The 57,032-nt window shown below is 73.1% G+C and carries 53 protein-coding genes, 1 tRNA gene and 1 other RNA gene (1 of these 55 only partly in view); 37 read left to right on the top strand and 18 right to left on the bottom strand.

What is annotated here, in order from left to right; all coding sequences use genetic code 11:
• The 10 genes from nfi to efeB all read left to right on the top strand — a co-directional run.
• Positions 1-289, top strand: partial view of a deoxyribonuclease V gene (nfi, locus tag SM452_RS20025; protein WP_355506503.1) — the 3' end only. It extends 431 nt beyond the left edge of the window; 289 of the gene's 720 nt are visible here — the last part of the coding sequence; its start codon lies beyond the left edge, outside the window; its stop codon occupies positions 287-289.
• A 105-nt stretch (positions 290-394) separates the two neighbouring features.
• Positions 395-1,342, top strand: coding sequence for a hypothetical protein (locus tag SM452_RS20020; protein ID WP_463840471.1), 948 nt, complete (start codon positions 395-397; stop codon positions 1,340-1,342).
• A 199-nt stretch (positions 1,343-1,541) separates the two neighbouring features.
• Positions 1,542-1,748 carry a Trm112 family protein gene (locus SM452_RS20015; protein ID WP_013284195.1) on the top strand — a complete coding sequence of 69 codons (207 nt, stop codon included), beginning with the start codon at positions 1,542-1,544 and terminating at the stop codon, positions 1,746-1,748.
• The gene (locus SM452_RS20010; RefSeq protein WP_262012440.1) at positions 1,745-2,941 is read left to right on the top strand and encodes an SIS domain-containing protein; all 1,197 of its coding nucleotides are present in this window, start codon (positions 1,745-1,747) and stop codon (positions 2,939-2,941) included. Before SM452_RS20015 ends, SM452_RS20010 begins: the two co-directional genes overlap by 4 nt.
• Positions 2,942-2,969: 28 nt before the next feature.
• Positions 2,970-3,992, top strand: a complete 1,023-nt coding sequence (locus tag SM452_RS20005) for a cation diffusion facilitator family transporter (RefSeq protein WP_355506498.1) — start codon at positions 2,970-2,972, stop codon at positions 3,990-3,992.
• Between the two features lie 3 nt (positions 3,993-3,995).
• Positions 3,996-5,156: a mannose-6-phosphate isomerase, class I gene (gene manA, locus SM452_RS20000; protein WP_355506496.1), complete on the top strand. Its 1,161-nt coding sequence runs from the start codon at positions 3,996-3,998 to the stop codon at positions 5,154-5,156.
• 312 nt (positions 5,157-5,468) lie between these two features.
• Positions 5,469-6,968: an adenosylhomocysteinase gene (gene ahcY, locus SM452_RS19995; RefSeq protein WP_135243445.1), complete on the top strand. Its 1,500-nt coding sequence runs from the start codon at positions 5,469-5,471 to the stop codon at positions 6,966-6,968.
• Positions 6,969-7,155: 187 nt separating this feature from the next.
• Positions 7,156-8,082, top strand: coding sequence for an iron uptake transporter permease EfeU (efeU, locus tag SM452_RS19990; RefSeq protein ID WP_262012436.1), 927 nt, complete (start codon positions 7,156-7,158; stop codon positions 8,080-8,082).
• Between the two features lie 28 nt (positions 8,083-8,110).
• Positions 8,111-9,241 (top strand): iron uptake system protein EfeO, encoded by a 1,131-nt coding sequence (gene efeO / locus SM452_RS19985; RefSeq protein WP_262012435.1) that lies wholly within the window; start codon positions 8,111-8,113, stop codon positions 9,239-9,241.
• On the top strand, positions 9,238-10,560 hold the full coding sequence (gene efeB / locus SM452_RS19980; RefSeq protein ID WP_355506493.1) for an iron uptake transporter deferrochelatase/peroxidase subunit: 1,323 nt from the start codon (positions 9,238-9,240) through the stop codon (positions 10,558-10,560). The genes efeO and efeB overlap by 4 nt, the downstream gene beginning before the upstream one ends.
• Before the next feature lie 7 nt (positions 10,561-10,567).
• Here the strand turns inward: efeB and SM452_RS19975 are convergent, their stop codons facing one another.
• Positions 10,568-11,521, bottom strand: coding sequence for an RDD family protein (locus SM452_RS19975; protein WP_262012433.1), 954 nt, complete (start codon positions 11,519-11,521; stop codon positions 10,568-10,570).
• 41 nt (positions 11,522-11,562) lie between these two features.
• On the opposite strand from SM452_RS19975, the gene SM452_RS19970 reads away from it, so the two are divergent.
• Positions 11,563-12,516, top strand: coding sequence for a stage II sporulation protein M (locus tag SM452_RS19970; RefSeq protein WP_463840470.1), 954 nt, complete (start codon positions 11,563-11,565; stop codon positions 12,514-12,516).
• Here SM452_RS19970 and SM452_RS19965 read toward each other — a convergent pair.
• From SM452_RS19965 to SM452_RS19945, 5 genes are read right to left on the bottom strand one after another with little or no spacing between them, the layout of a single operon-like run.
• Positions 12,494-13,804, bottom strand: a complete 1,311-nt coding sequence (locus SM452_RS19965; RefSeq protein ID WP_262012431.1) for a DUF58 domain-containing protein — start codon at positions 13,802-13,804, stop codon at positions 12,494-12,496. The two genes, SM452_RS19970 and SM452_RS19965, sit on opposite strands and share 23 nt — an antisense overlap.
• The gene (locus SM452_RS19960; protein ID WP_194798463.1) at positions 13,801-14,778 is read right to left on the bottom strand and encodes an AAA family ATPase; all 978 of its coding nucleotides are present in this window, start codon (positions 14,776-14,778) and stop codon (positions 13,801-13,803) included. Before SM452_RS19960 ends, SM452_RS19965 begins: the two co-directional genes overlap by 4 nt.
• Entirely contained in the window at positions 14,775-16,076 is a 1,302-nt protein-coding gene (locus tag SM452_RS19955) for a DUF4350 domain-containing protein (RefSeq protein ID WP_262012430.1), read from the bottom strand. Before SM452_RS19955 ends, SM452_RS19960 begins: the two co-directional genes overlap by 4 nt.
• Complete coding sequence (locus SM452_RS19950; protein ID WP_463840469.1) at positions 16,073-16,678, bottom strand: DUF4129 domain-containing protein; 606 nt, start codon at positions 16,676-16,678, stop codon at positions 16,073-16,075. The genes SM452_RS19955 and SM452_RS19950 overlap by 4 nt, the downstream gene beginning before the upstream one ends.
• The gene (locus SM452_RS19945) at positions 16,675-17,520 is read right to left on the bottom strand and encodes a hypothetical protein (protein ID WP_262012428.1); all 846 of its coding nucleotides are present in this window, start codon (positions 17,518-17,520) and stop codon (positions 16,675-16,677) included. The genes SM452_RS19950 and SM452_RS19945 overlap by 4 nt, the downstream gene beginning before the upstream one ends.
• 223 nt (positions 17,521-17,743) lie before the next feature.
• Here SM452_RS19945 and mtrA point away from each other — a divergent pair, with 223 nt between their 5' ends.
• From mtrA to hpf, 5 genes are all read left to right on the top strand, one after another.
• Positions 17,744-18,433 carry an MtrAB system response regulator MtrA gene (mtrA, locus tag SM452_RS19940; protein WP_088969953.1) on the top strand — a complete coding sequence of 230 codons (690 nt, stop codon included), beginning with the start codon at positions 17,744-17,746 and terminating at the stop codon, positions 18,431-18,433.
• A gap of 13 nt (positions 18,434-18,446) precedes the next feature.
• Positions 18,447-20,198 carry an MtrAB system histidine kinase MtrB gene (mtrB, locus tag SM452_RS19935; RefSeq protein ID WP_262012427.1) on the top strand — a complete coding sequence of 584 codons (1,752 nt, stop codon included), beginning with the start codon at positions 18,447-18,449 and terminating at the stop codon, positions 20,196-20,198.
• On the top strand, positions 20,195-21,994 hold the full coding sequence (locus SM452_RS19930) for an LpqB family beta-propeller domain-containing protein (protein WP_355506487.1): 1,800 nt from the start codon (positions 20,195-20,197) through the stop codon (positions 21,992-21,994). Before mtrB ends, SM452_RS19930 begins: the two co-directional genes overlap by 4 nt.
• A 7-nt stretch (positions 21,995-22,001) precedes the next feature.
• Positions 22,002-22,706 carry a ComF family protein gene (locus tag SM452_RS19925; RefSeq protein ID WP_463840468.1) on the top strand — a complete coding sequence of 235 codons (705 nt, stop codon included), beginning with the start codon at positions 22,002-22,004 and terminating at the stop codon, positions 22,704-22,706.
• 250 nt (positions 22,707-22,956) lie between these two features.
• Positions 22,957-23,601, top strand: a complete 645-nt coding sequence (hpf, locus tag SM452_RS19920; protein ID WP_091418726.1) for a ribosome hibernation-promoting factor, HPF/YfiA family — start codon at positions 22,957-22,959, stop codon at positions 23,599-23,601.
• A 42-nt stretch (positions 23,602-23,643) separates the two neighbouring features.
• Here hpf and SM452_RS19915 read toward each other — a convergent pair whose 3' ends face one another.
• Both SM452_RS19915 and SM452_RS19910 read right to left on the bottom strand, forming a co-directional pair.
• A complete protein-coding gene (locus SM452_RS19915; protein ID WP_463840467.1) occupies positions 23,644-24,750 on the bottom strand; it encodes a GNAT family N-acetyltransferase in 1,107 nt (368 codons plus the stop codon).
• The gene (locus tag SM452_RS19910) at positions 24,747-25,904 is read right to left on the bottom strand and encodes a GNAT family N-acetyltransferase (protein ID WP_463840466.1); all 1,158 of its coding nucleotides are present in this window, start codon (positions 25,902-25,904) and stop codon (positions 24,747-24,749) included. The genes SM452_RS19915 and SM452_RS19910 overlap by 4 nt, the downstream gene beginning before the upstream one ends.
• Positions 25,905-26,073: 169 nt before the next feature.
• Here SM452_RS19910 and secA point away from each other — a divergent pair, with 169 nt between their 5' ends.
• Positions 26,074-28,974, top strand: coding sequence for a preprotein translocase subunit SecA (gene secA / locus SM452_RS19905; protein WP_355506481.1), 2,901 nt, complete (start codon positions 26,074-26,076; stop codon positions 28,972-28,974).
• Between the two features lie 451 nt (positions 28,975-29,425).
• Here the strand turns inward: secA and SM452_RS19900 are convergent, their stop codons facing one another.
• Together SM452_RS19900 and SM452_RS19895 are read right to left on the bottom strand one after the other, a co-directional pair.
• Positions 29,426-30,004: an Rv3235 family protein gene (locus SM452_RS19900; protein ID WP_463840465.1), complete on the bottom strand. Its 579-nt coding sequence runs from the start codon at positions 30,002-30,004 to the stop codon at positions 29,426-29,428.
• A 95-nt stretch (positions 30,005-30,099) separates the two neighbouring features.
• The gene (locus SM452_RS19895; protein WP_013474124.1) at positions 30,100-30,327 is read right to left on the bottom strand and encodes a helix-turn-helix domain-containing protein; all 228 of its coding nucleotides are present in this window, start codon (positions 30,325-30,327) and stop codon (positions 30,100-30,102) included.
• A gap of 197 nt (positions 30,328-30,524) precedes the next feature.
• Here SM452_RS19895 and SM452_RS19890 point away from each other — a divergent pair, with 197 nt between their 5' ends.
• Complete coding sequence (locus tag SM452_RS19890) at positions 30,525-31,034, top strand: DUF6912 family protein (RefSeq protein WP_463840464.1); 510 nt, start codon at positions 30,525-30,527, stop codon at positions 31,032-31,034.
• A gap of 10 nt (positions 31,035-31,044) precedes the next feature.
• Here SM452_RS19890 and SM452_RS19885 read toward each other — a convergent pair whose 3' ends face one another.
• Entirely contained in the window at positions 31,045-32,070 is a 1,026-nt protein-coding gene (locus SM452_RS19885; RefSeq protein ID WP_262014981.1) for a hypothetical protein, read from the bottom strand.
• A 373-nt stretch (positions 32,071-32,443) separates the two neighbouring features.
• On the opposite strand from SM452_RS19885, the gene pruA reads away from it, so the two are divergent.
• The 9 genes from pruA to SM452_RS19840 all read left to right on the top strand — a co-directional run bounded on the left by pruA (position 32,444) and on the right by SM452_RS19840 (position 40,309).
• A complete protein-coding gene (gene pruA / locus SM452_RS19880; RefSeq protein WP_262014980.1) occupies positions 32,444-34,072 on the top strand; it encodes an L-glutamate gamma-semialdehyde dehydrogenase in 1,629 nt (542 codons plus the stop codon).
• 135 nt (positions 34,073-34,207) lie between these two features.
• Positions 34,208-34,723 carry a PadR family transcriptional regulator gene (locus SM452_RS19875; RefSeq protein WP_013284223.1) on the top strand — a complete coding sequence of 172 codons (516 nt, stop codon included), beginning with the start codon at positions 34,208-34,210 and terminating at the stop codon, positions 34,721-34,723.
• A gap of 45 nt (positions 34,724-34,768) precedes the next feature.
• Positions 34,769-35,890 carry a peptide chain release factor 2 gene (gene prfB, locus SM452_RS19870; RefSeq protein WP_262014979.1) on the top strand — a complete coding sequence of 374 codons (1,122 nt, stop codon included), beginning with the start codon at positions 34,769-34,771 and terminating at the stop codon, positions 35,888-35,890.
• A gap of 118 nt (positions 35,891-36,008) precedes the next feature.
• Entirely contained in the window at positions 36,009-36,689 is a 681-nt protein-coding gene (gene ftsE, locus SM452_RS19865) for a cell division ATP-binding protein FtsE (RefSeq protein WP_013284225.1), read from the top strand.
• Positions 36,690-36,754: 65 nt separating this feature from the next.
• A complete protein-coding gene (gene ftsX, locus SM452_RS19860) occupies positions 36,755-37,630 on the top strand; it encodes a permease-like cell division protein FtsX (protein ID WP_013284226.1) in 876 nt (291 codons plus the stop codon).
• A 133-nt stretch (positions 37,631-37,763) separates the two neighbouring features.
• Positions 37,764-38,243 carry an SsrA-binding protein SmpB gene (gene smpB, locus SM452_RS19855; RefSeq protein ID WP_030271124.1) on the top strand — a complete coding sequence of 160 codons (480 nt, stop codon included), beginning with the start codon at positions 37,764-37,766 and terminating at the stop codon, positions 38,241-38,243.
• A gap of 104 nt (positions 38,244-38,347) precedes the next feature.
• Positions 38,348-38,723: a transfer-messenger RNA gene (gene ssrA, locus SM452_RS19850) on the top strand.
• A 180-nt stretch (positions 38,724-38,903) separates the two neighbouring features.
• Positions 38,904-39,323 (top strand): hypothetical protein, encoded by a 420-nt coding sequence (locus SM452_RS19845; RefSeq protein ID WP_463840463.1) that lies wholly within the window; start codon positions 38,904-38,906, stop codon positions 39,321-39,323.
• A 41-nt stretch (positions 39,324-39,364) separates the two neighbouring features.
• Positions 39,365-40,309: a hypothetical protein gene (locus tag SM452_RS19840; RefSeq protein WP_463840462.1), complete on the top strand. Its 945-nt coding sequence runs from the start codon at positions 39,365-39,367 to the stop codon at positions 40,307-40,309.
• A gap of 3 nt (positions 40,310-40,312) precedes the next feature.
• Here the strand turns inward: SM452_RS19840 and mdlC are convergent, their stop codons facing one another.
• Positions 40,313-41,905: a benzoylformate decarboxylase gene (gene mdlC / locus SM452_RS19835; protein WP_463840461.1), complete on the bottom strand. Its 1,593-nt coding sequence runs from the start codon at positions 41,903-41,905 to the stop codon at positions 40,313-40,315.
• Between the two features lie 109 nt (positions 41,906-42,014).
• Positions 42,015-42,815 (bottom strand): S-methyl-5'-thioadenosine phosphorylase, encoded by an 801-nt coding sequence (locus SM452_RS19830; protein WP_194798444.1) that lies wholly within the window; start codon positions 42,813-42,815, stop codon positions 42,015-42,017.
• A 149-nt stretch (positions 42,816-42,964) separates the two neighbouring features.
• On the opposite strand from SM452_RS19830, the gene SM452_RS19825 reads away from it, so the two are divergent.
• Both SM452_RS19825 and SM452_RS19820 read left to right on the top strand, forming a co-directional pair.
• Positions 42,965-43,555, top strand: a complete 591-nt coding sequence (locus SM452_RS19825) for a YqgE/AlgH family protein (protein ID WP_091418814.1) — start codon at positions 42,965-42,967, stop codon at positions 43,553-43,555.
• Positions 43,556-43,645: 90 nt separating this feature from the next.
• A tRNA-Ala gene (locus SM452_RS19820) sits at positions 43,646-43,718 on the top strand.
• Positions 43,719-44,008: 290 nt separating this feature from the next.
• On the opposite strand, the gene SM452_RS19815 is transcribed toward SM452_RS19820, so the two are convergent.
• Together SM452_RS19815 and SM452_RS19810 are read right to left on the bottom strand one after the other, a co-directional pair.
• The gene (locus tag SM452_RS19815) at positions 44,009-44,263 is read right to left on the bottom strand and encodes a Txe/YoeB family addiction module toxin (RefSeq protein WP_262014974.1); all 255 of its coding nucleotides are present in this window, start codon (positions 44,261-44,263) and stop codon (positions 44,009-44,011) included.
• Positions 44,260-44,544, bottom strand: a complete 285-nt coding sequence (locus tag SM452_RS19810; protein WP_357208030.1) for a type II toxin-antitoxin system Phd/YefM family antitoxin — start codon at positions 44,542-44,544, stop codon at positions 44,260-44,262. Before SM452_RS19810 ends, SM452_RS19815 begins: the two co-directional genes overlap by 4 nt.
• A 263-nt stretch (positions 44,545-44,807) precedes the next feature.
• Here SM452_RS19810 and SM452_RS19805 point away from each other — a divergent pair, with 263 nt between their 5' ends.
• Positions 44,808-45,263 carry a DUF3592 domain-containing protein gene (locus tag SM452_RS19805; RefSeq protein WP_463840460.1) on the top strand — a complete coding sequence of 152 codons (456 nt, stop codon included), beginning with the start codon at positions 44,808-44,810 and terminating at the stop codon, positions 45,261-45,263.
• 383 nt (positions 45,264-45,646) lie between these two features.
• On the top strand, positions 45,647-46,126 hold the full coding sequence (locus SM452_RS19800; protein ID WP_262014971.1) for a GNAT family N-acetyltransferase: 480 nt from the start codon (positions 45,647-45,649) through the stop codon (positions 46,124-46,126).
• A 4-nt stretch (positions 46,127-46,130) separates the two neighbouring features.
• Here SM452_RS19800 and SM452_RS19795 read toward each other — a convergent pair whose 3' ends face one another.
• On the bottom strand, positions 46,131-46,565 hold the full coding sequence (locus SM452_RS19795) for an anthrone oxygenase family protein (RefSeq protein ID WP_463840459.1): 435 nt from the start codon (positions 46,563-46,565) through the stop codon (positions 46,131-46,133).
• Positions 46,566-46,688: 123 nt separating this feature from the next.
• On the opposite strand from SM452_RS19795, the gene SM452_RS19790 reads away from it, so the two are divergent.
• Both SM452_RS19790 and SM452_RS19785 read left to right on the top strand, forming a co-directional pair.
• Positions 46,689-47,633 (top strand): AraC family transcriptional regulator, encoded by a 945-nt coding sequence (locus SM452_RS19790; protein WP_262014969.1) that lies wholly within the window; start codon positions 46,689-46,691, stop codon positions 47,631-47,633.
• On the top strand, positions 47,630-47,971 hold the full coding sequence (locus SM452_RS19785) for a VOC family protein (RefSeq protein WP_262014968.1): 342 nt from the start codon (positions 47,630-47,632) through the stop codon (positions 47,969-47,971). Before SM452_RS19790 ends, SM452_RS19785 begins: the two co-directional genes overlap by 4 nt.
• 43 nt (positions 47,972-48,014) lie before the next feature.
• On the opposite strand, the gene SM452_RS19780 is transcribed toward SM452_RS19785, so the two are convergent.
• Positions 48,015-50,384 (bottom strand): DUF4153 domain-containing protein, encoded by a 2,370-nt coding sequence (locus SM452_RS19780; RefSeq protein WP_463840458.1) that lies wholly within the window; start codon positions 50,382-50,384, stop codon positions 48,015-48,017.
• A gap of 155 nt (positions 50,385-50,539) precedes the next feature.
• On the opposite strand from SM452_RS19780, the gene SM452_RS19775 reads away from it, so the two are divergent.
• The gene (locus SM452_RS19775; protein WP_355506455.1) at positions 50,540-51,436 is read left to right on the top strand and encodes a lytic polysaccharide monooxygenase auxiliary activity family 9 protein; all 897 of its coding nucleotides are present in this window, start codon (positions 50,540-50,542) and stop codon (positions 51,434-51,436) included.
• A gap of 1 nt (position 51,437) precedes the next feature.
• Here the strand turns inward: SM452_RS19775 and mgrA are convergent, their stop codons facing one another.
• Positions 51,438-52,427 carry an L-glyceraldehyde 3-phosphate reductase gene (mgrA, locus tag SM452_RS19770; RefSeq protein ID WP_262014965.1) on the bottom strand — a complete coding sequence of 330 codons (990 nt, stop codon included), beginning with the start codon at positions 52,425-52,427 and terminating at the stop codon, positions 51,438-51,440.
• A gap of 57 nt (positions 52,428-52,484) precedes the next feature.
• On the opposite strand from mgrA, the gene SM452_RS19765 reads away from it, so the two are divergent.
• From SM452_RS19765 to SM452_RS19755, 3 genes are all read left to right on the top strand, one after another.
• Positions 52,485-53,453 (top strand): aldo/keto reductase, encoded by a 969-nt coding sequence (locus SM452_RS19765; RefSeq protein WP_047894557.1) that lies wholly within the window; start codon positions 52,485-52,487, stop codon positions 53,451-53,453.
• Positions 53,454-53,523: 70 nt separating this feature from the next.
• Entirely contained in the window at positions 53,524-55,038 is a 1,515-nt protein-coding gene (locus tag SM452_RS19760; protein ID WP_262014964.1) for a magnesium chelatase, read from the top strand.
• 2 nt (positions 55,039-55,040) lie between these two features.
• A complete protein-coding gene (locus tag SM452_RS19755) occupies positions 55,041-56,996 on the top strand; it encodes a vWA domain-containing protein (RefSeq protein WP_463840457.1) in 1,956 nt (651 codons plus the stop codon).
• Positions 56,997-57,032 lie beyond the last annotated feature (36 nt).

The raw sequence follows: 57,032 nt of genomic DNA, 5'->3' as shown, positions 1-57,032 counted from the left end.
CAAGACGCCGCTCGTCGGCTCGTGGACGGGTCCCGGTCCCGAGCGTGGGGACAGCGCCGACCTGTGCGACGGCGGCGAGGTGGTCGGGCGGGTACTGCGGACTCAGGACGGTGTCCGGCCGGTCTTCGTGAGCGTCGGGCACCGGATGGGGTTGGACGACGCGGTGGAGCGGGTACTGGCTCTGACGCCCCGGTACCGGCTGCCGGAGACCACCCGGACGGCCGACCGGCTGTGCCGGCGGGCGCTCGCCGATGCAGGCGCGTCGGGCGGTGACCTGGGCGGGCGGTGATCGCGTGGCGCTGCACACATGTGGCGTGCTCGATGCGCGGGTGCCCGGAGGGGCCGGTAGTAACCTGACCGGCGGATCCGGTCCGGACGCAACGGTGAGGTGGAGATGTCGGCAGGGCGGCACGCGGCGCGGTGGGCCATGGTCGGCGCGCTGCTGGGCGGCCTGATCGCCGTCCCGGCGTCACCGGCGTCGGCCCGGGACGACCGGGTGGGACTGCGCGCGGCGAAGAGCTTCACCGCCGGTGGGCCGCCCGGAACGGTGGCGGTCGAGGTGCGCAAGCGGACGGACGGCTGCGTGCAGTTGCGTACCGCTGTCGGGCTCCGGCTGGAGGGCCTGCGGGCCGACCGGGTCCGGGTGCAGGTGGCGTCCGGCGGCCGATGGGTGCCGGTGCAGGTCTCCGGGGACGGCGGCGCCGTCGCCACCGCCGCGGTGGCGCCGGTCGACCGGCCGCTGTGCAAGGGCAAGGGCGTCACCGTGCGTTACCGGGTGTCCTTCCTGGCCGGGACCGTCGGCGGCCGGCTGGAGCTGGCCGGTGAGGCGAGCGCCGCGAACGGCGACGTGCTCGGCCGGGCCGGCGGGTCGGCCCGGCTGGTGGGCGCGGCGACGCCGAGCCCCACCCCGTCCCGTAAGCCCTCGCCGACGCCCAGCGCGAGCGAGACCACGGCGGCCGAGGCGACCGACACGTCGCCGGTCGCCGCCGCCGTCGCCCCGGCCACCGCCGCGGCCGACGACTCGTCGTTCGGAGGTTCCATGATCATGTGGTTCGGTATCGGGCTGGTGCTGGTCGGCGCCGCCCTCATCGTCCTGCTGCTGCGCCGCAACCGCGCCGACCGCAGCGGTGACGGCGCGGATGCCGGCCTCCCGCCGGTCCCGCTGCCGCGCAGCACCACCACCTACCGCTCCGGCACGCCCGGGCCGGCCCCCACGGTGTACGGGGGCGCGACGCCGACCCGCCCGGCCGGCAACGTGTACGGCGCGCCCGCGTCCGCCCCGACGCCACCGGCCCCGCCCGCCGGGGACGCGACGAGCGTCTTGCCCCGCTTGCCGGACTGAGCCGGAACCCGACCCGCTCCCGGGGTTACCGTGACGGTGGGTGGTCATGCCGTGACCCGGTAGCCGCCACCTGCCCGACCGGAGGACGGAACACCGGGGCCGAACGGGGCCCGGTGCCGGGGCCGCTCGGCCGATAAGATCGCGTGCGCCGATCGGCACCGCCGACCGGTGAGACCGCATACGTGGAAGGAGCCGCGCCGTGGCCCTGGACCCGCAGTTGCTCGACATCCTCGCCTGCCCGGACACGCACCACGCCCCGCTCGACTACGACGCGCAGGCGCAGACGCTCACCTGCACCGAGTGCGGTCGCATCTTCGAGGTCCGGGACGACGTCCCGGTGCTCCTGCTGGACGAGGCGCGTGGTGGACCCGCCGCCGACGACGCGCGGGGCGGGTCGTCGCGGTGATGGAGGGTACGGCCGGGGTCAGCGGCCACCGGCACGCGGACGAGGCCCTGCTGGACGACGCGGCGCAGCTCTCCGAGCGGGATCCGGGCGGCATGCTCCGGTTCACCGCGTCCGCCGGCGCCCAGGTGCGCGAGTCGGCGGCGCTGGCCGCCGAGGCGAACCTGACGGTGCTCGCCGACGACGGACGACCCCGCGCGGTGGTCATCGCCGGCATCGGCACCGCCGGGCGTACCGGTGACGTGCTGGCCACCGTCGCCGGGCCGCGCTGCCCGGTGCCGGTCATTCCGCACCGCAGCGCCGGCGTGCCGGGCTGGGTGGGCGCGGCGGACGTGGTCATCGCGGTGAGCGCGTCCGGTCGCAGCCCGGAGGCGCTGGGCGCGGCCGAGGCGGCGCACCGGCGCGGCGCCCGGCTGGTCGCCGTCGGCGCGCCCGACTCGCAGCTCCAGTCCGTGGCGGAGCGGGCGCGGGCGCCGTTCATCCCGGTGCCCCGGCGCGCGCCGGCCCGGGCCAGCCTCTGGGCGCTCACCGTGCCGGTTCTGCTGGCCGCCCGTACCCTCGGGCTCGTGAAGGTCAACGAGGCGGATCTGGCCGAGACGGCGGCCCGGCTGGACGCCGACGCCGATCGATGCCGGCCGACCGCCGAGTCCTTCGTCAACCCGGCGAAGTCGCTGGCGCTGGGGCTGTCCGGTTCGATCCCGATCGTGTGGGGTTCGTCCCCGCTGGCCACCGTGGCCGCCCGGCGGTTCGGTGACACGCTGTCCGCCAACGCCCGCTACCCGGTGGTCGCCGGTGCGCTGGGCGAGGCGGGCCGGGGCCGCGTCGGCCTGCTCGACGGGGTGTTCGGCGGCCTGGCCGAGGGCGAGCGGGACATCTTCGCCGACCCGGGCGACGACGAGCCCGACGGCACCCGGCTGCGGCTGGTGCTGCTGCGCGACGGCGGGCTCAACGCCGACGACGACACCGACGAGCCGCTGGCGGTCGAGGAGCGCCGCGCGGACGCGGTGCAGACGCTCGCCGAGCGGCGCGGCGTGCGCTGCGACGTGGTGACCGCCGAGGGCGGCTCCGCGCTGGAGCGGCTCGCGTCGCTGGTGGCGGTCCCCGACTTCGCCTCGATCTACCTCGCCCTGGCACACGGGCTGGACCCGATGGCGGTACCGGCCATCACGGAGATGAAGGAGCTGGCTAACCAGTGAGCACACGGGGCATCGAGCGAGGCGGGGAATGAGCGCAAACGGGGGCACCAAGGCGATCGTCGCCGCCCTGGCGGCGAACCTCGGCATCGCCGTCACCAAGTTCATCGCGTTCGCCCTCACCGGCTCGTCGTCGATGCTGGCCGAGTCGATCCACTCGGTGGCCGACTCGGGTAACCAGGGCCTGCTGCTGATCGGCGGCCGGCGGGCCAAGCGGCAGGCCACGCCGCAGCACCCGTTCGGGTACGGCCGGGAGCGCTACATCTACGCCTTCATCGTGGCGATCGTGCTGTTCAGCATCGGTGGCCTGTTCGCGCTCTACGAGGCGTACCACAAGGCGTCCGACCCGCACCCGATCGAGAGCTGGCAGTGGGTGCCGGTGGCGGTGCTCGTGGCGGCGATCGTGATGGAGAGCTTCTCCTTCCGTACCGCGATCAAGGAGTCGAACCTGGTCCGGGGCAACCAGACCTGGGTCCGGTTCATCCGTCGCGCCAAGGCGCCGGAGCTGCCTGTGGTGCTGCTGGAGGACTTCGGCGCCCTGGTCGGTCTGGTCTTCGCGCTGTTCGGTGTCGGCATGACGCTGATCACCGGCAACGGCATGTGGGACGCCGCGGGCACCGCGATGATCGGCGTGCTGCTGGTGATCATCGCGATCACGCTGGCGATCGAGACCAAGAGCCTCCTGCTCGGCGAGGGCGCCGAGCAGAGCGAGCTGGAGAAGATCGAGCAGGCCGTGACGAGCGGTCCCGAGGTCGAGCGGATCATCCACATGAAGACGCTCTACCTCGGCCCGGAGGAGTTGATGGTGGCCGCGAAGATCGCGGTGCCGGCCTGGGAGACCGCCCACGACCTGGCCCGCGACATCAACGCGGTCGAGGCGCGGATCCGGCGTGAGGTGCCGACCGCCCGGGTGATCTACCTGGAGCCGGACATCTACTCGCCCGCCGCCGAGCAGGCCGGCACCGGGCAGGCGGCGGACACCGCCGTCCCGGAGGCCGTGACCACCGGTGGGACGCACGCGGCCGACGAGGTCGCCGGGCGGCCCGGGAGCTGACCGATGGAGTTGTTGCAGGGCCGGATCCGTGACTACGCCTGGGGCTCGCGCACCGCGATCGCCGAGTTGCAGGGGCGGCCGGTGCCGAGCAACGGGCCGGAGGCGGAGCTGTGGCTGGGCGCCCACCCGGGCGCCCCGGCCACTGTGCAGCGCGACGGCCGGCCGGTCAGCCTCACCGACCTGCTGGTGGCCGAGCCGGGCCACTGGCTGGGTGAGCGGCTGGTCGGCCGGTTCGGCACCCGGCTGCCGTTCCTGCTGAAGGTGCTCGCCGCCGACTCGCCGCTGAGTCTCCAGGCGCATCCGGACGCCGAGCAGGCCCGCGCCGGGCACGCCGCCGACGTGGGGCGGGTCAACTACGTGGACCCGTACCACAAGCCGGAGCTGCTGGTGGCGCTCTCCGAGTTCGACGCGCTGTGCGGCTTCCGCGACCCCGGGGAGTCGGCGGAGGCGATCGCCGCGTTCGGCGTACCCGCGCTGGAACCTGTGGTGGCGGCGTTGCGGGACGGGCCGGCGGGGCTGCGGGAGGCGGTCCGCCTGCTGTTGAGCTGGCCGCAGGCGGAGCGCGCCGGGCTGGTGGCGGCCGTGCTGGCGGCGGCGGAGGCCGGGCCGGCCTCGGCGGACGCCGAACTGGTCCGCACGCTGGCGGCCGGCTATCCGGCCGACCCGGGCGTGGTGGTGGCGTTGCTGCTGCACCATGTCCGGCTGTCGCCGGGCGAGGGCATCTGGATGCCGGCCGGGAACCTGCACGCCTACCTGCGCGGCACCGGCGTGGAGATCATGGCGGCCAGCGACAATGTGCTGCGCGGCGGGTTCACCGCGAAGCGGGTCGACGTGGACGAGTTGCTGCGGGTGCTCCGGTTCGAGGTGCTGACCCGGCCGGTGCTGCGGCCGGAGCAGGTGGAGCCGGGCGTGCTGACCTGGCCGGTGCCGGTGGAGGACTTCGCGCTGCACCGGGTCGAGGTGGCCGCCGGGTCGGCTGGTGTGCGGCTGACGCTGCCCGGGCCGCGGGTGGTGCTCTGCCGGGCCGGGAAGCTGACGGTCGACGACGGCGTGGGGTCGGTGACGCTGGACGCGGGTCAGGCCGCGGTGGGTACGGCGGCCGGTGGCCCGCTGGCGGTGAGCGGGGCGGGCGAGGCGTTCGTCGCCACTTGCGGCATGAACTGACCCGGACAAGTCCGACTTTCCCGAAACGGCTTGACGGTCACCCTGCGTGGTGTGACTCTATGGGTACGCAGCGTTGTCGCGACGAAGGTCCGGTGACGTGCGGGGGAACCAAACCGGGGGGATGCGCGGGGCGGCCGGGCCGTGAGTGGGAGAGTCCGCTCACGACCGACCGCCCCGTGCGCTGTCCGCCGACCGCCCCGTGCGCTGTCCGCCGACCGGCCGATTGCGCGGTCGGCCAACCGGGCACGGGTCGAGTGGCCCGCGAGCGTAAGGTGGAAGGCTGCGCACCACCATCGTTCGACAGGAGCTTCCATGACCAGCACCCTCCCGGCGGCCTCCAGCGGCGCGTCGTCGCAGGCCCGGCCGAGCACCCTCGCCGAGGGCGACTACAAGGTGGCGGATCTGTCGCTCGCCGCGTTCGGGCGCAAGGAGATCCGGCTCGCCGAGCACGAGATGCCCGGCCTGATGGCGATCCGGCGCGAGTTCGCCGAGGCCCAGCCGCTGGCCGGCGCCCGCATCACCGGTTCGCTGCACATGACCGTCCAGACCGCCGTCCTGATCGAGACCCTGGTCGCGCTCGGCGCGCAGGTCCGCTGGGCGTCCTGCAACATCTTCTCCACCCAGGACCACGCCGCCGCGGCGATCGTGGTCGGCCCCGAGGGCACCCCGGAGGCCCCGGCGGGCGTGCCGGTCTACGCCTGGAAGGGCGAGACGCTGCCGGAATACTGGTGGTGCACCGAGCAGGTGCTGGCGTGGCCCGACGGGCAGGGCCCGAACATGATCCTGGACGACGGCGGCGACGCCACCCTGCTCGTCCACAAGGGCGCCGAGTTCGAGAAGGCCGGCGTCGTGCCGCCGGTCGAGTCCGCCGACTCCGAGGAGTACGCGGTCATCCTCGAACTGCTGCACCGCTCGCTGGCCGAGGACGGCCAGCGCTGGACCCGGATCGCCGCCGGCATCAAGGGCGTCACCGAGGAGACCACCACCGGCGTGCACCGGCTCTACGAGATGCACCGCGCCGGCACGCTGCTCTTCCCGGCCATCAACGTCAACGACTCGGTGACCAAGAGCAAGTTCGACAACAAGTACGGCTGCCGCCACTCGCTCATCGACGGCATCAACCGCGCCACCGACGTGCTGATCGGCGGCAAGATGGCCGTCGTCATGGGCTACGGCGACGTGGGCAAGGGCTGCGCCGAGTCGCTGCGCGGTCAGGGTGCCCGGGTCGTGGTGACCGAGGTCGACCCGATCTGCGCGCTGCAGGCGGCGATGGACGGCTACCAGGTCGCCACGCTCGACGACGTGGTGGAGCAGGCCGACATCTTCATCACCGCGACCGGCTGCTTCGACGTCATCACCAACGAGCACATGGCCCGGATGAAGCACCAGGCCATCGTGGGCAACATCGGCCACTTCGACAACGAGATCGACATGGCCGGTCTGGCCAAGCGCAGCGACGTGACCCGGGAGAACATCAAGCCGCAGGTCGACGTGTGGCGCTTCGACGACGGCCACGCCATCATCGTGCTGTCCGAGGGCCGCCTGCTGAACCTGGGCAACGCCACCGGCCACCCGAGCTTCGTGATGTCGAACTCGTTCGCCAACCAGACGATCGCCCAGATCGAGCTGTTCACCAAGACCGACGAATACCCGATCGGCGTCTACGTGCTGCCCAAGCACCTGGACGAGAAGGTCGCCCGGCTGCACCTGGACGCGCTCGGCGCGAAGCTGACCACGCTCACCAAGGAGCAGGCCGCCTACCTGGGTGTCTCCCCGGAGGGCCCGTTCAAGTCGGACCACTACCGCTACTGAGTTCCACGCTCCCGGAGGGACCGGGGTCGGCCGCCGCGCGGCCGTCCCGGTCCTTTTCGCGTACGGGGGGAGTCCGGCGGATGTCGAACCGGGTGACGTTACCCGGATCAGCTTGACGTTTGCTGTGAAGAGGAGCAAGGTATGGCTGCCCTAAGTTAACTGAGGCAAGCCTGAGTACGGAGTCTCCATGTTCGCCACGTACCTGATCGGCCTACGCGAGGGCCTGGAAGCGACGCTCGTGGTCAGCATCCTCGTCGCCTTCCTGGTCAAGTCGCAGCGCCGGGACCGGCTGCCGCAGGTGTGGGCCGGCGTCGGCCTGGCCGTGGCGCTCTCCGTCGGCTTCGGCTCGCTGATCCAGTACACCTCCACCTCGCTGCTGCGCACCTCCGAGTCGCGCGAGCTGTTCGAGGCGGTCACGTCGGTCGCCGCCGTGGTGTTCGTGACCTGGATGATCTTCTGGATGCGCCGGGCCGCCCGCACCATCGCCGGAGAGCTGCGCGGCAAGCTCACCGACGCGCTCGCGGTCGGCTCCGTGGCCGTGGCCGGCATGGCGTTCCTCGCGGTCATCCGCGAGGGCCTGGAGACCGCGCTCATCTTCTACGCCGCGGCCGAGAGCGCGGCCGGCGGCACCGGGCCCGGCTCGCTGCTCGCCCTGGCCGGCGGCATCGCCACCGCCGTCGTGATCGGCTTCCTGCTCTACCGCAGCGCGGTACGGATCAACCTGAGCCGGTTCTTCACCTGGACCGGCGCGCTGCTCATCCTGGTCGCCGCCGGCATCCTCAAGTACGGCGTGCACGACTTCCAGGAGGCGGGCGTGCTGCCCGGCCTGAACGACCTGGCCTTCGACATCTCGAACACGCTCGACCCGGGCTCCTGGTACGGGGCGCTGCTCGCCGGCATGTTCAACGTCACCGCCGCGCCGACGGTGCTGGAGCTGGCCGCCTGGGTCGCGTACGCGGTGCCGGTGCTCGTGCTCTTCCTGCGCAAGCCGGCCAAGCCCGCTCAGCCCGCGGAGCCGGCCCGGCCCGCCGAGCAGGTCCCGGCCGCCGCGCCCGCAGCCGACACGTCCGACGCGCCGGCCGACGTCGCCGCCGTTCCGTCCCCCCGCGCCTGAACCACCGTTCCCGAGGAGACCCCGCACGATGCGTACCACTCGACTCGTCGCGCCCGCCGCCGCCGGGCTGCTCGCCGTCGCCGGACTGGCCGGCTGCGGGGGCGGTGACGACGCCGACGCCACGAACGGCGGGCCGATCGCCGTCAAGGCCACCGACACCGTCTGCGAGGTCGGCGACACCGAGATCGACGCCGGTCAGGTGACCTTCAAGGTGACGAACACCGGTTCCAAGGTCAACGAGTTCTACGTCTACGCCGCGGGTGACCGGGTGATGGGCGAGGTGGAGAACATCGCCCCCGGGCTCAGCCGCGAGCTGCGGGTCGAGCTGACCGCCGGCACGTACGAGACGGCCTGCAAGCCGGGGATGAGCGGCCGGGGCATCCGGGGCGCGCTGAAGGTCTCCGGCACCGCCGCCACCGTCGCCCCCGACGCCGCGCTGACCCAGGCCACCGAGAGCTACCAGCGGTACGTGCGCAGCCAGACCGCCGCGCTGCTGACCAAGACCGAGGAGTTCGTGGCCGCGGTCAAGGCGAACGACGTGGCGAAGGCCAAGGCGCTGTACCCGGTGGCCCGCACCTACTGGGAGCGGATCGAGCCGGTCGCGGAGAGCTTCGGCGACCTCGACCCGAAGATCGACGGCCGTGAGGAGGTGGTCGAGGAGGGCATGGAGTTCACCGGCTTCCACCGGATCGAGAAGGACCTCTGGACCACCGGCGACGTCAGCTCCGACGGCGCGATCGCCGACCGGCTCCTGGTCGACGTCAAGGCGATCGTCGCCAAGGCCGACGCCGAGAAGCTCACCCCGCTCCAGCTCGCCAACGGCGCCAAGGCGCTGCTCGACGAGGTCGCCAGCGGCAAGATCACCGGCGAGGAGGAGCGCTACTCGCACACCGACCTGTGGGACTTCAACGCCAACCTGGAGGGCTCGAAGGCGGCCATCGCCGCGCTGCGCCCGGCGCTGGAGCAGCGCGCGCCCGACCTGGTGAAGCAGCTCGACAGCGAGTTCGCGAACGTGGAGGCCACGCTCGGCAAGCACCGCGCCGGCGACGGCTGGAAGCTGCACACCCAGCTCGGCAAGGACGAGCTGAAGGAGCTGTCGGACGCGGTGAACGCGCTGGCCGAGCCGGTCAGCAAGGTCGCGGCGGCAGTCGCGCGATGACCGGCCCGGCCGGCGGTGACGCGACGAGCGAGCCGAACCGCGAGCGGACCGGCCGCGGCCTGTCCCGGCGCCGGGCGATGACCCTGGCCGGCGTCGGCGTGGCAGGCGTCGCCGGGGTGGCGGGTGGCGCGGGCGCGCTGCTCGCCGGCGGGAACGAGGCATCAGCCACCGGATCCGCCGCCGGGTCGGTGCCGTTCCTCGGTGAGCACCAGGCCGGCATCACCACCCCGGCCCAGGACCGGCTGCACTTCGTCGCGTTCGACGTGATCACGAAGGACCGGGACCGGCTCGTCGCCATGCTCCAGGAGTGGACCGCCGCCGCGGCCCGAATGACCGCCGGGAAGGACGCCGGGGTGATCGGCGCGGTCGGCGGCATGCCCGAGGCCCCGCCGGACGACACCGGCGAGGCGCTCGGACTACCTCCATCGCAGCTCACCCTCACCGTGGGCTTCGGGCCGACCCTGTTCCGCGACGCGCAGGGCCGGGACCGTTTCGGCATCGCCGCGCGCCGCCCGGCCGCGCTCGCCGACCTGCCGCACTTCGCCGGGGACGCGCTCAAACCGGAGCTGTCCGGCGGCGACCTCTGCGTCCAGGCCTGCGCCAACGACCCGCAGGTGGCGGTGCACGCCATCCGCAACCTGGCCCGGATCGGCATGGGCGTGGTGAGCGTCCGCTGGTCGCAGCTCGGCTTCGGGCGTACCTCGTCGACGTCCCGGGACCAGGCCACCCCGCGCAACCTGTTCGGCTTCAAGGACGGCACCGCCAACCTCAAGGCCGAGGACGCCGGCCTGCTCCGCGACCAGCTCTGGGTGCAGCCCGGCGACGGTCCGGACTGGATGACCGGCGGCTCCTACCTGGTCACCCGGAAGATCCGGATGCTGATCGAGACGTGGGACCGCAGCCCGCTCGCCGAGCAGGAGATGATCGTCGGCCGGACCAAGGGCAGCGGCGCGCCGCTGGGCCGCCGGGACGAGTTCGACGAGCCCGACTTCGCCGCGAAAGGCGACGACGGCGCGCCGCTCATCGCCGACACCGCGCACGTACGACTCGCTCACCCGGACGCGAACGGCGGGGCCCGGCTACTGCGCCGCGGCTACAACTTCGTGGACGGCTCGGACGGGCTGGGCCGGCTCGACGCCGGTCTGTTCTTCATCGCCTACCAGCGGGATCCGCGCCGGCAGTTCGTGCCGATCCAGACCCGGCTGGCGCGCAACGACGCGATGAACGAATACCTGCGGCACGTCTCCAGCGGCCTGTTCGCCTGCCCGCCCGGCGTACGCGACGCGGCCGACTGGTGGGGGCGGGCGCTGTTCGCCTGAGCCCGGCTCAGCGGCGTACCGGATCGGGGCCGGCGTCCGGTGCGGCGGACCGCAACCGGCCGGTGACCGGCGTGGCGGGACGCAGGGCGGCCGGCACGGCGGCCGACGCCGGGACCAGCTCCGGCCAGAGTGTGGCGGTGACCGCCCGGGCCCGGCCCAGCCGCAGCGCCGCCCGGCGCCCCCGCTCGGCCAGGACGGCGGACAGGTAGACCCAGTCCGGCGCGGCCCACGGCGGCGGCGGCGAGGTGACCGCGGCGACCTCCGCCCACAGCGCCCGGCCCAGCCGGAAACGGTCCGGTTCGGCCAGCTGGGGGAGCCGGTCCAGGTACTGCCGGACGGCCAGCGCCAGCCCGTCGTCGAACCGGGTCAGGTCGAGCGTGGCCGCCCAGGCCAGCAGCGGCGGCGGGGCCGGTGGCAGCGGCCGCCACAGCGTGGCGCCGCGGCTGTGCACCACGAGCGTGCCGGCGACCAGGTCACCCAGCCGGCGACCGCGCGGGTCGGTGAGCATCACCGTGACGCTCGCGACCCAGCTCAGCAGCGGCAGCACCAGCCCGGGCCACTCCACCGCCACGCCCACGAGCGCCCGGGTCAGCGACTGGCCCACACCCACCGGGCCGCCGTCGGCGCGTACCACCCGCAGCCCCACTGCCAGCTTGCCCACCGTCCGGCCACCGGCGAAGCGTTCCATCGTCACCGGATAACCGAGCAGGACCAGCACCATCAGCACGACCTGGAGCGCGCCGGCCAGCGCCAGGTCGAGGGAATCACCGAGCAGCGCGAGCGCCGCCATCGCCAGCACCGCGCCGAGCACCAGGAACAGCGCGACCTGGATCACGGCGTCGATCAGCAGGGCGAGCACGCGGGAGCCCAGCCGGGCCACCCGGACGTCCAGCTCCACCGCCTCGCCGCTGACCAGACCGGCGTCGCCCCAACGGGGCGGTGGAGGAGGTTGCGCGCGCACCCCGACAGTGAACACCATGGACGCCGAACGGGGGAGGGTGAGTGGATCTCGACGCGTACGTGGCCGAACACGGCGCCGAATGGCGGCGGCTGGAACACCTGACCGGGCGGCGTCGGCTCGACGCGGCAGAGGTCGACGAGCTGGTGGCGCTCTACCAGCGCAGTGCCACGCACCTCTCCGCGCTGCGCGCCCGGGCACCCGAACCGGCGCTGGTGAACCGGCTGTCCCACCTGGTCCTCGCGGCCCGCGCCCGGGTCACCGGCCGGCCCCGGCCGTCGTGGGCGGCGGTGGGCCGCTTCCTGGCCGCCGACCTGCCCGCCGCGCTCTACCGGGCGTGGCCGTGGTGGTGCGGCGTGGCCACCGCGTTCAGCGTGCTGAGCGCCTTCCTCATCTGGTTCGTCGGCGGCAACCCCGACACCGCCGCCGCGTTCGTCGGCGACGAGGAGGCCCGGCAGCTCGTCGACTCCGGTTTCGCCGGCTACTACTCCGAGTTCTCCGCGCCCACGTTCGCGTTCCGCCTGTGGACGCACAACGCCTGGCTGGCCGCCCAGTGCCTGGCCGCCGGTGTGCTCGTGGTGCCGGTGTTCTGGCTGCTGTGGCAGAACGCGCTGAACATCGGCGTGGTCGGCGGCGTGATGATCGCCTACGGCCGGGCCGACGTCTTCTTCGGCATGATCACCCCGCACGGGCTGCTGGAGCTGACCGGCATCTTCGTCGCCGCCGGGGTCGGCCTGCGGACCGCCTGGGCCTGGATCGCCCCGCCCGCGCACCTCGGACGCGGCCGGGCCCTCGCCGAGGCGGGACGGCTCGCCGCCGTGGTCGCGGCCGGCCTGGTCGGCGTCTTCGCCGTCTCCGCGGTGATCGAGGCGTTCGTGACCCCGGCGCCGGTGCCGATCCCGCTGCGGGTGGCAGCGGGCGCCGCGGTGTGGCTGGCCTTCCTGGCGTACGCGCTGGTGCTCGGCCGGCGCGCGGTCAGAGCCGGCCGAGGGACTTGAGCCGCAGATAGGTGTCGGCGACGGCCGGGGCCAGCCGGTGCCCCGGCACGTCCACCACCGTCACGCCGTAGCGCGACAGGGCGGCGCGTACCCGGTCCCGCTCGGCCAGCGCCCGCCACGCCGACGCGGCCGCGTACGGGTCGTCCGGGCCGGCCGGAGTGGCGGTGGCGAGCCCGGTCAGCACCGGGTCGCCGGCCGCCGCGAGCACCACCCGGTGCCGGGTGGCCAGCCGGGGCAGCACCGGCAGCAGCCCGTCGCCGATCGCGCCCGCCTCCAGCGCGGTGAACAGCACCACCAGGCTGCGCTGCCGCTCCCGGCGCAGCACCTCGGCGGCGATCAGCTCGAAGTCGGTCTCGACCAGCGCGGGCTGCAACGGCGCCACCGCGTCGACCAGCCGGGCGAGCAGTGCCGCACGGCCGCTGCCGGTCACCCGGGCCCGGATCTCGGTGTCCGCCGCCAGCAGGTCCACCCGGTCACCGGCGCGGGCGGCCAGCGCGGTGAGCAGCAGCGCCGCGTCGATGGCGGTGTCCAGCCGGGGCTCGTCACCGAGGCGTACCGCCGACGTGCGGCCGGTGTCCAAGACGCACACCAGGCGCCGGTCCCGTTCCGGGCGCCAGGTGCGCACCAGCACGTCGGCGCGGCGGGCGCTGCCCCGCCAGTCGATCGAGCGGACGTCGTCGCCCACCGCGTACTCGCGCAACGTGTCGAACTCGGTGCCGTGGCCGCGCCCCCGGGTCACCTGCACGCCGTCGATGACCCGCAGCCGGGACAGCTTCTCCGGCAGGTGCCGGCGGGAGTCGAAGCGGGGCAGCACCCGCAGCGTCCACTGCGGCGTCGCCGGCCGTTCGGCGTGCTGCCTCGCGCCCAGGCGCATCGGCCCGAGCGACCGTACGGTCAGCGCCGCCGCCGGACGGTCGCCGCGCCGGGTCGGGGTGAGCCGGACCGGCAGCGTGGCGGCGCCACCGGGCGGCACGGTGAGCAGGCGGTCCGGCGGCACGTCCGGGCGTGCCCCGGCCGACGGCACCCAGGCGTCGCGTACCTGGGCGTACAGCGTGCGGTCGGTCGGGTTGGCCAGGTGCAGCGTGACGGTCGCGGTGCCGCCGAGGCGGACCGTCCGCTCCCCGGAGCGGGTCACCGTGAGCGCGTCCGGCGGCACCGCCATCGCCCGGTCGAGCAGCACCAGCAGCAGCACCGCCGCGGTCAGCACGGCGACGCCGAGGAACGGAGCCGGCCAGGCCGGCAGGGTCAGCGCGCCCACGCCGAGCAGCAGACCCGCCCGCCAGGTCATCGCGGCGTCGGCACGGTGGCCAGCACCGAGTCCAGCACGGCGTCCGCTGTGACGCCCTCCAGCTCCACCTCCGGGCGCGGGCGCAGCCGGTGCCGCAGCGTCGGGCGGGCGACCGCCTTGACGTCGTCCGGGGTGACGTGGTCGCGGCCGGCCAGCCAGGACCACGCCTTGGCGGCGTTCAGCAGCGCGGTGGCACCACGCGGGGACGCGCCCAGCTCCAGCGCCGGGGCGGCCCGGGTGCCCCGGCACAGGTCCACGATGTAGCCGAGCACCGGCTCGGCCACGTGCACCCCCCGCACCTCCGCCCGGGCGGCGGCCAGGTCCGCGGAACCCGCCACCGGGCGTACGCCGGCGGCACGCAGGTCGCGCGGGTCGAAACCGGCGTGGTGCGCGCGCAGCACGCCCAGTTCCTCCTCGCGCTCCGGCAGTGGCACCGTCAGCTTGAGCAGGAAGCGGTCGAGCTGCGCCTCGGGCAGCGGGTAGGTGCCCTCGTACTCGACCGGGTTCTGGGTGGCCACGACGATGAACGGGTCGGGCAGCGGACGGCGCTCGCCCTCGACGGACACCTGCCGCTCCTCCATCACCTCCAGCAGCGCCGACTGCGTCTTCGGCGGGGTCCGGTTGATCTCGTCGGCGAGCAGCAGGTTGGTGAAGACCGGCCCCTCCCGGAACGTGAACGCGGCGGTGCGCTGGTCGAAGATCAGCGAGCCGGTGACGTCGCCGGGCATCAGGTCGGGGGTGAACTGCACCCGCTTGGCGTCCAGGTCGAGCGCGGCGGCAAGCGTCCGGACCAGCAGCGTCTTGGCCACCCCCGGTACGCCCTCCAGCAGCACGTGCCCCCGGCAGAGCAACGCGATCACCAGGCCGGTGACCACGGCGTCCTGCCCGACGACGGCCTTCGCCACCTCGGCACGCAGCCGGTGCAGGGCGGCGCGGGCGCCGGACGGTGCGGTGGTCGTGACGGGTCCGGTCACCGGGTGTCTCCTTCGCTCGGATGCGGGGCCAGGGTACGGGTCAGGGCGTCCAGGTCGCGGGCCAGCTCCAGCAGCTCGCGGTCCTTCTCCGGGGCGGGGCCGTAGAGCAGGTCGGCCATCCGTTCCGGGTCGGCGCCGACGCGCTCGGCGACCCGGGCGGCCACCTCGTCGTCGGGCGTGTCCGGGGGCAGGTTGAGCCGGGTCACGAGCCGGTCCAGGGCGGCGGCGCGCAGCGTCGCGGCGACGGTGTCCCGGGCGCCCGCCCGGCGGTAGAGCCGCGCCCGGCCGCGTACCGTCTCGGCGGACCGGACGGTGACCGGCAGCGGCTCCGACACCGGCGGCCCGAGCCGGCGGGCCCGCCACAGCACCACGAGCAGGCCGGCCAGGGCGAGCTGCACCAGGAGGGCCCAGAACCAGAGCGGGAAGGCACCCCAGAGCGGGTTCTCCCGCGGCGGGTCGGCGCGGTCGGGCGGGTCGGGCCGCTCCGACCGGCCGCTGCCGGCCGGTGCGGGCTGGTCGGTGACCGGATCCGGGGACCAGCTCGGCCCGGTCGGGGCCGGCACCGGCTCGGGCAGGTCGAGCCAGACCAGCGGGCGTCCGCCGCCGAGCAGGCCGGTGGCGAGGGCCTCGTTGCCCCACTCGCCGATCCGGTCGTTGCGGAACGGGTCGCTCGCGCCGGCCAGCACCACCTCGACCCGGCCGGGGACGCGCAGCAGCGCCCCGGCGTAGCAGTCGTCGACCTCGGCCGGCCCGTCGTAGCGCTGCAGGTCGATCGCGGCGGTGCCGGCCCGTACCGCCTCGGGCAGCCGGCACGGCGTGCCGTCGGCATCCGGCGGCACCGCCCGGGCGGCCCAGCGGCCGCCGGCCGGCACGACCGGAGTGTCCAGTTCGGCGAGCACCCGCCGGGACGGCTCGACCAGCACCAGCCGGCTACCCGGCGGCAGGGTGGTCAGCTCGTCGAGCCGGTCCGGGTGCACCAGAGCGGGCGCGGGCACGAACAGCGTGCTCGGCTCGGCCCCGGCGGTACGCAGCGCCGCCGTCAGGTCCGTCTCCCGGCGCACCGGCACGCCCTGCGTCCGCAGCGCCTCCGCGAGCCTGCTCGCGCCGTCGTCGTCGGTGGCGACCGGGGACAGGAAGCCGGGCTCGTCGGCGTCCGGCCGGTCGATCGCGTGCAGCACGAGCGTGGTCACGATCAGCAGCACGGCGAGCCCGAGCGGGACGAGCAACCGGTACGGCCGCCGACGCGGTGCCGCCGTGGTCGCCGTCGTCGTGGTCTCCGGTACGACAGTGGCGGTCACCGCGGCTCCTCCCCGGTCAGCTCGCGACTGAGGTCGGTGGCGAGTTCACGCATCCGCCGGTCGTGCGCGGCGGTGGCGGGACGCTGGGCGTACCAGAGGTCGGAGAAGATCGCGCCGGCCGCGTGCAGCGTCGGCCGGACCCGCGGCCGGGTGCGGGCCGCCGCCTCGGTCAGCTCCACGACGGTGAGCCCGGGGCGGGGTTCCACCACCTGCCGGACGACCAGGAGCCGGACCATCTCGCGCAGCCGTTCCCGGACCGCCTCGGCGTACCGGCCCTCGGCCGCCAGCCGGTCGGCCAGCCCGGGACCGGCCGCCGCCGGTTCCGGCAGCCGGGGCGCGGGCAGGCGCACGGCCGACGGGTCGGTGCGGGCTCGGCGGGCACGCCGGCGGGGCCGCCGGAACCGGGGCAGCCGCAGCCGGGGCAGGCGAGGACGCCGCAGCCGGGGCAGCGTGAACCGGGGCAGCCGACGTGGCAACCAGGCCGGGAAGAAATACCAGCCCAGCGCCACCAGCAGCGCGACCGCCAGCAGGATCAGCGCGACCAGCGGCAGCGGCACCAGGTCACCGAGGGCCGCCACCGTCTCGGTCCACCACCGGCTCACCGGTGCGCCGCCAGCAGGACGGGCTCGGGCACGCCGGCCGGCGCGCGGGAGAGCCGGATGTCCAGCCCCTCGGTGCGGACCCGGGTCTCCAGGTGCAGCACCGCGTCCAGACAGGCGAGCGCCGGGTACGCGAGCGCGTTGACAGCGGTGAAGGCGGCGATCGTCAACGGCAGCGCCCAGGCCGACACGTCGAACAGGCCCAGCATGCCGAGACCCTGGTAGACGCCCAGCCCGATGCCGAGCCGGATCAGCCACCAGCCGAGGTAGCCCAGCAGCCGGATCGCGGCGCCCCGGGCGCTGACCCGGCCGGCCAGGCGTACCGCCCGCCAGGGCGCCAGGTGCGCCGGCACCCCGTCCAGCACCAGCACCGGCACCACCAGGCCGAGCAGCGCGTACGCCGGGAACCAGCCCGGCCCGGTCAGAGCGGCGGCCGTGACGGTCAGCCCGACCAGGACGGCGGCCGGCAGCGCCACGCCGAGCCGGGCGCCGCGCAGCAACTCGGCCGGCCGCGGACGGCGCCCCAGCAGCGCCGCCCCGGCGCCGCGCGCCGCCGGGGCGCCGAGCAGCGCGACGATCGCCGCCTCGGTGCCCGCGCCGGCCGCCAGCAGCAGCCAGTACTCCGGGAGGGTGTCGCCGAACTCCACCGGCCACCAGTACGGCGGTTCGGTCTCGGCGAGCATGCGCAGCGGGTGGAGCACCGCCTGTTCGGCGAGGGCGAGCAGCAGGGCGAGCGGCACGAGCACCCGGGCCTGGTCGCGCAGCAGCAGCACGGCCGCGTCGAGCAGCTCGCCGACGGTCAGCGGACGGCGCGGCAGCACCGCGGTCGGGCCGGCGTCGGGCACGCGTACTCCTGGGCGGGGGCGAGCGGAGGTGGCGGGCGGGGCGACGCCCGGGGGATCATGGTTGCACGGCGGGTCCGCATCCGGTGGACCCGTCCGCTCCGGCGCGCCACGCTGGGCGGCCACGCCGACTTGCTGTGGTGCGCGGGGCCGCCCGGCGCTACGGTGCCGTGGAGACGCCGAACACCGAACACTCCAGACGAACGGGGATGGAACGATAAACCCCATGAGAGCCCGGGTACTCGTGGTCGACGACGACCCCGCCCTCGCCGAGATGCTCGGCATCGTGCTGCGCAGCGAGGGCTTCGTGCCGTCCTTCGTCGCGGACGGCGAACGGGCGTTGGCCGCCTTCCGCGACAGCCGACCCGACATCGTCCTGCTCGACCTGATGCTGCCGGGCATGAGCGGCATCGACGTGGCCCGCGCCATCCGGGGCGAGTCCGGCGTGCCGATCGTGATGCTGACCGCCAAGAGCGACACCGTCGACGTGGTGCTCGGGCTGGAGTCCGGCGCCGACGACTACGTGGTGAAGCCGTTCAAGCCCAAGGAGCTGGTGGCCCGGATGCGGGCCCGGCTGCGCCGGGGCGAGGACGTGGCGCCGGAGATGCTGACCATCGGCCCGCCCGGCAACCAGATCACCATCGACGTGCCGGCCCACACGGTCAGCCGCGACGGCGAGGAGGTGAAGCTGACGCCGCTGGAGTTCGACCTGCTGGTCGCGCTCGCCCGCAAGCCGCGTCAGGTCTTCACCCGCGAGGTGCTGCTGGAGCAGGTCTGGGGTTACCGCCACGCGGCGGACACCCGCCTGGTCAACGTGCACGTGCAGCGGCTGCGCGCCAAGATCGAGCCGGATCCGGAGCGACCCGAAATCATCCTGACCGTGCGGGGCGTGGGCTACAAGGCGGGTACCGGATAGCCTGGTCAGCACTGTGCTGACCTCGCTGCCCGAGTCGCCGACCCCCGCGCCCCGCCGGCTCTCCGCCGTGCGGGCGCTCTGGCTCGCCCTGACCGGCCGCGTCGCCCGGCTGGTGGCAGCCGTGCACCAGGCGTGGCGGCGGTCGCTCCAGGTCCGTGTGGTCACCATCACGCTGGTGGCCTCGAGTCTGCTGGTGGGCGGTTTCGCCTATCTGATCGCTGACAAGATCACCAGCATCCTGCTGGAGAACGCCGAGACCGACGTGCGGCTGCGGTTGAGCAACGGCAGCGAGTACGCGGCCAAGCAGTTCAACCTCTACAGCCAGCCGCAGGAGGCGCAGCTCCAGAACACCATCGACGGCACCGTCAACTACCTGGCCGGCGGCGACCCCACCCAGACCAGCGGCGTGGTGGTGGCGATCACCGCCGACAACTTCGCCGAGTTCATCGAGCCGCGGACCACGCCCGACGTGCCGGTGGACACGGTGATCGGCGACGAGCTGCGGGCCACCGTCGCCTCGGGCAAGGTCGCGCACCAGATCCGTACCGGCTCGCTCGGCGGCGAGCGGACGAAATACCTGGTCTACGGCTCTCCGGTGCCGACCAAGTTCGGGCAGGTCGAGCTCTACTACCTCGTACCGCTGGCCCGGCAGGACGCGACGGCGGCCGACGCCCGGGCCACGGTGGTCGCCACCGGCGTGGCGCTGGTGCTGCTGCTCGGCCTGCTGGCCGCCCTGGTCACCCGACTGGTGGTGACCCCGGTACGGGTGGCCGCGCGCACCGCGCAGCGGCTCTCCGCCGGTCTGCTGGACCAGCGCATGGTGGTCTCCGGCGAGGACGACCTCGCGCTGCTGGCGGCCTCGTTCAACCAGATGGCGACGAACCTGCAACGGCAGATCCTCCGGCTGGAGGAGATGTCCCGGCTGCAACGCCGGTTCACCTCCGACGTCTCGCACGAACTGCGGACGCCGCTGACCACGGTCCGGATGGCCGCCGACCTGATCTTCGCCGAGCGCGACGAGTTCGACCCGGCGGTGGCCCGCAGCGCCGAGCTGCTCCAGGCCGAGCTGGACCGGTTCGAGGAACTGCTCACCGACCTGCTGGAGATCAGCCGGTTCGACGCCGGTTTCGCGGTGCTGGACAGCGAGCCGACCGACCTGGTGCCGGTGGTGCACCGGGTCACCGAGCGGCTGGCCGGGCTGGCCGAGCGGGTCGGGGTGACCATCGAGCTGGACCTGCCGGACACTCCGGTGATCGCCGAGGTCGACCCGCGCCGCGTCGAGCGGGTGCTGCGCAACCTGGTCGGCAACGCGGTCGAGCACGGCGAGGCCAAGCCGGTACGGATCACCCTGGGTCAGGACCAGAGTGCGGTGGCGATCACCGTGCGGGACCACGGGGTCGGCCTCAAGCCGGGGGAGGAGAAGCTGGTGTTCAACCGCTTCTGGCGGGCCGATCCGTCGCGCGCCCGGCAGACCGGCGGCACCGGGCTGGGCCTGTCGATCAGCCTGGAGGACGCCCGCCTGCACGGCGGCTGGCTGGAGGCGTGGGGCGCGCCCGGGCAGGGCGCGCAGTTCCGGCTCACTTTGCCGGCCCGGGCCGGGGACCGGCTCACCACCAGCCCGCTACGGCTGGTGCCGGCCGACGCCACGGTGCCGTTCGGCGGCCCCCGCGACGGCGAGCTGTCCGCCATCGGGCCCGGCGGCGGCGTCGCCGCGCTGACCGCCGGACCGGCCGCCGGCGGCGACCACGCGGAGGCGCGGCCGTGAGGCGCCGGGTCCTGACCCTGCTGCTGACCGGCGCGCTGCTGCCGGCCGCGCTCGCCGGATGCGGCATCCCGGACGAGACCGACGTGCAGGTGGACGGCTCGGCGCCGGCCGCCGAGTCCGGGGTGCTCAACGGCAGCCCGGCCCGGCCGCCCGAACCGGCGGACAGCAGCGAGCCGGTGCCGTTCGTGGAGAACTACCTGCGGGCCGCCGCGGCCGGGGAACGCGACCAGGCGTACGCCCGGGCCCGCAAGTTCCTCGCCGCGGAGGCCCGCGACCTGCTTTCGGGCAAGCCGCAGACCAGCGAGATCGAGCTGACAGTGGTGCGGCTGCGGGAGAAGCCGGAGAGCACGCCGCCGAACAACCAGGGCACCAGCACCGTCACGCTCAAGGTGCAGCAGGTGGGCGTGCTGCGCGCCGACGGCACGCTCGGCCCGCCGGTGGCCAGCGAGACGCAGTACGTCTTCGAGCTGCGCCGGGCCGAGCCGGCCGGCACCGGCCTGCTGATCACCGAGCTGCCGAACATGCTGCTGGTCAGCGACTCTGCGGTGCGCGAGTACTACCGCCCCCGCACCGTCTACTTCTGGAACCCCGACCTGACCCGGCTGGTGCCGGACCAGCGCTACCTGCCCTCGTCGGCGCCGACCGAGCGCCGGATCACCGAGGTGATGAAGTGGCTGGCCGACCGCCCGTCGGACTGGCTGTCCCCCGCCGTGACCGGGCTGCCCGACGGCACCCAGCTGATCAACAACGCGACCGGCACGGACGGCCACTGGGAGATCAACCTCAACATGCCGGGCGCCAACGAGCAGCGGCTGACCCGGCTCGGCACCCAGCTGGCGTGGTCGCTGTCGGACCTGGACGGCCAGGTCGACCTGAAGATCCAGAACCAGAAGCGGCTCACCGTCGACCTGCGGCGGGAGCGGGTCTCGACCGCCGCCTATCCCCGCGGCGGCGATCCGATGCGGTACGCCGTCTACGACGGCGCGGTCCGTCCCCTGGCGTTCGGCGCCGAGTCGCGGGCCGCCGCGCCGCTGCCGCCCGCGGAGAACCGCAATGTGGTGTCCGCGTCGCTCGCCCGCGCCGACGACCAGGTGCTCGCCGCGCTCGTGGTGACCGGGGCGGACAACCGCAGGCGTCTCAAGGTGGGCAGTGGCCCGGAACCGGTCGCGACGCTCAGCCCCAGCGACCGGACGTTCCGGGCGATGAGCCGTCCCACCTGGCTGCGCTCGCTGAACAAGGCCCGTCCGGCGGGTCTGGTGGCGGCTGACGGGCGGCTCTACCGGTTCGACGGCACGGGCCGGATGAGCGAGATCCCGCTGTCCGTCCCCGGGCCGGTGACGGCGGTCGCCGGTTCCCTGGACGGGCACCGGATCGCGCTGGTCTCCGGCGGCGCGGTCTTCGTCGCCGCGGTGAGCGCCGACGGTGGCGGGGCCAGCCTCGGACAGCTCCGCCGGGTCACCACGCTGCTCACCGGCGTGACGGTGGTGGACTGGGTGGCGGAGAACGAGCTGGCGCTGGCCGGCAACGAGGCGGACCGGCGCTCGGCGATCCACCAGGTCAGCGTGGACGGCGCCTGGGAGACCCCGCTGACGGTGGAGATCGGCGCCCCGGTGACCCAGCTCGCCGGATATCCGGGCGGCGGCGACCGCGGCCTGGCCGCGTTCTCGTTCATGTTCGAGACGGACGGCGCGGCCTGGCGGAACAACCCGTTCGACTACGTCAAGCGGGAGCAGGTGCTCGACGTACCGGCCGGCAGCCGGGCGACGAACCCGACCGCGCCGTTCTTCCTCTACTGAGCCGCGCGTGCGTGACCTGGGCGGGCTCTGGTCGGACCTGACCGACCTGGTGCTGCCCGCCGGGTGCGCCGGCTGCGGCGCGGGATCGGTACCGCTGCGGCACGGCTTCTGCGGCGGCTGCGTACGGGAGCTGGAGTCGCTGCGTCCCGCCCCGACGAGGCCCGACCCGGCCCCGCCCGGCCTGCCGCCCTGCGTCGCGCTCGGCCCGTACGGCGGCGCGCTGCGCGAAGGGCTGCTGGCGTACAAGGAACGGGGCCGGCACGGGCTGGCCCGGCCGCTGGGCGCGCTGCTGGCCGAGGTGGTCGCGGCGGCCGCGGGGCCGCCCGGCCCGGTGACGCTGGTGGCGGTGCCCGACACCGCACGCGCCGCCCGGGCCCGCTACGGCGACCACCTGGACCGGCTGGTCCGCCCGGCCGCGGCCCGCCTGCGCGCGGCCGGCTGGCCGGTACGCGTGCTGCGCCCGCTGCGGGCACTGCCCCGGACCGACTCGGTGGCGCTGGACAGCGCCGGACGGGCCGCCGCCGCCGAGGCGGCGTTCCGGTTGCGCCGCCCGGCGGCCGGACACCGGCCGGGGGAGACCGTCGTGCTGCTCGACGACATCGTCACCACCGGCGCCACGCTCGCGGCGGTGAGCCGGATGTTGCACCGCGCGGGAATGACGCCAAAGGCCGCGGCCGTGCTCGCCGCAACGCAAAAGCGGCACCGTCGGTGACGCTTCGTGTATCCGTTTCACCCCTTGGTGTATGAGCTGTTAAATTTCGCGACCGCCTTCGGCAACCAGGGGTGACGGGTGGCCGTACAGGAGTTAGCGTTTCGGTGTCGGGGGTAGTGAGGGTCAAACCTTCCCCCGGCACTGGAAGGAGGCGTAGCCGAACAACACCGGTCGACGCCGAGCGGGGCCCTCCCGGCGCGTCGACCGGATCTGATCCGGACCGAACGACCGTCCGAACAAGGGAGGTCACGTGGACATCGTGGTCAAGGGCCGTAACGTCGAAGTGCCGGACCATTACCGGGTGCACGTAGCCGAGAAGCTCGCGAAGATCGAACGCTACGACCAGAAGCTCATTCGCGTGGACGTCGAGTTGTTCCACGAGCGCAATCCACGCCAGGCGGACACCTGCCAGCGGGTGGAGATCACGTGCGTGACGCGCGGCCCGGTGATCCGGGCCGAGGCCTGCACGAACGACTTCTACAGCGCGCTCGACGCCGCCATCGCCAAGCTGGACACGCGATTCCGCCGCGCGGCGGACCGTCGCCGGGTACACCGCGGACGGCACGCGCCGATCTCCGTGGCCGCCGCGACCGCCGGCCTACCCGTGGCCGACCTCGACGGTCCCGGCCTGGCGGCGCTCGACGGCCACGGCACCGCCACCGCGGTCGCCGAACGCCCCGACGAGAGCGGCTACACCGAACCCGACGACCAGCCGTGGCACATCGCCCGGGCGAAGGTCCACCCCGCCGAACCGATGACCGTCGACGACGCGCTGTTCCAGATGGAACTGGTCGGCCACGACTTCTACCTGTTCCAGGACAAGGAGTCCGGCCGCCCGAGCGTGGTCTACCGGCGGCACGCGTACGACTACGGGATCATCCAGCTCGACACGTGACCCCTTGACCGGTCAGGACGGGCCCCCGCGCGGGGCCCGTCCTCAGTTCCCGTCGGTGGCGAGCCGGCCGTAGACCACCGAGTCGACACGGACGCCGTCCGGGCCGGGCAGCCGGCCGCGCAACAGCCCCTCCCGCCGGAAGCCGGCCCGTTCCAGCACCCGCTGCGAGGCGACGTTGTCCGGCCGGGTGCCGGCCCACAGCCGGGACACCCCGACGCCGAACGCCCACCCGGCGACCAGCCGGACCGTGCGCGCCGCCAGCCCGCGCCCGCGCGCCTCGGGCAGCAGGCTGTAGCCGATCATGGCCTGCCCGGTGGCCGGCTCGTCGTAGAACAGCGCGCACCCACCGACGACGGCGCCGGCGGCCGCGTCGAGGATCGCCAGGTCGGCGGCCTCGCCCGCGAGCCAGCGGCTCGCCGCGAGCCGGCAGCGGCGCGCGAGCGCCGCCCGCTCCGGCGCCACCGGCGGCACCCGGTTCGCCACCACCTCCGGCAGCGAGTGCATCCGGTACAGCGCGTCCGTGTCCGCCGGCTCCACCGGGCGCAGCGTCACCACGCCGTCGGTGAGCCGGCCGTCCGGCAGGTCCGGCAGCAGGCGGGGGACCGGCCCGGGCGGGTCGTCGGCCAGCCGCACCCAGGCGATCAGATCCTGGCGTAAGCCGTCGCCGTCCGCGCCGGCCGCCCGGCGTACGCCCTCGTGCCGGTAACCACAGGCCAGGGCGATGCGCTGGCTCGCCACGTTCTCCGTCCGGGTGAGCAGCTCCAGCCGGGCCGCGCCGGCGGCGAACGCCCGCCCGGTCAGCAGCCGGGTGGCGGCGGTCGCCACGCCCCGGCCGCGCGCCGCCGCTCCCACCCAGTAACCGATCTCGTACGTCGCCCGCTCCGCGCTGAGCCGGGTCAGCCCGATGCTGCCGAGCAGCCGGTCGGTGGCCGGGTCGGCGATCGTGTACGCGGCCCCGCCCGCCGCCCACGCCGCGGGCGCGCCCTCGTCGATCCACAAGCGGGCGGTGTCGGCGTCGTACGGGTCGGGCAGCAGGGGCATGAACCGGCGGATCTCCGGGTCGGTGCACCCGGCCACCATGTCCGGTGCGTCCGCGAGGTGGCACGGCCGGAGCCGTACGCCGTACCCCTCGATCGTCTCCGGGGTCATGCCAGGTCGCCCGGCAGCAGGCCGCCGATCCAGACGTCCTGCCGCTCGCCGCGGTGCTGGACGCCGCCGCGCAGCGTGCCCTCGACGGTGAAGCCGGCCTTCTCGGCGGCCCGCCGCGAGGCGGTGTTGCCCACGTTCGCCCGCCACTCGATCCGGGCCAGGCCGAGCGTGGTGAAGCCCCAGGCGCACACCGCGGCGAGCGCGGCCGGCAGGTAGCCCCGGCCGCGGGCGTGCGGCGCCGTCATGTAGCCCACGTCGGCCACCAACGGGTCGTTCGGCAGCAGGCGCAGGTCGATCGAGGCGACGTACTCGTCGTCCGGGTCGGCCACGGCGAACGTCACCGCTGTGCCCCGCGCCCAGGCCGGGCGCACCAGGTCGCGCAGGAAGCCCTCGGCGTGCTCCGGCCGGTACGGGTGCGGCACCGTGGTCCAGCGGATCGTCTGCTCGTCCTGACAGGTGCGGGTCACCGCGGCCAGGTCGCGTTCCTCCAGCGCGCGCAGCCGCAGCTCGGTGTCGCCGGCGGTGGCGAACAGGACCGGCTGCGGCCGGCCGAAGACCGCCGCGCGGCGGGCCTGGAGCGTGTCCGGGCCGTAGGGGACCGGGTCGCCGGCGGCGGCGACCTCGCCGGGGAGCAGCGAGCCGATCCAGCCCTCGGTCCGGCCGCCGGGGCTGGGGTCGGCCAGTCGCAGCTCACCCTCGATGCGGAAGCCGGCGCGCAACGCGACCAGCCGGGAGGCGTGGTTGCCGATCTCGGCCTGCCAGGTGAGCCGGCGCAGCTTGAGCGCGTCGAACGCCCAGCGGGCGAGCGCGCGGGTGGCGCGGACCGCGACGCCCCGGCCCCGGGCCCACGGCGCGGTCCAGTAGCCCACCTCGGCCGAGTCCCGCGCGCGGTCGACGGAGACCAGGCCGAACGAGGCGAGCAGCTCACCGGTGCCGGCGTCGCAGACCGCGAAGAGCGCAGCGGTGCCCTCGGCCCAGGCGGTGGCGCTGATCGTGGTGACGTACTCCGTCGCGTGCTCCGGCAGGTACGGGCGAGGTACGGTGGTCCAGCGCTGGATGTCCGGATCCTGGCAGGCACGGTGCACCGCGTCGGCGTCCTCCGCGCGCCACGGGCGCAGCAGCAGGCCGTCTTCGATGATCTCCACAGGCTCCATTCGAGCCATCGTGCCGGATCGTTCGCGCACGGCGTAACCCGATTAGCGGCCGGTGGCGCACGGTCGCGACGTTATGTCGGGTTCCGGAGCCCGGACCGCCGCCACCAGTGACCATCGTCGCCTCGGAGCGCCTACGATGGTTCGAGACCGTCTAGGGGAGCGTTGATCCGTGTCGATTCTGGAAAAGTTCCTTCGCGCCGGCGAGGGCCGCATGGTGCGTCGGCTGAAGGCCATCGCTGCCGCCGTCAACTCGATCGAGGACGACTACGTCAACCTCAGCGACGACGAGCTGAGCGGCATGACCGAGCAGTTCAAGGAGCGGCTCGAGGATGGCGAGACCCTCGACGACCTGCTGCCCGAGGCGTTCGCGGTGTGCCGCGAGGCCGCCTCGCGGGTGCTCGGCCAGCGCCCCTACGACGTCCAGGTGATGGGTGGCGCGGCGCTGCACTTCGGCAACATCGCCGAGATGAAGACCGGTGAGGGCAAGACGCTCACCTCGGTCATGCCGGTCTACCTGAACGCGCTCGCCGGCAAGGGCGTGCACGTGATCACGGTGAACGACTACCTGGCCGAGCGCGACGCCGCCTGGATGGGCCGCGTCCACGAGTTCCTCGGCCTGCGCGTCGGCGTGGTGCTGCCCAACCGGCCCGCCAGCGAGCACCGCGCGGCCTACGAGTGCGACGTCACCTACGGCACGAACAACGAGTTCGGCTTCGACTACCTGCGCGACAACATGGCCTGGTCGAAGGACGAGCTGGTCCAGCGCGGCCACTTCTTCGCCGTGGTCGACGAGGTCGACTCGATCCTGATCGACGAGGCGCGTACCCCGCTGATCATCTCCGGTCCGGCCGAGCACTCCGCCCGGTGGTACCAGGAGTTCGCCACGGTGGTGGCCCGGCTCCAGCCCGGCACCGACGGCGAGGGCGACTACGAGGTCGACTACGCCAAGCGCACCATCGCCATCACCGAGCGCGGCGTGGCCAAGGTGGAGGACCGCCTGGGCATCGACAACCTCTACGAGTCGGTGAACACCCCGCTGGTCGGCTACCTGAACAATGCGATCAAGGCCAAGGAGCTCTACAAGCGCGACAAGGACTACATCGTCAACGACGGTGAGGTCCTGATCGTCGACGAGTTCACCGGCCGCATCCTGCACGGCCGCCGCTACAACGAGGGCATGCACCAGGCGATCGAGGCCAAGGAGGGGGTGGAGATCAAGCAGGAGAACCAGACCCTGGCCACCATCACCCTCCAGAACTACTTCCGCCTCTACGAGAAGCTCTCCGGCATGACCGGTACCGCCCAGACCGAGGCGGGCGAGTTCAACAAGGTCTACAAGGTCGGCGTCGTGACCATCCCGACGCACCGGCCGATGGTCCGGCTCGACCGGCCCGACGTCATCTACAAGACCGAGAAGGCCAAGTTCAACGCCGTCGTCGAGGACATCGCCGAGCGGCACGAGCAGGGCCAGCCGGTGCTGGTCGGCACCGTCTCGGTGGAGAACTCCGAGATCCTGTCGCACATGCTGCGCCGCCGCGGCATCCCACACTCGGTGCTGAACGCGAAGTTCCACGCCAAGGAGGCGGAGATCGTCGCGCAGGCCGGGCGCAAGGGCGCGGTCACCGTCGCGACGAACATGGCCGGCCGCGGTACGGACATCCTGCTCGGCGGCAACCCCGAGTTCCTCGCCGCGAACGAGCTGCGCCAGCGCGGGCTCGACCCGGTCGAGCAGCCGGAGGAGTATGCCAAGGCGATGGAGGAGATCCTCCCGACCTGGAAGCAGGCGTGCGACGTCGAGGCGGAGGAGGTGGCCGCCGCGGGGGGGCTCTACGTGCTGGGCACCGAGCGGCACGAGTCCCGCCGGATCGACAACCAGCTCCGCGGTCGCGCCGGCCGGCAGGGTGACCCGGGCGAGTCCCGCTTCTACCTGTCGCTCCAGGACGAGCTGATGAAGCGCTTCCGGGCCGGCGCGGTCGAGGCGGTGATGGACCGCTTCAACATCCCGGAGGACGTGCCCATCGAGTCGAAGATGGTCACCCGCCAGATCAGGAGCGCCCAGGCCCAGATCGAGGGCCAGAACGCCGAGATCCGCAAGAACGTCCTCAAGTACGACGAGGTGCTGAACAAGCAGCGCCAGGTGATCTACGCCGAGCGCCTCCGGGTGCTCAACGGTGAGGACCTGTCCGACCAGGTCCGCAACATGATCGACGACGTGGTGACCGCGTACGTGGTCGGCGCGACGAGCGACGGCTACGCCGAGGACTGGGACCTCGACCAGCTCTGGTCCAGCCTGAAGCAGCTCTACCCGGTCGGCGTCACCGTCGAGGAGCTGGAGGAGGAGGTCGGTTCCCGCTCCGGCATCGACCAGGACTTCCTGCTCGCCCGCCTCAAGGAGGACGCGCACGCCGCGTACGACAGGCGCGAGGAGAACCTCGGCGAGGAGGCGGTGCGCCAGCTCGAGCGCATGGTCCTGCTCCAGGTGATCGACCGCAAGTGGCGCGAGCACCTGTACGAGATGGACTACCTCCAGGAGGGCATCAGCCTGCGGGCGTACGCCCAGCGCGACCCGGTCATCGAGTACCAGCGCGAGGGCTTCGACATGTTCGCCTCCATGATGGACGGCATCAAGGAGGAGACTGTCGGCTTCCTCTACAACCTGGACGTCCAGGTCGAGGAGGCGGAGCCGAAGGCCGAGGAGGTGCAGCTGCTGGACAAGCCGGTGGAGATCCGGGCCAAGGGTCTCAACCGCGCGCCGCAGCAGCAGGGCCTGCAATACTCGGCGCCCGCCGTGGACGGCGAGGCAGGCCGGGGCGCTCCGGTGATCGAGCGGCCCGAGCAGCAGGCGCCGGCGCTCGGCATCGGCCAGCAGTCCTCGGAGCGCCCGGCCGCCACCACGCCGCGCCGTGCACCGGCCGGGGCGAGTGGCCAGGCTGTGGCCGCCAGCACCGCCCGGCGGGCGGCTCCCGGCCAGGTCGACGGCGGCGAGGGCCCGTCCCGTAACGCGCCCTGCCCGTGTGGCTCCGGCCGCAAGTACAAGCGCTGCCACGGCTCGCCCAACGGCGGCAACTGACCCCGAACGAGCGCCCCGACGGGCCCCGGCCACCAAGGCCGGGGCCCGTCCCCGTCCCCGCCCGCCCCTCGCCCGTCCCCGCCCTACCCGCCCCGCGATCTTGCAGTTTCGGCCCTCGTCGTGTCCGATTCATGCCGGTATTGGGGGGCCGAAAGTGCAAGATCGGCGTCGGTGGAGGCGCGGGCGTGGGCCGGAGATCCTCGTTCGGCGGGTTGCTGCGGCGAGCCTCCCGTTGGGCGAGATTGGCGTTCCGGCTGGTGGGAGCGGTGGAGATCTTGGTAGGAAAGGGCCCCTATGAGGGCCGTTTGGTACCAAGATCTCCGCTGGGAGCTGGGAGCTGGGAGCTGGGAGCTGGGAGCTGGGAGCTGGGAGCTGGATGGCTGCGCCCGCTCGCAGATCGGCGCGGGTGGCCGCGGTGCGGCGAGCCGGGTCGGGGAGGCGATGGCCCGGTTCAGAGGACGTCGAGGACGAGGCACAGCCAGGTGCCTCGGCGGCATTCCAGGCGTATCGCTACCGCCCAGCTCGCGCCTCCGGCGCCGGCGAACACGGCGGTGGCCTCGACCGCGCCCGCGCGGGGTTCGCACACCCGCAGGCGTCGCAGCAGCAGCGCCGGCCGGGCGGTACGGCGGCGGACCGGTGTCACCCGGCGGGCCGCACGGGTCAGTTCGGCCGCCACCGGGCCGGCCGACTCGGGCAGGCAGAGCGGCCGGAGCTGGCCGGGCGGCCGGAAGCCGTTGACGATCTCCAGGAAGGTGCGCACGAACAGGTGGGCGGCCCGCGCTCCCTCGGGTGTGGCGGAGGCGAGGGCCGACGCCTGCGCACCGGACCAGCGGGGCCAGGCGGGTGCCGGGTCAGGGGCGCGGCCGGCGGGGCGTGCGGTGGCTCGGCGACGCGGGTCGGACAGGTCGAGCGTGAGCTGACCGACGGGACTCCAGAGCGGTTCCTCGTCGGTGCACGGCGGGTCGAGCGGCGGGGCGGGCCGGAGACGGACCGGCGGGCGGGGTGCTCGGGGACGGCGGGTGTCGACCATCTCAAATCCTTGCGTTTGCCTTCGTTTGCCTCCGACAGACCCTCATCTTCCCGGACGTGTGCGACCGCCGTCAATGGCGGGCGGTCCGCGGGCGGTCACTCCTCGTCGCGCTCGCCGAGCGGGTTGCCGCGTACCCACTCGGCGGTCTCGGCGTACTTGCGCTCGATGTATTCCTCCAGCCGGGCGCGCTCGACCCGCCACTGACCCCGGCCACCGATCTTGATCGCGGGCAGTTCGCCGCTGCGGACCATGTGGTAGACCTGCGAGTCCGACACGTTCAGCTCGGCGGCGACGTCGGACAGCAGCAGGAACCTCGACTCCACGGTGTGACTCCCGGGGTTGGTTGCGTTTGCTTCAGTTTGCCACCACCGGGTGACATCGCCAGGTGCCCGTTCGGGAGACACACCGGCGGGAGACTTCACCCGCACGGGTGCCGGGTGTATGACGGTCTCGGCGTACGGCATGATCGGCGCCCGGAGTCGGCGCCCGCCGACGATCGGCCTGAGTGTGGGAGTGACCCGTGACCGACGAGCTTGTCCGGGTGTACCTGCCGGCGACCGTCCCCATGCTCGCCCGGCTGCGCGAGGAGGGGCTGAGCGCCGAGGCGGCGCACGCCGTGACCCCGGAGCTGCGCGAGTGGTACGCCGAGGGCGACGAGGAGGAACTGGAGTACGTGGCCTTCACCCGGGCCGCCCAGGACGCGCTGCTCCTGCTCCGCAACGACCCCACAGCGCCCCGGCGACGGGTGGTCGTCTCGGCCGACCTGCCGGCCCGCGCGGTCGGCCGGGTCGGCGGCGAGCTGGGGTCGAGCGTGGTCCGGCCGGCCGGGCCGGTGCCGGTGAAGTCGATCGCCGCGTTGCACGTGGACGGCGCGGACGCGGTCGAGGACGTGGCCGCCGCCGTCGACGTGGTGGTGGAGGCCCAGGCCGGCGACCCGGATGCCCAGTTCACCGTCGACGGCGCCGAGGACCACGAACTGGAGTGGTACGACGTGACCGAGCTGGACCTGCTGCTGCGCGAGGCGGGCTGACCGGGCCGGTTCAGGCCGCGGGCTCGTCCTCGTCGTCGTCCACCGGGCGCGGCCCGAGCGTGCGCCCGAAGACGATGAGCGTGGTCAGCGCGCCGACGAAGAGCACCCAGATCCCGTTGTCGACCCGGGAGGTGCCCAGCGCGGTCTGCGCCACCTCGTCGGCCTCGCTGAGCGCGGCGGCCAGGTCGAGCAGCCCACGGCCGCCGATCCGGATGATCACCTCGGTGAGCAGCAGGAGCAGGCCCGCGCCCGCCCCGGCGACCAGGTAGGCCGGCCAGCGCAGCGGCGACGCCGCGCCGTCGCGGCGCTCCGCCCGGCGCCGGGACCAGGTCAGATAGAGGTACGCGGCCAGGCCGGCCAGCAGCCCGGCGAGCAGCGATTCGGTACGCGAGACCCACTTCGCGGCGTCGAGCACCGACTGCTGGGTCTCCCCGGCGCCGAACAGGTCGGAGAGCGGATCGCGGACGCGGCTGAACAGCACCACGAAGATCTGCGCGGTGAGCGTGGCGAGCGTGATCGCCCCCACCACCCGGGCCTGGCGCGCGCCGGCCATCGCCCCGCCGATGATCGCTGCCGCCGCCGCGGTGCCGGCGATGGTGTTCGTGGTGGCGTTGTCCGCGTACGTCAGGTTGATCGCCACCGCGGTGACGAGCCCGACCAGGAGGCCGGTGCCGACGGCGGCCAGGAAGCGCAGCGTGGCGCGGCCCAGCCGGTTCGTCGCGAGCAGGGCCATTGTGGCGCCGGTGACCAGCGCGGCGGTGATGACGCCTGGCAGCGCGTACGCGGAGAGACTGATCGCGGTGACGCCGGCAGCCGTGGAGTGGATCGCCTCGCGGGTCGACCAGAGCATGGCAGCCAGCCACCCGACCGAGAGCAGGGCGAGCACGATCGCGCCCGGCGCGAACTCCGGCCGCCCGGTCGCAGCGGCCTCGTCCGTGGCCGTGGCCTCGTCCGTGGTCGCCTCGCCGGCCGACGGCTCGACGGCCTCGGGCTCGTCCGTCTCCGCGGCCGTGGAGCTGCCGGGCTGGTTGCTCATCGTCTCCCCTTCGACGGTCGCCGGATCGCCCGCGCCGGGCCGGGCAGGTCACCGGTCATCCAGCGTACGCGGCGTGCCGCCGCCGCTCGGGCGGGCCGGGTACGGCAGGCACCGAAACCGAGCGCGCCGAAGGATCGACGACGTGTCGTCCCGTACTCCGATGTTTCGTCGGTTGTGGGTGGGCGGCGGCTGAAGGTCCGGAGACGAGCTGGGCTGTCCGGTGTGCCGGGGAGGCGGGGCCCGCGGGGGCGTCTCGTGACAGAATCGGGCCAGGTCCCGCCGCCGCTGACCCCGCGGTGTCCGGCGTCCGGCCGCCGGCCGACGCCCGCGGGTCCGGTTTCGCCGTCGCCGTCGAGATCGCCAGGAGCCTGTGATGGACGCCGTGTTCTCCGTACCCGAGCCGCTCAACGAGCCGGTGCACAACTACGAGCCCGGCAGCGCCGACCGGGAACGGCTCCAGCGACGGCTGGCCGAACTGGCCGCCGAGCGGATCGAGCTGCCGATGACGATCGCCGGCGAGCGCCGGATGGCCGGCGGCGCGTCGATCGACGTGGTGCAGCCGCACAAGCACGCGCACGTCCTCGGCGTCACCGGGCACGCCACCCACGACGACGCCCGCGCCGCGGTGAAGGCCGCCAAGGACGCCGCTCCGATGTGGCGTGCGCTGCCGTTCGAGGAGCGGGCCGCCATCTTCCTGCGCGCCGCCGACCTGCTCGCCGGCCCCTGGCGGGACACGCTCAACGCGGCCACCATGCTCGGCCAGTCCAAGACCGCCGTCCAGGCCGAGATCGACTCGGCCTGCGAGCTGATCGACTTCCTCCGGTTCAACGTGCACTTCGCCCGGCGGCTCCTGGCCGAGCAGCCGCTGTCCTCGCCCGGGGTCTGGAACCGCCTCGACCACCGGCCGCTGGAGGGGTTCGTCTACGCGATCACCCCGTTCAACTTCACCGCGATCGCCGGCAACCTGCCGTCCGCGCCGGCCATGCTCGGCAACACGGTGGTCTGGAAGCCGTCCCCGACGCAGCAGTTCGCGGCGCACTTCACCATGCGCCTGTTCGAGGCCGCCGGCCTGCCGCCCGGCGTGATCAACATGGTCACCGGCCGCGGCGAGGAGGTCTCCGAGGTGGCGCTGGCCGACCCGGACCTCGCAGGCATCCACTTCACCGGCTCGACAAAGGTGTTCCAGCACCTGTGGAAGACCGTCGGCGACAACATCGCCCGCTACCGGGGCTACCCCCGGCTGGTCGGCGAGACCGGCGGCAAGGACTTCGTGGTCGCGCACTCCAGCGCCGACGTGGACGCGCTGCACACCGCGCTGATCCGGGGCGCCTACGAGTACCAGGGCCAGAAGTGCTCGGCCGCCTCCCGGGCGTACGTCCCGCGGTCGATCTGGGAGGGTGGCCTGCGCGACCGGCTCGCCGCCACCGCCGACTCGCTGACCTACGGCGACGTGACCGATTTCAGCAACTTCGGCGGCGCGGTGATCGACGACAAGGCGTTCGGCCGGCACACCGCCGCGCTGGAGCTGATCAAGGGTGACGACTCCTGCCGCATCCTGGCCGGCGGCACCGCCGACGACTCGGTCGGCTACTTCGTCCGGCCGACGCTGTTCGAGTGCTCCGACGCCGCACACGAGACGTTCACCACCGAGTACTTCGGGCCGATCCTCGGCGTGCACGTCTTCGACGACGCCCGCTTCGACGAGGTGGTCGCCCAGGCCGAGTCGATCGCGCCGTACGCGCTGACCGGGTCGATCTTCGCGACCGACCGCCGGGTGGTCGACCGGGTGGCGGAGAAGATGCGGTACGCCGCCGGCAACTTCTACATCAACGACAAGCCGACCGGCGCGGTGGTCGGGCAGCAGCCGTTCGGCGGCGCCCGGGCCAGCGGCACCAACGACAAGGCGGGCTCCTGGCACAACCTGGTCCGCTGGATGTCGCCGCGGACGATCAAGGAGACGTTCGTCCCGCCGACCGATCACGCCTACCCGCACATGGGCTGAGACGCTCGCCGGAGGGCCCGTCCCGGCCGGGGCGGGCCCTCTTCCTCATCCGACAGTGCACATCGGACCCGTCATCGGGTGCCGAAATGAGCAAATCCTGGACGCCAGAGCCGACAAAGTGGCAGCTTAGAGGGCATGGCGGAATCCGGAGTCAACCCGACGGCAGCAGCTCTGCTCGGTCTGCTGCACGACGGCCCGATGACTGGCGGCCAGTTGATGGCCGCCGCTGAGCGCCGGCTGGCGCCGTACTGGTCGATGACCCGCAGTCAGGTCTACCGGGAGCTGCCGGTCCTGGCCGAGAAGGGTCTGGTGCGTCTCGGCAAGCCCGGGCCGCGGATGAGCCAGCCGTACGCGCTGACGGCGGCCGGGAAACGGACATTCTCCCGCTGGCTGGCGGAGAATCCCGGCAAGGACACCATCCGTAACCCGATAGCGCTACGGATCGCGTTCGGTGACCTGCACTCGTCGAGCCAGCTCAAGAACCTGTACGCGACGGCGAACGAGTACCACACCGAGGCGCTGGCGGCGGTGCGGGAGCAGGTCAAGAACGCCAAGAAGGAAGGCGACAGCTACGACGCCAGCGCGCTGGAGTTCGCCGTCGCCTACCACAAGGCGGCGCTGTCCTGGCTGAAGACCGCGCCGGTCGGCTGACCACCTGCGGCGGCCGGGCCAGGATAGGCAGTAGTCTTGTCTGTCGTGACCGCTGCCGATTACGCCGAACAGCTCAAGGACCTCGACGCCACGCTGCGCAACATCGAGGCTGTGCTCGACCTCGACAAGCTGCGCGAGCAGAAGGCCCGGCTGGAGCAGGAGGCCTCCGCGCCCGACCTCTGGGACGACCAGGCCAAGGCGCAGCAGGTGACGTCGCAGCTGTCGTACGTCAACGGCGAGATCACCAAGCTCGGTGACCTGCGCTCCCGGCTCGACGACGCCGGGGTGCTGCTGGAACTCGCCCAGGCGGAGGACGACCCGGGCGTGCTGACCGAGGTCGAGTCGGAGATCGCCGGGCTGACCAAGGCCATCCAGGAGATGGAGGTCCGCACGCTGCTCTCCGGCGAGTACGACTCGCGGGAGGCGCTCGTCGCGATCCGGGCCGGCGCCGGTGGCGTGGACGCCGCGGACTTCGCCGAGATGCTGCTGCGGATGTACCTGCGCTGGGCCGAGCGGCACGGCTACCCGACCGAGGTCTACGAGACCTCGTACGCCGAGGAGGCGGGCCTGAAGTCGGCCACCTTCACGGTGAAGGTGCCCTACGCCTACGGCACGCTCAGCGTGGAGTCCGGCACGCACCGGCTGGTGCGGATCAGCCCGTTCGACAACCAGGGCCGCCGGCAGACCAGCTTCGCCGGGGTCGAGGTGCTGCCGGTCACCGAGCAGACCGACCACATCGACATCCCGGAGAACGAGGTCCGGGTGGACGTCTACCGGTCGTCCGGCCCGGGCGGGCAGAGCGTCAACACCACCGACTCGGCGGTGCGGCTGACCCACATCCCCACCGGCATCGTGGTGACCTGCCAGAACGAGAAGTCCCAGTTGCAGAACAAGGCCTCCGCGATGCGGGTGCTCCAGGCCCGGCTGCTGGAGCGCAAGCGGCAGGAGGAGGAGGAGAAGCTGGCCGGCCTGAAGACCGGCAGCACCAGCTCCTGGGGCGACCAGATGCGCTCGTACGTCCTGCACCCGTATCAGATGGTGAAGGATCTGCGTACCGAACAGGAGACGGGCAATCCGTCCTCGGTCTTCGACGGTGACCTGGACAGCTTCATCGAGGCGGGAATCCGCTGGCGGAAGCAGCAGCAGCTCAGCGCTGACAGTGCGTGATCACGCTCGGACGCAGCGCGTCATCGATCTCGGGCTGACCGGGTAAATCGATGACGCGCACCGCTTCGGCGGGGCGTGGGGCTTGGCTCTGCGGTTACACCGCGTAGACTACCGACCCGTGATTCAGCTTGAGCAAGTGACGAAGACGTACCCGAAGGCGTCCCGGCCTTCGCTCGACAACGTGTCCGTCTCGATCGAGAAGGGCGAGTTCGTCTTCTTCATCGGTCCATCCGGCTCCGGCAAGTCCACCATCATCAAGTTGCTGCTGCACGAGGTCACGCCCAACAAGGGCCGGGTCGTCGTCAACGGCAAGGACGTCACGTCGATGCGTTCCTGGAAGCGACCCCACTTCCGGCGTTCCATCGGCTGCGTCTTCCAGGACTTCCGGTTGCTGCCGAACCGCACCGCGTACGAGAACGTGGCGTTCGCGCTGGAGGTGATCGGTAAGACGAAGGCGGTCGCCCGCCGGGTCGTGCCGGAGGTGCTGGAGCTGGTCGGTCTCGGCGGCAAGGAGCACCGCTACCCGCATGAGCTCTCCGGTGGTGAGCAGCAGCGTGTCGCGGTGGCCCGGGCGTTCGTCAACCGGCCGCTGATCCTGCTGGCCGACGAGCCGACCGGAAACCTGGACCCGGACACCTCGATCGAGATCATGCGCCTGCTGGACCGGATCAACCGCACCGGTACGACCGTCGTGATGGTCACGCACGACTCCAACATCGTGAACCAGATGCGGCGCCGGGTGATCGAGATCGAGAGCGGCCGCATCGTGCGCGACCAGGCCCGCGGCGTCTACGGCTGAGCCGGACGACGTTCCGTAGACCCTGACGACGAAACCTCACGCCGGAGAGCCGGAGGAATATCCCGATGCGGATGAAGTACGTCCTGTCCGAAGTACTGGTCGGGCTGTGGCGCAACGTCACCATGACCATCGCCATGATCATCACAATGGCGGTGTCGCTGTTCATGCTGGGCGGCAGCGGCCTTCTCTACCAGAAGGTCGGCGACATGAAGGACCTCTACTACGAGAACGTCGAGGTCTCGATCTTCCTGAAGACCGATGCCACCAAGGAACAGGTCGACGCGCTGGGTCAGCAGCTCGGCCAGGATCCCCTGGTCAAGGACTCGACGTACGTCAACAAGGAGCAGGCGTACGAGCGCTTCCAGCAGATGTACGCCGACGCCCCGGACCTGGTCAGCGCCGTCAAGCCGGACCAGCTTCCCGAGTCGTACCGGGTGAAGCTGAACGACCCGGAGCAGTACAAGGCGATCTACGACAAGTACAAGGCCACCGAGGGCATCGACACGATCGTCGACCAGAGCAAGCTGCTCGACAAGGTCTTCGGCGTGCTGAGCGGCTTCCAGAACGGAGCGCTCGCGATCGCCACCGTGATGGCCATCGCCGCCCTGCTGCTCGTCGCGAACACCATCCAGGTCGCCGCCTACAGCAAGCGGCGTGAGGTGGCGGTCATGAAGCTCGTCGGCGCGTCGAACTGGTTCATCCAGGCGCCGTTCGTGCTGGAGGCGGTGGTGGCCGGTCTGTTCGGCTCCATCCTGGGCCTGCTCGCGTTGGTCGGGGTGAAGCTGCTGTCGGCCGGCAGTTCGATGGCGGCCCTGGAGGGCCTCATCACCCCGATCTCCTGGTCCGAGATCTTCCTGACCTTCCCGCTGATGGCCGCCGTCGGTGGCGTGGTCAGCGCGGTCACCGCCTGGGTCACGCTCCGCTTCTACCTGCGGGTCTAGTCACCTCGTACGGCTCACCGAGGGCCCTCCCGCGCCGGAATAAACGGCGCGGGAGGGCCCTTGTGGTTCCGGTAGCATGATCTCCGCTCGCCGGCCGGTGGCCGGTGAGTCGATCAGGAAGGGGGTGGCGCCGATGCCACGGGAAAAGGGTCGCAAGGTGGTCGCCTCCAACAAGAAGGCACGCCACGACTACGCCATCCTCGACACGTACGAGGCGGGCATGGCGCTGACCGGCACCGAGGTCAAGTCGCTGCGGGCCGGGCGGGCGTCGCTCGTGGACGCGTTCGCCCAGGAGCGCGACGGCGAGATCTACCTGCACGCCATGCACATCCCGGAGTACGCCCAGGGCACCTGGACCAACCACGAGCCCCGGCGTACCCGCAAGCTGCTGCTCAACCGGCTGGAGATCGACCGGCTGCTGGGCAAGCTCAAGGAGAGCGGCCTGACGCTGGTGCCGTTGCAGGTCTACTTCTCCGACGGCTGGGCGAAGGTGGAGATCGGCCTGGCCCGAGGTAAGAAGTCGTACGACAAGCGCCAGGACCTCGCCAAGCGGGACGCCGACCGGGAGATCGCCCGGGCGGTGGGCCGGCGCGGCAAGGGCATGGGTGAGTGATTCGTCCGGTTCGTCCCGGTGGTCCGCGTCAGGCGGGCCTCGGGATGAAACCGGTTGCGCCAGGCGTTAGGCTTGGTGTGCTGCCGACAGGGGCAGCACTTCGAGGGGGTGACTGGTTTCGACTTCGTACGCAGCGACAGGGGAAGCGAGCCGAGGAAGCCGACGTCGTCTCGAGAATCGGTCGTCGGAAACCAATAAGCGCCAAGAACAATCGCGCTGACTTCGCTCTCGCCGCCTGAGGCGAGTAGCAAGTCTGTCGGCCTGGGAGTGCCTTCGACCCAGTTAGCCGGCATCAGCTAGAAGGCTGGCCAATCGGACCCGGTCGCGGGGTCCGTGCGGCGAGATCAATCAGCGACTGGGCCCGTCACACCAACTTGCTCGCGTGAGCGGTGGGGCCGAGTAGAGGCATAGCGAGCTGCGCTCGGAGAAGCCCTGACAAACCGGCGAAGGACCCGGGTTCGATTCCCGGCACCTCCACCACACGGCCTGTGCGCCCCGGTCCACCCGGACCGGGGCGCACAGTCGTCTCCGGGGCCGGTGACAACTCGCGGGGCTGCTGATGCCGATGGGGCAGATGAGGCGGCACCGACCGCTGGACAGGCCCTCGAACCGGGTCCACCATCGCCATACGGGTTCGCACCCAGCAGCGGGAGGTGTCCCATGGTCACCAGTCCGATCCAGCAGCCGACCGCCGTGCTCCCGAGCGCCTCCGGTGACCTGCGCGCCCTCGGGCGGGCGCTGGCCACCGCCGGGCCGCGCTGGCGGGAGCGACTTCTCACCGATCTGGACCCCGTCCGGCGGGGGTTCACCGAACACGTCCGCGTCACCGAGGGAGCCGGCGGCCACTACGCCGACCTGGTGCGCGCCGCGCCACGCCTGGACCGGGGCGTACGCCTGCTGGTCGGTGAGCACGCCGCGATCAGCGCGGCGCTCCAGCACGCCGTACGCCTGCCCGGGGTGTCCGCCGCGGAGGTACGGGCGCGCACCCGCGATCTGCTGCGTGCGCTCGACAGGCACCGGCGGCACGGAGCCGACCTGCTCTGGGAGGCGTACCAGGCCGACCTCGGCGGCGAGGACTGAGCCGGGGGAACCGGCCGGGACGGGCACGCGTCCAACCCCGTATGCGTCGCGTGCTCGCCCTCCTCGGGATCCCGTTGCTGGCCCTCTCCGCCTGCGCCACGCCCGGCGCCGATCCGGGGGTGGCCCCGCCTGCCGGCCCGGACCAGCGGCCCGCGTTCACCGAGCGGGCGCAGGAGGTGGCAGCCGGCTGGCGGCCCGTACCGGGCTGGCACGACGGGTACGTCCCGCTCCAGGACGCCACTGTGCTCACCGGCGACCCGGGCACCACCGCGGAGACGAAGACGGCGTTCAACGCCGGCTGGTACCGGGACCAGATCCCGATCCCGGCAGACGTGCCGAAGGACGGCACGATCCGGTTCCCCGACGGCACGCTGCGGGTGCCGCTGGTGAGCGCCGCCGACGCGTACGCCCAACTCCACCAGGGCGATCCGCCGCCCTGCGACGGGCGTCCGGCCGCACCGGATCCGGCACCGACCGGGCGGCCCGGCCCGAACGACCCGGTGTCGACCTCGGCGCCCGGCGCGTGCGTGGCGCTCACCGTGACCGGGGTACGGCTGGGCAGCGCGCCGGTGTGGACCAGCCGAGGGCGTGCCGAGGTGCCCGCCTGGCTGTTCACCGTGGAGGAACTGGCCGTACCCGTGGCCCGGGTCGCTGTCGCGCCGCGCGTGACCGGCCGGGTGTCCGGCGGCACGGTGCCGAGCAGACCGCTCCCGGCGGGCCTGGCGTCCGCGCAGCAACTACGGGCGGTGGAGGGCAACCGCATCGACTACGTGCTCGGCGTCGGTGCCTGCGACAGTCCGCCCACACCGCTGGTGCTGGAACGGCCGGACGTGGTGGTGATCGGCGGCGCCGTGGTCCCGCCCACCGGCCCGTGCACCATGCAGCTTGTGATGAAGCCGGTCAGCGTCACGCTCGCCGCGCCGGTGGGCGGGCGCGTGGTGCTCGACGCCGGCAGCGGCGCCCCGCTCGTCGTCCAGCCCGGCTGAGGCTCACAGGATCCGCGGCACGTCGGTGCTGATCGCCACCGGCAGCACCGTCGGCCGGTCCGCGTCGAGCGCTGTGGCGAGTGCCGCGCCGAGCCCGTCCGGCGTGGTCACCTCACCGGCGCACCCGTAGCCGTGCGCCACCGCCGTCACGTCCAACCCGGGCAGGTCCAGCGCCGGCACGCCAGGGGTGTGTTTCAGGTCGGCGAACGCCTTCAGGATCGCGTACTGCTGATTCACCGGGACCACGACGGCGAGCGGCAGCCGCAGCCGCGCCGCCGTCCACAACGCCTGCACCGAGTAGTGGAACGAGCCGTCGCCGACCACCGCGACCACCGGGCGGCCGCGCCCGGTGTCGCGTTCGGCGAGCGCCATGCCGACCGCCGCGGGCAGCCCGAAGCCGAGGCCGCCGCTCGCCATGGTGAGGTACGAGCGCGGCCGGTCGATCGGCAGCCGGCGGCGCAGCGCGGCCAGGTTGGACGGCGACTCCTGCACCAGCACCCCGTCCGCCGGCCACGCGGCGGCGAGCGCGGCGAACAGCGCGTCGGCGCTCGGTGGGTCGGCCGGCTCCGGCGGGGCCGGCTGCGGGCGCGGTGACGGCGCCGCCCGGCCGGTCGGCGGCAGCAGCTCGCACAGCGCGGCCATGGTCAGCCCGGCGTCACCGAGCAGACTCTCCCCGACCGGGGCGCGGGCCGCCTCGTCCGGGTCGTCGGTGACGTGCAGCAGCCGCGCGTCGCCGGGCAGGTAGTCGCCCGGGACGTGCGGGTAGTAGCGGAACACCGGCGCGCCCACCACCAGCACCACGTCGTGGCCGCGCAGCGCCTCCGACAGCGGCCCGATCGCGTACGGCAGCACGCCCCGGAAGTGCGGGTGGCGCTCCGGGAACACGGCTCGCTCCGGCGCCGGGGCGGCCCAGACCGGCGCGGCCAGGCGCTCGGCCAGCGCTACCGCGTCCGGCCAGGCGTCCGACCGGTCCACCGCCGCGCCGAGCACCAGCGCCGGGGCGTGGGCGGCGGCCAGCGCCTCGGCGAAGCCGCGCAGCCGGTCCGGGTCCGGCGCGATCCGGGTGGCGACGGTACGCACCTGCGGCGGCGGGTCGGCCGGACGGTCCCAGTCGTCCATCGGCAGGGAGAGGAAGACCGGCCCGGCCGGTGGCTGCACCGCCGAGGCGTACGCCCGCATGAAGGCCGCCGGGATGTCCTGCGCGCGGGCCGGCTCGTGGGCCCACTTGACGTACGGCTGGGCCAGCTCGACCGCCCGGGGGCTGGCCAGGCGCGGCTCGATCAGCAGCATCTCGCGGGTCTGCTGACCGGCGCTGACGATCAGCGGGGTCCGGTTGTGCCAGGCGGTGACCAGATTGCCCATGCCGTTGCCGGTGCCCGGCGCGGTGTGCAGGTTGACGTGCGCGGGCCGGCCGGTGCCCTGGGCGTAGCCGTCCGCCATGGCGACCGCCGACGCCTCCTGGAGCGCGTGCACGTACTGGAAGTCGTCCGGGAAGTCCTGGAGGAACGGCTCCTCGGTCGAGCCCGGGTTGCCGAAGACAGTGGTCAGGCCGAGCGCGCGCAGCAGGTCGTAGGTCGCCTCCCGCACCGTCGCCATCGCCGGCTGCCTCCGTTCCGCACGCGGATGCCGGAGCCGGCCCGGTGCCCAGTCTCCCGACCAGCCGAATCTATCGGGCCGAAGGCGACTTTTCGGGCGCTTCCCGCGCTCAGGGCAGCGGGAACGGCAGCTTGATCCCGTCCAGGGCGCTCCCGCACTCGCACTCCCGCTCGGCAGGCAGCGCGGCGACGGCGTCCAGCAGCAGCCCGCGCAGCCGGTCGGTGTTCTCCGCGAAGACCCGGAACACCTCCTCGTGGGTGACCGACTCACCCGCCTCGACGCCCGCGTCCAGGTCCGTCACCAGCGCGATGGACGTGTAGCAGAGGGCCAGCTCACGGGCCAGCACCGCCTCCGGGTGACCGGTCATGTTGACGATCGTGCCGCCCATCGAGGCGAACCAGCGCGACTCCGCCCGCGTCGAGAAGCGCGGACCCTCGACCACGACGACAGTCCCGCCGTCCACCGCCGGCACGCCACGCCCGGCCGCCGTGTCGAGCAGCGTGCGCCGCCCGGCCGGGCAGTACGGGTCGGCGAACGACACGTGCACCGCGCCCCTGTCGTAGTACGTCTGCGTGCGCCCGCTCGTGCGGTCGATCAACTGATCCGGCACCACGAACGTCCCCGGACCCAGCTCCGGCCGCAGGCCGCCGACCGCGCACGGCGCCAGCACCTGGCGTACGCCCAGCGACCGCAGCGCCCACAGGTTCGCCCGGTACGGGATCAGGTGCGGCGGGTAGCGGTGATCGCGCCCGTGGCGGGGCAGGAACGCCACCCGGCGACCGCCCACCTCGGCGACGGTGATCGGGCCCGACGGCTCGCCGTACGGGGTGTCCACCACGTGTTCCACCCCGTCGAGCAGGGCGTAGAGCCCCGACCCGCCGATCACCGCCAGCTCGGCCTGCGCCGCCATCCGGCCCTCCCTCGATCCGTCGTGATCACCCGCCCGTCAGACCTTAACCAGCGGGCCGGGTGCAGGCTATGGTGCGTGACATGGCGTTGACAGGGTGGACGGTCGACGGCCGCGGGCCCGTACGGGCGCACGGCTGACGGGTGTCGGACATGCAGAGTGAGGGGCAGGCGATCGGTGGCCGAGCCATGGAGTCGATGACCGGACGACTGCTGGTCGCGACACCAGGGCTCAAGGATCCGAACTTCGACCGTACGGTCGTGCTGCTCGTCGCCCACGAACCCGGCGGTGCCCTCGGGGTGGTGCTGAACCGGGCCACCGAGGTCTCGGTGGCCGACGTGCTCGGCGACTGGAGCGACCTCGCCCGCGACCCGGCGGTGCTGTTCGAGGGCGGCCCGGTGCAGCCCGACTCCGCCATCTGCCTGGCCCGGATGCGGCACCCCGTCCGGCCGGTCAAGGGCTTCCACCGCGTCTCCGGCGCGGTCGGCACCATCGACCTCTCGGTCGACCCGGAGAAGCTGCGCGAGGCCGTCGGCGGGATCCGGGTCTTCGCCGGTTACTCGGGCTGGGGTGCCGGGCAGGTCGAGCGCGAGATCGAGGAGGGCTCCTGGTTCGTGTTCGACGCGCTGCCCGGTGACGCCTTCGTCGACCGACCGGATGATCTCTGGCCGATGGTGCTGCGCCGGCAGGGCGGCATGATGGCGGCGGTGGCCCACTTCCCGCCGGACGTGGCGCTGAACTGACCCCCTCGGCGGGGGACCCCCGCGAGATGACCATGCGGGGCGGCGTGTGTATAGTTCTCTCCGTGCCCGGGCGACCGGGGACGACCGCAAGGGGCCGTGGCGCAGCTGGTAGCGCACCACACTGGCAGTGTGGGGGTCAGGGGTTCGAGTCCCCTCGGCTCCACCCTTGGAACAGCAAACCAGCAGCCTGGTCGACGATTGCTCGACCAGGCTGCTGGTTTGTTTCTCCGGCTGTCGTGCAACCGGATCCTCGGGAAGGGCGGCCTGTGCCGCCAGCAGCAGCCGTCACGGTCGGGACGCCGTCGTCAGGGGCGCAACCTAGCTTCAGCCATAGCCGGTGAGAAGCTCCAGATGCTTGCCCGCCTGCCGGTCGTAAATTCTCTACGGCGAGTTGCATGACGACGGCACGCAGACCGCCTTGAGGGCCCTGCCCCTCGGCGGGAGTCCGGTACCTCATTCGTAGTGGTAGCGGCACTGCGCGATCTGCACTGTGTCGTCCATGATCCGGTATACGAGGCGGTGTTCCTGGTCGATGCGTCTCGACCAGAATCCCGCCCAGTTTCCGCGGAGCTGCTCCGGTTTGCCGATGCCTTGGTGGCCGTGGCGTCGGATGTCCTCGATCAAGGCGTTCACTCGCTTGAGCATTTGGCGATCTCGTTGCCAGGTCAGATAGTCTTCCCAGCCTTTGCCGGCGAATTGGACCTTCACGCTGCCGACGCCTCGTCTGAACCGGCGTCGGGGTCGATCAGGTCGTGCATCTCCCCACCCCCGTTGCGCAGCTCTTCGACGGCTTCATTCAGGCGGCGCGCGTTGGCAGGGCTGGCCATCAGGTAGGCCGTCTCCTTCAACGACTCGTACTCGCGTAGCGAGATGATGACCGCGGCCTCCCGGCCGGAGCGGGTCACCACCACCTCCTCGGCGTCGTCCACGACATGGTCGAGCATCTTGGCCAGGTTCTGCCGGACTTCCGAGTAGGGAACGGTGCGCATGTTGCTGCCTCCCAAGCGTTACGTACAATAAATTGTACAAGTTTGCCGGGCTGCTTGTCAGGTGGTCCAACATCTGACCTTGAACTGTCGATCAGGTTCACACGCGGCCTCTGGGCGCGTCCACGGCGGGACGAGCAGCGCACCAACATCTGGATCGCCCCGTGCGCCGCCCACACCATTGATGCAGGCGTCGGAACACTTCACAACGCACTTGTCCCGGCCGGCGACTGACCGATGCGAACCGAGGCACGAGGAGGCCGGTAGTGGGGGGCCCGTTCGGCTGGCGAGAGTTGAAGCTGGTCCTCGCGGTTGTGCTGGGCACCCTCCTGATCGGCGGGGGGATGCTGCTCACCGGTCGGCTGAACGAGGCGATCGACGAGCGGATTCGCGTCGGCGCCGAGACGACAGGCGAAGTGGTCCACGTCGAACGGTTCAGGATCACCCGTTCGTTCTCCGCCAACAGGCTGACTGTGGACTACACGTTCGACGGCGTGCGGCACCGGGAGCGGTTCTCCAGCGAACTCGACGAGAGTGAGTTCCGCGTCGGGGAGTTACTCGATGTACGCGTCGACAGGACGGATCCGACCCGGGCTGCCACGCCCGACGGGTACGCGACGGAGGATCTGCTCCTGCAGGCGCCGACCGTCCTGGCGGGCCTCGGCATCGTCGTGATCGTGATCTCGCTCGCGCTGATCAGAACGGGCCCCCGGCGCGATTAGGTGGGCCGGCGGGATCCGACTGCCGCCCCGACACTTGGGAACCCTCCCCGGGTGTTTGTTGTCTTCCGGCCTCCTCGATGCAGGCATAGTGAATGCATGCAGATGCAGGTTCGGCGGCGGTTCTGCGGCGGCGCAACACAGTCGCCCTTGCCCGCTTCGCCGGCCGATCGGACGGCACGCGCTCCCTGCCCGGCGAGAGTGCCGCCGAGCTGAACGACCAGCGGAAACAGCGCGGGCCGCAGTTGAGCGCAGCGTGATCGTGGGGGATGCGCCGTACCGGCCGACGCCCTGATCGAGGACGGCCCGAAAGTCGGATCATGGGGTGACGCCTTCCGGGGATGATCATGATCGTCCGCCCGTGATCCGACCGTGAGGAGAACACCGTGAACGACGCCATCCGCATCCGCCAGGCTGGTCCGGACGACGCGGCCGTGGTGGACGCCCTGGTCCGGGAGATCGCGGCCCACGAGGGGGAGAGCGAGCATGTCGGCGCCACCCCCGAGCGGTGGCGCGAGGTGCTGGGCCGCGCCGACGTGACGGTCCTGCTTGCCGAGCGGGACGGCGAGGCGCTGGGCTACGTCTCCGCGCAGCGGCGCCTGCACATGTGGAGCGGCGTCGACATCCTCGCGCTCGACGACCTGTTCGTCCGTGCCGAGGCTCGGAACGGTGGCGTGGGCCTGCGGTTGATGACCGCCTTGGCCGAGCGGGCCGCCGCCGAGCGGCTCGTCATCCGGTGGGAGGTGAAGCCGGAGAACGAGGCGGCGCAGCGCTTCTACCGGCGGCTCGGCGGGACGCTCTTCCCGAAGGTGGTCGTGCGCTGGCTGCCGGAGAGCTACCTGCCGTTGGTCGACGACAAGCCGTAGCCGCTCAACCCGTCGCGCGGCCCGCGAGCACCAGCGCCCAGCACAGCGCGCCGAACCCCGCAGTGCTCGCCAGCGCCCGGACCACGTTCCAGGTGACCCAGGCGGACTCGAAGCGCTCGCGTGCCGCAGCCACATCGGCCGTGCCGGCCGCCGCGAGCGCGTCGTTCAGCGGCACGTTCACCGCCACGGTGACGACGAACATCACCAGGTAAAGCGCCAGCCCGGCGACGATCCACGGCAGCGCCGGCCGCGCCGGACCCCGCCAGGCCAGCACCGCCGCGAGCGCCGCCAGCACCGGCGTACCCAGGAACGCCAGCAGGAACCAGCCGTTGACGATCGTGACGTTGATGCGCTGCATGGCGTCCACGAACGTGCGGTCGTCCGCGCCGCGCAGCGCCGGCATCACGGCGTATGAGAAAGCGGCGAACAGGCCCGCCATCAGCCCGGCCCCGACTGTGGCGCCGACCAGCGCCAGTTGTGAACGAGTCGCATGTCCTCATCGAAGCGCCGGGCGGTGAGACGGCCCATGGTCAGGACGCGCGATCCTGTGTTCAATCGTCTCGTGGACGCCGTCTCCGGCCTGCTCGACGGTCCCCGCGCGCGGGGTGCCTTCCTGCTGCGTTCGATCCTCACCCCGCCCTGGTCGATGCTGATCCGGGACGAGGCTCCGCTCACGCTCGTCGCCGTGGTGCGCGGGGACGGCTGGATCGTGCCGGAGGAGGGGCAGGCCGCGCGGCTGACCGGCGGTGACGTGGCGATCGTGCGCGGGCCGGCCCCGTACACGGTGGCGGACGACCCGGCCACGGCGCCGCAGGTGGTCGTGCATCCGGGCCAGCGCTGCACCACACCGGACGGGCGGGAGCTGTTCGCGATGACGCGGTGGGGCGTACGCACCTGGGGCAACGGGCCGGACGGCCGGACCGTGCTGCTCACCGGCACGTACCCGGTGCGGGGAACTGTCGGACGACGGCTGCTGGAGGCGCTGCCGCCGCTCGCGGTGGTGCGGCGCGAGTCCTGGGACACGCCGCTGGTGCCGCTGCTGGCCGCCGAGATCGTCAAGGACGATCCCGGCCAGGAGGCGGTGCTCGACCGCCTGCTCGACCTGCTGCTCATCGCCGCGCTGCGGGAGTGGTTCGCCCGGCCGGGCGCCGCCGCACCCGCCTGGTATTTGGCGTACGCCGATCCGGTGGTCGGCCGCGCGCTGCGGATGCTGCATCATGACCCGGCCCGGCCGTGGACGGTGGCGTCGCTCGCCGCCGAGGTGGGGTTGTCGCGGGCGGCGCTGGCCCGGCGCTTCACCGCGCTGGTCGGCGAGCCGCCCATGGCGTACCTGACGGGCTGGCGACTGGCGCTCGCGGCCGACCTGCTCCGCGAGCCCGGCGCCACAGTCGGCGCGGTGGCCCGCCGGGTCGGCTACGGCAGCTCGTTCGCCCTGAGCACGGCGTTCAAACGCCGGTACGGCGTGAGCCCGCGCCGGCACGTCGACCCGGATAGATTGGCCGGATGACTGTCGACCTGTTCGCCGGCGTTCCGGTGCGCGATCTCGCGGTGGCGACGGACTGGTACGAGCGGCTGCTCGGCGCCCCGCCGCAGTTCCGGCCGAACGACAGCGAGGCGGTGTGGGAGCTGGCCGAGCACCGCTACCTCTACGTCGACGTGCGGCCCGAGCACGCCGGTCACGCCATGCAGACGGTCTTCGTCGACGACCTCGACTCCCGCGTCGCGGCGATCGCCGCCCGGGGTCTGACGCCGACCGCGCAGGAGACCTACGACAACGGCGTCCGCAAGGTGATCTTCCACGACCCGGACGGCAACGAGATCGGCTTCGGCGGCGGTCCGGCCTGACGGTCCGGCCGGGCCGCGTGGATTCGCGGCCCGGCCTGCGACGTCAGCGCGGGCGCCGGGTCTTCGGCAGGTCGAACTGGTCGGCCCGGCGGCAGTCCTTCGGGCCGCCGATCGCCTGCGGGCCGACCTCGTCGAGGGCCTTGCGGGCGCGCTGGCGGCCCAGGTTCCAGGCGTACCAGGGGTCGGGCTCGGCGAGGTCGTCGGCGATCCAGCTCAGCGTGCACCGGCGGACCGGGTCGGGGAGCTTGGCGAGTGCCGGGGTGGCGTCTGCGGACAACGCACGCAGGTACCAGGCGTCGATCTTGCCGGTCTGCTCGTACCGCAGGGTGTTGCGGCGGGCGACGTAGTCCTCCGGGTTGAGCACGGCCAGGCCGAGCAGCATCGCGACAGCCAGCGCGAGCGTGGTGCCGGGGATCCACCGGCCCCGCCACTTGACGCCGGCCGCGATGATCATCAGGAAGACCGTGCCGAGCAGCATCTCGAACGCCATCACGAAGATCCGTTCGCCGGTGAAGCTGTAGACCTTCTGGTACGTCCACATCCGGGACAGCGCCGACGCCACGATCACCACGCTGAGCGCGCTGATCAGCCCGAGCAGCACGCGCAGCATGATCCGCTCGACCGGCTGCTCCCGGCGTGCCCAGCGGCTCACCCCGCCGAGCACCGCCACCGTCAGCAGCGTGACGAAGAGCAGCTGCCAGAAGCCGCTGCGCGCGTACTCGGCGTAGCTGAGCCCGGCGACCCGCTGCACGTGCTGCTGCCCGCCGAAGAGCGTGGTGAACTGCACCACCACGAACCCGGCGAACAGCAGCGTGAGCGCGCCGATGGCCGGGGCCCACTCCAGCAGGCCGAGACGGCGCTCACCCTCGCGATCCACGGTGGACAGGTCGGGCGGCGCGGCGAGCGTGTAGAGCGCGGCCACCGCGATCAGACCGCCCACCACCGCGAGGAACAGCCAGCCGAACACCGTACCGATGTTGATCTCGGGGACGAGCGAGCCGAGCGCCTCGGAGAACGCCGCGTCGGCCGACGCGAGCAGGCTGCCGAAGACCACGAGCACCACGACCGTGGCGACCACCGAGACGGTCACCTTGCGTACCGTCGCCTCCTGCGGCGAGGCGGTGATGTGCCGGCGTACCCACGGCAGGCCCCGCAACGCCGCGAACGGCGTCGCCACCAGGCCGAACAGGACCGAGCGCACCAGCCGCCCGCCGGTGATCGCCAGGGTGGCGCAGCCGAGCGCGCCGAGCACGCAGAACGTCACCAGCCACCAGGCGTTGCGGAACGCCGGCACGGCGATCAGGGCCAGCGCGGCCGCCGCCCACCCGGCCCGGATGAGCTTGTCGGCGCGCGGCAGGTCCGCGGTCTTCGACCGGACCGCCAGCACCACCGCGAGCGTGAGCGTGAGCCAGCCCAGGAACCAGCCGACGCCGACGCGGCCGAGCGGCACGAAGACCGCGCTGCCGACCGCGGCGGCCAGCACCGCGAGCGGCACCGCCCGCCCGGTCGCCGCCTTCGGGCCGGGCCACCGCGCGCCGAGGAACGAGGTCCGCGGCACCTGGGGTCGCGGCGTCCACGTCGGCGCCTGCGGGTGGCCACCCCACCCCATTCCGGGGTACGGCGGCGCGGGCGTCGGCCCACCGCCGTGCGGAGGCGGCGTGCCCGGAGCGCGCTGAGTACCCGGCGCGGGCAGCGGCCCGGAGGCCGGCTGCGTGCCGGGCGCGGCCCATGACCCGGAGGTCGGCTGCGCACCCGGGGGAGCGGCAGGCGTCTGCGAGGCTCCCGACGGGCCGGACGTCGGTGAAGTGGCCGTCTGCGGCGCGCTGTCGCCGGAGCGCACGCCGGTCCCGGCCCCACCGGAGCCGGCCGAGGCCGCACCCGCTGCGGTGGCGCTTGCGACGGGCGGCTTCGAGCCGGCCGCCTGGGTAGTGGCCGAAGCCGCCGGGGCGGCATCCGGCGTGGACGGTGCCGCGTCGCCGGTGGCCGGGGACGCTTCGCCCTCCCGCTCGCGGCGAGCGGCCGGAACGGTGTCCGGCGGGGCGGCGACAGCCTCTCCGCCCGTCGGCCGGTCGGCCGGTGCGGCGGCCGGGGCGGCGCCCTCCACGGGGGAGCGCTCGGCGGCGGGCGCAGCGGCCTGCGCGGGCACCGCAGGCTGGCCCGTCGCCGTCTGCTGGACGGCCGCCGGGACCAGCGGAACGAACAACGCGTACCCCTGGGTGCCGGGCGGCACGCTGACCGGAATGGCCCAGCCTGGTTGCCCCTCGGCGCCGGGCCACGGCACCGGCGCGGGAGCGCCCTCCATCGTGGGCACGACCAGCAGGTACGGCTGTGCGGGGGCGGGAACGTCGCCCGGTGCGGGACCGGCCGCGGGGGCGGCGCGGGACGACTCGGGGGACGGGACCGGATCGGACAAGGGACGCTCCTCGATCACAGGGTTTCGTCACTCTAGGGCCCATCAGGCGTCCGTCGCCGCCCCGGTTGTCCGTTCGGTCATGCCGCCCGGCCCGATCGGCGCGGATCGAACCTTTGGCGGCTCGCGCCCGTACCAGTGCGCGGGAGGTCGATCACATGGCCGCACGTCGCGCGTTCGCCGCGTTCGCCGCCGTCGCCGCGACGGTGCCGCTGGGCGCCGCGCCGGCCGCGGCGCACGGTGCGCCGACCAGTCCGCTGAGCCGGGCCGCCGCGTGCGGGCCCGAGGGTGGCCGGGCGCAGACGCCCGCCTGCCGGGCCGCGATCGCCGCCGGAGCGGCGGTACGCGAGTGGGACAACATCCGGGTGGCCCGGATCGACGGGCGGGACCGGGAACGCATCCCGGACGGGGAGCTGTGCAGCGGCGGGCTGTCCGCGTACCGGGGACTGGACCTGGCGCGCGCCGACTGGCCCGCCACCACGCTCACGGCCGGTGCCCGGCACACGTTCCGCTACCGCACCACCATTCCGCACCGGGGCACGTTCCGGTACTACGTCACCACCGGCTCGTACTCGCCGAAGCGCGTGCTCACCTGGGCGGATCTGGAGGAGAAGCCGTTCCTCGAGGTCACCGACCCGCCGATCCGCGCGGGCGCGTACGAGATGCGGGGGAAGCTGCCCGCAGGGCGTACCGGCCGGCACCTCGTCTACGTCATCTGGCAGAACTCGGACACCCAGGACACGTACTACTCCTGCTCGGACGTGATCTTCCGGGCCGCACGCGGTGAGTCGGATCCGCCGCCGGCAGCGCCGAAGGCGAGCGCGTCGCCTCCGCGTACCCTCGCCGTGCCGGCGGCCGACGACGAGCCGGCGGTGCCGGTCGCGACGGTGACCGACGGCGGACCGCTGTCCCGGCCCCTCGTGCTCGGCGCGGCGGCGCTCGTCGTCGCGCTGCTCGCGGCGGCGGTGGTCGGACTGCGGCGGACCGGCGGGCCGCCGCCCGGGCGGCCGTGCGGTGTCCGCAACCACCGCGCCGGGCGGCGCCGCATCTGGTGACTCAGCCGAGCAGGCTCTCGACCTCGGCCAGGTCGTCACCGGCGAGGTCGAGGTTGTTCAACGCGGCCACGTTGCCCTCCAGTTGCCCGACGCTGCTCGCGCCGATGATGAGGCTGGTCATGCGCGGGTCGCGCAGCGCCCACGTCAGGGCGAGCTGCGCGAGGGTCTGCCCGCGCCGCTCGGCCACCGCGGCGAGCCCTCGGACCGTCGCCATCGTCTCGTCGTCGAGGTCGCTCTCGTCCAGGAAGACGCTCGTGCGCACCCGCGAGTCGGCCGGGATGCCCTTCAGGTAACGGTCGGTGAGCAGACCCTGGGCGAGCGGGCTGTAGGCGATGCAGCCGGCACCGACGCGCTCCAGCGTGTCCAGCAGGCCGTCGTTCTCGGTCCAGCGGTTCATCATCGAGTACGACGGCTGGTTGATCAGCAGCGGCGTACCCAGGTCGCGCAGGATCGCGGCGGCCCGCTCGGTCTGCTCCGAGTCGTAGTTGGAGATGCCCACGTAGAGCGCCTTGCCGGAGCGGACGATCGCGTCGAGCGCGCCCATCGTCTCCTCCAGCGGGGTCTCCGGGTCGAACCGGTGCGAGTAGAAGATGTCGACGTAGTCCAGCCCGAGGCGGCGCAGCGACTGGTCCAGCGACGAGATCAGGTACTTGCGCGAACCCCACTCGCCGTACGGGCCCTGCCACATCAGATAACCGGCCTTGCTGGAGATCACCAGCTCGTCCCGGTACGGCTTCAGGTCGCCGGCGAGCAGCCGGCCGAAGTTCTCCTCCGCCGAACCGGGCGGCGGGCCGTAGTTGTTCGCCAGGTCGAAGTGGGTGATGCCGAGGTCGAAGGCGCGGCGGACGATGTCGCGCTGCCGCTCGAAGGGGCGGTCCGGTCCGAAGTTGTGCCACAGGCCGAGGGAGATGACCGGCAGCTTCAGCCCGCTGCGGCCACTGCGCCGGTAGATCATCTCGTGGTAACGGTCATCGCTGGCGAGGTAGGTCACCAGGCCATTCTGTCCGGACCGGAGTGCGCACGCAGCAGCCCGGGTACGTTCGGCCTCATGCGTTACGTGCGGCTCGACACCCCCAAGCCCATTTCCAAGATCGGCCTCGGCACCTGGCAGTTCGGCTCCAAGGAGTGGGGCTACGGCCCCGAGTACGAGCGCCGCGCCGCCGAGATCGTCCGGCGGGCGCTCGACCTGGGCGTCACCCTGTTCGACACCGCCGAGCTGTACGGCTTCGGCCGCAGCGAGCGCATCCTCGGCGCGGCCCTGGGCGACGACCGGGCCAAGGTCGTGGTCGCCACCAAGATCTTCCCGCTGCTGCCGGTCGCCCCGGTGGTGCAGCAGCGCGCGGTCGCCTCCGCCGCCCGGCTCGGCGTCGACGGCATCGACCTCTACCAGGTGCACCAGGCCAACCCGGTGGTCGCCGACACCACCACCATGCGCGGCATGCGCTCGCTGCAGGACGTCGGGCTGGTCGGCGAGGTCGGCGTCAGCAACTACGGGCTGCGCCGGTGGCGGTTCGCCGAGGCCGCGCTGGGCCGCCGGGTGCTGAGCAACCAGGTCCGCTACAGCATGATCGACCGCGGCCCCGAAGAAGACCTCATCCCGTACGCGGAGCAGGCCGGCCGCATCGTCATCGCGTACTCGCCGTTGGCGCAGGGTTTCCTCTCCGGCCGCTACGACGCCACGAACCCGCCCGCCGGGGCGGTACGCCGGGCCAACCCGTACTTCCTGCCGGAGAACCTGGAACGCGGCACCGCGCTGATCGCCACGCTGCGCGAGGTCGCCGACGCGCACGACGCCACGCCGAGCCAGATCGCGCTCGCGTACGTGCTGCGGCACCCGAACGTGGTGGCCATCCCGGGCGCCTCCGGGGTCGAGCAGATGGAACGCAACGCCGCCGCCGCCGAGATCGACCTCGCCGACGACGAGTACGCCGCACTGGTCGCCGCCGCGCACGCGTTCCGTCCGGTCACCGGCCTGGCCGCCGTACCCCGGATGGTCCGCGCCCGCCTCGGTAAGTGAGCGGCGCTCCGGCGGCTTCCCTTGTCGCGACATCGACGACGGAGGCCGCCGGCCGTCGGAGCGCGCTAGCGTGGGTCGGGTGACCGCTCCCAACCAGGTTTCCCCGGTCCCGCCCGCCGACCTGCCGAGCACGCTCGGCGAGCTGCGCGCGACCGGCCACCGCTACCGCACGGTCAAACAGGAACTCCGAGACAACCTCCTCGCCCGGATGGGCTCCGGCGAGGAACGCTTCCCCGGCATCGTGGGCTACGAGGACACGGTGCTGCCCGAGGTCGAGCGCGCGCTGCTCGCCGGGCACGACATGGTGCTGCTCGGCGAGCGCGGACAGGGCAAGACCCGGCTGATCCGCTCGCTCGGCGCGCTGCTCGACGAATGGACCCCGGTGATCCCCGGCTCGGTACTCAACGAGCACCCGATGCACCCGCTCACCCCGGCGTCCCAGGCGCTCGTCGACTCGGCCGGTGACGACCTGGCGATCGGCTGGCTGCACCGCTCGATGCGGTACGGCGAGAAGCTCGCCACGCCGGACACCAGCGTCGGTGACCTGATCGGCGACGTCGACCCGATCCGCCTCGCGCAGGGCCGCACGCTCGGCGACCCGGAGACCATCCACTTCGGGCTCGTACCGCGTACCAACCGGGGCGTCTTCGCCGTAAACGAGCTGCCCGACCTGGCCGAACGCATCCAGGTGGCGCTGCTCAACGTGCTGGAGGAGCGCGACATCCAGGTCCGCGGCTACCAGCTGCGGCTGCCGCTGGACCTGCTGCTGGTGGCCAGCGCCAACCCGGAGGACTACACCAACCGGGGCCGGATCATCACGCCCCTGAAGGACCGGTTCGGCGCGGAGATCCGTACCCACTACCCGCTGGACCTGGACCTGGAGCTGGCACTGATCCGGCAGGAGGCCGACCTGGTCGCCGTCGTACCGGAGCACGTGCTGGAGGTGCTGGCCCGGTTCGCCCGCGACGTGCGGGAGTCCCCGTCGGTGGACCCGCGCTCCGGCGTGTCCGCCCGGTTCGCCATCGCCGCCGCGGAGACGGTCGCCGCCGCCGCGTTGCGTCGTTCGGGTCTGCTGGCAGGTGCTGCTGTCTCTGCCTCTGCCTCTGCGGGCGTCGGTGCCGCTGCCTCGGCTGGTGGCGCCGGGGCGGCGTCCCGGCCGGAGGCGCCGGTGGCCCGGATCGGGGACACCGTGTCGGTGACCTCCACGCTGCGCGGCAAGGTCGAGTTCGAGAGCGGCGAGGAAGGGCGCGAGATCGAGGTGCTCGCGCACCTGCTGCGTACCGCCACCGCCGAGACGTTCCGCGCCCGGCTCGCCGGGCTCGACCTGTCCGGCTTCACCGCGATCGTCGCCGAGGGCGGCGCCGTCGAGACCGGCGAACTGGTCTCCTCGTCCGAACTGTTGCGCCAGGTCGGGACCGTGCCGGGGCTGGCCAAGGTGCTCGACCGGCTCGGGCTCGGCGACGCCCCCAGCCCGGAGGAGGCCGCAGCCGGCATCGAGTTCGTGCTGGAAGGGCTGCACCTGACCCGCCGGCTCGGCAAGGACGTCACCGAATCCGGGCGCACCGTCTACGGGGACCGGGACTGACAGTGGCCGGCGGCAACCGCTTCCGGTACGGGCAGTGGCGCGGCGGACCCGACCCGCTCGCCCCGCCGTACGACGTGCGCGCCGCGGTGGACGCGGTCGGCTCGGACGTGCTCGCCGGCGGCAGCCTGCGCGAATCGCTGCGCGAGCTGCTGCGACGCGGCCCGCAGGGGCGCGGCGGGCTGGACGACCTGGCCGCCCGCGCCCGCCGTCTGCGCCGGGAGGCGCTGCGCCGCGGCGACCTGGACGGCGCCGTCACCCGGGCCCGGGCGCTGCTCGACCAGGCGCTCGCCGCCGAACGCGACGAGCTGCGCGGCCGCGACGGCGACGACGCCCGGTTCGCCGAGGCCGTGCTCGACAACCTGCCCCGCTCCACCGCCCGCGCGGTGTCAGAGCTGTCCGAGTACGACTGGGCCAGCGCCGAGGCGCGGCAGACGTACCAGCGGATCCTCGACGGGCTGCGCGGCGACGTGCTGGAGCAGCGGTTCGCCGGGCTGCGCGACGCGGCCCGGGCCACCGCCGACCCGGCCGTCCAGCGGCAGCTCGCCGAGATGATGCGCGACCTCAACGACCTGCTCGCCCGGCACGCCCGCTCCGAGGACACGACCGACGCGTTCGCCGAGTTCATGCGCCGCCACGGCGAGTTCTTCCCGGAACGCCCCACCGACGTCGACGAGCTGATCGACGTACTGGCCCGGCGGGCGGCCGCCGGCGAGCGGCTCATGCGGTCGCTGTCGGACCGGCAACGCGAGGAACTCGCCGGACTGATGCGCCAGTCGCTCGGTGACCGGCTCGCCGGTGAACTGTCCCAGCTCGACGCGCACCTGCGGTCGCTGCGGCCGGACCTGAACTGGCAGCGCGGCGAGCGGGTACGCGGCGACGAGCCGCTCGGCTACGGCGAGGCCACCGGCGCGCTCGACGAGATCGCCGAACTCGACGAGCTGCTGGACTCCCTCGACCAGGACCAGCCCGGCGCCACACTCGACGACGTCGACGTGGAGGCCGTCGCCCGCACGCTGGGCCGGGACGCCGCCGACGACGTACGCCGGTTGCAGGAGCTGGAACGCGAACTGCGCCGCCAGGGCTGGGTCACCCGCGACGCGGACGGGCTGACGCTCAGCCCCAAGGCGCTGCGCCGGCTCGCGAGCACCGCGCTGCGGCGCGTCTTCTCCGACCTGACCGCCGGCCCGCGCGGCCAGCACGACCTGCGCACGGCGGGCGCCGCAGGCGAGGTGAGCGGGGCGTCACGCCCCTGGGAGTACGGCGACGAGCAGCCACTGGACGTGGTGCGCACGCTCACCCGGGCGGTACGACGGGCCGGTCCCGGAGTGCCGGTGCCGCTCGCGGTCGAGGACTTCGAGGTGGTGCAGACCGAACGGCGGGCGTCGGCGGCGGTGGTGCTGTGCGTCGACCTGTCGTACTCGATGATCTCGCAGGGCCGGTGGGGTCCGATGAAGCAGACGGCGCTGGCCCTGTCGCACCTGATGGCGACCCGGTTCCCGCAGGACGCGCTGCAGATCGTCGGCTTCGGCCGGGAGGCGATGCCGCTGACCCAGCAGGAGCTTGCGGCGGTGGAGCCGGACATGCAGCAGGGCACCAACCTCCAGCACGCGCTGCGGATCGCCGGCCGGCACCTGCGCCGCCACCCGGGTGCCGAGCCGGTGGTGCTGGTGGTCACCGACGGTGAGCCGACGGCGCACCTGGACCCGGAGGACGGCGAGGCGTACTTCCACTGGCCGCCGCTGCCGGAGACCATCTCGGCGACGATCCGGGAGGTGGACCGGCTGACCCGGTACGGCGCGACGCTCAACCTGTTCATGCTGGGCGACGACCCGGGTCTGCGCCGGTTCGTGGACGCGGTGGCGCGACGTTCGGGTGGCCGCATGTTCACCCCGGACTTGGACGACTTGGGCGAGTACGTGGTCTCCGACTACTTACGCTCCCGCCACGGCCGCCGCTGACAGCCGGCCGCCCACGGTCGGTTCCTGCGCGACTCG

This window comes from Micromonospora sp. SYSU B005, from assembly GCF_055362685.1.
This window is presented reverse-complemented; position numbering and strand designations above follow the sequence as displayed.

Excerpts from the sequence above, each read along its gene's own strand:
- SM452_RS20020 (WP_463840471.1), top strand. The coding sequence starts at position 395 with ATGTCGGCAGGGCGGCACGCGGCGCGGTGGGCCATGGTCGGCGCGCTG.
- SM452_RS20005 (WP_355506498.1), top strand. The coding sequence starts at position 2,970 with ATGAGCGCAAACGGGGGCACCAAGGCGATCGTCGCCGCCCTGGCGGCG.
- manA (WP_355506496.1), top strand. The coding sequence starts at position 3,996 with ATGGAGTTGTTGCAGGGCCGGATCCGTGACTACGCCTGGGGCTCGCGC.
- ahcY (WP_135243445.1), top strand. The coding sequence starts at position 5,469 with ATGACCAGCACCCTCCCGGCGGCCTCCAGCGGCGCGTCGTCGCAGGCC.
- efeU (WP_262012436.1), top strand. The coding sequence starts at position 7,156 with ATGTTCGCCACGTACCTGATCGGCCTACGCGAGGGCCTGGAAGCGACG.
- efeO (WP_262012435.1), top strand. The coding sequence starts at position 8,111 with ATGCGTACCACTCGACTCGTCGCGCCCGCCGCCGCCGGGCTGCTCGCC.
- efeB (WP_355506493.1), top strand. The coding sequence starts at position 9,238 with ATGACCGGCCCGGCCGGCGGTGACGCGACGAGCGAGCCGAACCGCGAG.
- SM452_RS19965 (WP_262012431.1), bottom strand. The coding sequence starts at position 13,804 with ATGACCTGGCGGGCGGGTCTGCTGCTCGGCGTGGGCGCGCTGACCCTG.
- mtrA (WP_088969953.1), top strand. The coding sequence starts at position 17,744 with ATGAGAGCCCGGGTACTCGTGGTCGACGACGACCCCGCCCTCGCCGAG.
- SM452_RS19915 (WP_463840467.1), bottom strand. The coding sequence starts at position 24,750 with ATGACCCCGGAGACGATCGAGGGGTACGGCGTACGGCTCCGGCCGTGC.
- SM452_RS19910 (WP_463840466.1), bottom strand. The coding sequence starts at position 25,904 with ATGGAGCCTGTGGAGATCATCGAAGACGGCCTGCTGCTGCGCCCGTGG.
- SM452_RS19900 (WP_463840465.1), bottom strand. The coding sequence starts at position 30,004 with ATGGTCGACACCCGCCGTCCCCGAGCACCCCGCCCGCCGGTCCGTCTC.
- SM452_RS19885 (WP_262014981.1), bottom strand. The coding sequence starts at position 32,070 with ATGAGCAACCAGCCCGGCAGCTCCACGGCCGCGGAGACGGACGAGCCC.
- pruA (WP_262014980.1), top strand. The coding sequence starts at position 32,444 with ATGGACGCCGTGTTCTCCGTACCCGAGCCGCTCAACGAGCCGGTGCAC.
- SM452_RS19875 (WP_013284223.1), top strand. The coding sequence starts at position 34,208 with ATGGCGGAATCCGGAGTCAACCCGACGGCAGCAGCTCTGCTCGGTCTG.
- ftsX (WP_013284226.1), top strand. The coding sequence starts at position 36,755 with ATGCGGATGAAGTACGTCCTGTCCGAAGTACTGGTCGGGCTGTGGCGC.
- smpB (WP_030271124.1), top strand. The coding sequence starts at position 37,764 with ATGCCACGGGAAAAGGGTCGCAAGGTGGTCGCCTCCAACAAGAAGGCA.
- SM452_RS19845 (WP_463840463.1), top strand. The coding sequence starts at position 38,904 with ATGGTCACCAGTCCGATCCAGCAGCCGACCGCCGTGCTCCCGAGCGCC.
- SM452_RS19840 (WP_463840462.1), top strand. The coding sequence starts at position 39,365 with ATGCGTCGCGTGCTCGCCCTCCTCGGGATCCCGTTGCTGGCCCTCTCC.
- mdlC (WP_463840461.1), bottom strand. The coding sequence starts at position 41,905 with ATGGCGACGGTGCGGGAGGCGACCTACGACCTGCTGCGCGCGCTCGGC.
- SM452_RS19830 (WP_194798444.1), bottom strand. The coding sequence starts at position 42,815 with ATGGCGGCGCAGGCCGAGCTGGCGGTGATCGGCGGGTCGGGGCTCTAC.
- SM452_RS19825 (WP_091418814.1), top strand. The coding sequence starts at position 42,965 with ATGCAGAGTGAGGGGCAGGCGATCGGTGGCCGAGCCATGGAGTCGATG.
- SM452_RS19810 (WP_357208030.1), bottom strand. The coding sequence starts at position 44,544 with ATGCGCACCGTTCCCTACTCGGAAGTCCGGCAGAACCTGGCCAAGATG.
- SM452_RS19795 (WP_463840459.1), bottom strand. The coding sequence starts at position 46,565 with ATGGCGGGCCTGTTCGCCGCTTTCTCATACGCCGTGATGCCGGCGCTG.
- SM452_RS19785 (WP_262014968.1), top strand. The coding sequence starts at position 47,630 with ATGACTGTCGACCTGTTCGCCGGCGTTCCGGTGCGCGATCTCGCGGTG.
- SM452_RS19775 (WP_355506455.1), top strand. The coding sequence starts at position 50,540 with ATGGCCGCACGTCGCGCGTTCGCCGCGTTCGCCGCCGTCGCCGCGACG.
- SM452_RS19765 (WP_047894557.1), top strand. The coding sequence starts at position 52,485 with ATGCGTTACGTGCGGCTCGACACCCCCAAGCCCATTTCCAAGATCGGC.